At 44.2% G+C, this 57,671-nt stretch carries 42 protein-coding genes (2 of these 42 cut by a window edge); 26 read left to right on the top strand and 16 right to left on the bottom strand.

Going from position 1 to position 57,671, the window contains the following annotated elements:
* A protein-coding gene (locus BLS28_RS22125) for a DUF3050 domain-containing protein (RefSeq protein ID WP_091172478.1) crosses the window boundary here: on the top strand, positions 1-461 show its 3' portion. It extends 337 nt beyond the left edge of the window; the window shows 461 of its 798 coding nt (coding positions 338-798); its start codon lies beyond the left edge, outside the window; its stop codon occupies positions 459-461.
* A gap of 83 nt (positions 462-544) precedes the next feature.
* Here the strand turns inward: BLS28_RS22125 and BLS28_RS22120 are convergent, their stop codons facing one another.
* The 6 genes from BLS28_RS22120 to BLS28_RS22095 all read right to left on the bottom strand — a co-directional run bounded on the left by BLS28_RS22120 (position 545) and on the right by BLS28_RS22095 (position 11,926).
* Entirely contained in the window at positions 545-1,339 is a 795-nt protein-coding gene (locus tag BLS28_RS22120; RefSeq protein ID WP_091172475.1) for an FHA domain-containing protein, read from the bottom strand.
* 24 nt (positions 1,340-1,363) lie between these two features.
* On the bottom strand, positions 1,364-5,440 hold the full coding sequence (locus BLS28_RS22115) for an FtsW/RodA/SpoVE family cell cycle protein (RefSeq protein ID WP_091172471.1): 4,077 nt from the start codon (positions 5,438-5,440) through the stop codon (positions 1,364-1,366).
* Positions 5,441-5,443: 3 nt separating this feature from the next.
* Complete coding sequence (locus BLS28_RS22110) at positions 5,444-6,877, bottom strand: protein phosphatase 2C domain-containing protein (protein ID WP_091172468.1); 1,434 nt, start codon at positions 6,875-6,877, stop codon at positions 5,444-5,446.
* A 90-nt stretch (positions 6,878-6,967) separates the two neighbouring features.
* A complete protein-coding gene (locus tag BLS28_RS22105; RefSeq protein ID WP_091172464.1) occupies positions 6,968-7,933 on the bottom strand; it encodes a hypothetical protein in 966 nt (321 codons plus the stop codon).
* Positions 7,934-7,951: 18 nt separating this feature from the next.
* Complete coding sequence (locus BLS28_RS22100; protein ID WP_091172460.1) at positions 7,952-9,379, bottom strand: serine/threonine protein kinase; 1,428 nt, start codon at positions 9,377-9,379, stop codon at positions 7,952-7,954.
* 249 nt (positions 9,380-9,628) lie between these two features.
* Positions 9,629-11,926, bottom strand: a complete 2,298-nt coding sequence (locus BLS28_RS22095) for a glycoside hydrolase family 20 protein (RefSeq protein ID WP_091172456.1) — start codon at positions 11,924-11,926, stop codon at positions 9,629-9,631.
* Between the two features lie 181 nt (positions 11,927-12,107).
* Between BLS28_RS22095 and BLS28_RS22090 the strand changes: the two genes are divergently transcribed.
* The 11 genes from BLS28_RS22090 (at position 12,108) to BLS28_RS22040 (ending at position 32,639) form a co-directional block, all read left to right on the top strand.
* Entirely contained in the window at positions 12,108-13,043 is a 936-nt protein-coding gene (locus BLS28_RS22090) for a ring-cleaving dioxygenase (protein WP_091172453.1), read from the top strand.
* 8 nt (positions 13,044-13,051) lie between these two features.
* The gene (locus BLS28_RS22085) at positions 13,052-13,675 is read left to right on the top strand and encodes an alpha/beta hydrolase (RefSeq protein WP_091172449.1); all 624 of its coding nucleotides are present in this window, start codon (positions 13,052-13,054) and stop codon (positions 13,673-13,675) included.
* Positions 13,676-13,950: 275 nt separating this feature from the next.
* Entirely contained in the window at positions 13,951-14,535 is a 585-nt protein-coding gene (locus BLS28_RS22080) for an RNA polymerase sigma-70 factor (protein WP_090531831.1), read from the top strand.
* Positions 14,536-14,896: 361 nt separating this feature from the next.
* Positions 14,897-16,057, top strand: a complete 1,161-nt coding sequence (locus tag BLS28_RS22075) for a FecR family protein (RefSeq protein WP_091172444.1) — start codon at positions 14,897-14,899, stop codon at positions 16,055-16,057.
* A 268-nt stretch (positions 16,058-16,325) separates the two neighbouring features.
* A complete protein-coding gene (locus tag BLS28_RS22070) occupies positions 16,326-19,676 on the top strand; it encodes a TonB-dependent receptor (RefSeq protein ID WP_176844539.1) in 3,351 nt (1,116 codons plus the stop codon).
* A gap of 53 nt (positions 19,677-19,729) precedes the next feature.
* Positions 19,730-21,223: a RagB/SusD family nutrient uptake outer membrane protein gene (locus BLS28_RS22065; protein WP_091172437.1), complete on the top strand. Its 1,494-nt coding sequence runs from the start codon at positions 19,730-19,732 to the stop codon at positions 21,221-21,223.
* A gap of 176 nt (positions 21,224-21,399) precedes the next feature.
* Positions 21,400-24,171, top strand: a complete 2,772-nt coding sequence (locus BLS28_RS22060) for an alpha-L-rhamnosidase (protein WP_091172434.1) — start codon at positions 21,400-21,402, stop codon at positions 24,169-24,171.
* Between the two features lie 14 nt (positions 24,172-24,185).
* Positions 24,186-25,346 carry an acyltransferase family protein gene (locus tag BLS28_RS22055; protein ID WP_256337509.1) on the top strand — a complete coding sequence of 387 codons (1,161 nt, stop codon included), beginning with the start codon at positions 24,186-24,188 and terminating at the stop codon, positions 25,344-25,346.
* Positions 25,347-25,368: 22 nt separating this feature from the next.
* Positions 25,369-27,639 carry a beta-N-acetylhexosaminidase gene (locus BLS28_RS22050; RefSeq protein WP_091172431.1) on the top strand — a complete coding sequence of 757 codons (2,271 nt, stop codon included), beginning with the start codon at positions 25,369-25,371 and terminating at the stop codon, positions 27,637-27,639.
* A 509-nt stretch (positions 27,640-28,148) separates the two neighbouring features.
* Positions 28,149-30,452, top strand: a complete 2,304-nt coding sequence (locus BLS28_RS22045) for a glycoside hydrolase family 3 N-terminal domain-containing protein (RefSeq protein ID WP_176844538.1) — start codon at positions 28,149-28,151, stop codon at positions 30,450-30,452.
* Positions 30,453-30,461: 9 nt separating this feature from the next.
* Positions 30,462-32,639 (top strand): GH92 family glycosyl hydrolase, encoded by a 2,178-nt coding sequence (locus BLS28_RS22040; RefSeq protein ID WP_091172427.1) that lies wholly within the window; start codon positions 30,462-30,464, stop codon positions 32,637-32,639.
* 131 nt (positions 32,640-32,770) lie between these two features.
* On the opposite strand, the gene BLS28_RS22035 is transcribed toward BLS28_RS22040, so the two are convergent.
* Positions 32,771-33,571: an SDR family oxidoreductase gene (locus BLS28_RS22035; protein WP_091172425.1), complete on the bottom strand. Its 801-nt coding sequence runs from the start codon at positions 33,569-33,571 to the stop codon at positions 32,771-32,773.
* Positions 33,572-33,683: 112 nt separating this feature from the next.
* On the opposite strand from BLS28_RS22035, the gene BLS28_RS22030 reads away from it, so the two are divergent.
* Positions 33,684-34,202, top strand: coding sequence for a lipocalin family protein (locus BLS28_RS22030; RefSeq protein WP_091172422.1), 519 nt, complete (start codon positions 33,684-33,686; stop codon positions 34,200-34,202).
* A gap of 112 nt (positions 34,203-34,314) precedes the next feature.
* On the opposite strand, the gene BLS28_RS22025 is transcribed toward BLS28_RS22030, so the two are convergent.
* Complete coding sequence (locus BLS28_RS22025) at positions 34,315-34,929, bottom strand: NanQ anomerase/TabA/YiaL family protein (RefSeq protein ID WP_091172420.1); 615 nt, start codon at positions 34,927-34,929, stop codon at positions 34,315-34,317.
* A gap of 266 nt (positions 34,930-35,195) precedes the next feature.
* Between BLS28_RS22025 and kduI the strand changes: the two genes are divergently transcribed.
* From kduI to BLS28_RS22010, 3 genes are all read left to right on the top strand, one after another.
* The gene (gene kduI / locus BLS28_RS22020; protein WP_091172417.1) at positions 35,196-36,026 is read left to right on the top strand and encodes a 5-dehydro-4-deoxy-D-glucuronate isomerase; all 831 of its coding nucleotides are present in this window, start codon (positions 35,196-35,198) and stop codon (positions 36,024-36,026) included.
* Between the two features lie 30 nt (positions 36,027-36,056).
* Positions 36,057-36,872: an SDR family oxidoreductase gene (locus BLS28_RS22015; RefSeq protein ID WP_091172415.1), complete on the top strand. Its 816-nt coding sequence runs from the start codon at positions 36,057-36,059 to the stop codon at positions 36,870-36,872.
* A gap of 556 nt (positions 36,873-37,428) precedes the next feature.
* Complete coding sequence (locus tag BLS28_RS22010) at positions 37,429-38,208, top strand: DUF4350 domain-containing protein (protein ID WP_091172413.1); 780 nt, start codon at positions 37,429-37,431, stop codon at positions 38,206-38,208.
* 190 nt (positions 38,209-38,398) lie between these two features.
* Here BLS28_RS22010 and BLS28_RS22005 read toward each other — a convergent pair whose 3' ends face one another.
* Positions 38,399-39,334, bottom strand: a complete 936-nt coding sequence (locus BLS28_RS22005; protein ID WP_091172411.1) for a type VI secretion system baseplate subunit TssG — start codon at positions 39,332-39,334, stop codon at positions 38,399-38,401.
* 112 nt (positions 39,335-39,446) lie between these two features.
* Between BLS28_RS22005 and BLS28_RS22000 the strand changes: the two genes are divergently transcribed.
* Together BLS28_RS22000 and BLS28_RS21995 are read left to right on the top strand one after the other, a co-directional pair.
* Positions 39,447-40,340 carry a TssN family type VI secretion system protein gene (locus BLS28_RS22000; RefSeq protein WP_091172409.1) on the top strand — a complete coding sequence of 298 codons (894 nt, stop codon included), beginning with the start codon at positions 39,447-39,449 and terminating at the stop codon, positions 40,338-40,340.
* A gap of 19 nt (positions 40,341-40,359) precedes the next feature.
* Positions 40,360-41,499 (top strand): hypothetical protein, encoded by a 1,140-nt coding sequence (locus tag BLS28_RS21995; protein ID WP_091172408.1) that lies wholly within the window; start codon positions 40,360-40,362, stop codon positions 41,497-41,499.
* Positions 41,500-41,607: 108 nt separating this feature from the next.
* Here the strand turns inward: BLS28_RS21995 and BLS28_RS31410 are convergent, their stop codons facing one another.
* Together BLS28_RS31410 and mnmE are read right to left on the bottom strand one after the other, a co-directional pair.
* On the bottom strand, positions 41,608-41,865 hold the full coding sequence (locus tag BLS28_RS31410; RefSeq protein WP_256337514.1) for a hypothetical protein: 258 nt from the start codon (positions 41,863-41,865) through the stop codon (positions 41,608-41,610).
* Between the two features lie 173 nt (positions 41,866-42,038).
* Complete coding sequence (mnmE, locus tag BLS28_RS21990; protein ID WP_091172406.1) at positions 42,039-43,502, bottom strand: tRNA uridine-5-carboxymethylaminomethyl(34) synthesis GTPase MnmE; 1,464 nt, start codon at positions 43,500-43,502, stop codon at positions 42,039-42,041.
* Between the two features lie 203 nt (positions 43,503-43,705).
* Here mnmE and BLS28_RS21985 point away from each other — a divergent pair, with 203 nt between their 5' ends.
* Together BLS28_RS21985 and BLS28_RS21980 are read left to right on the top strand one after the other, a co-directional pair.
* On the top strand, positions 43,706-44,764 hold the full coding sequence (locus tag BLS28_RS21985; protein WP_091172404.1) for a nucleoid-associated protein: 1,059 nt from the start codon (positions 43,706-43,708) through the stop codon (positions 44,762-44,764).
* Positions 44,765-44,847: 83 nt separating this feature from the next.
* Complete coding sequence (locus tag BLS28_RS21980; RefSeq protein WP_143020844.1) at positions 44,848-45,141, top strand: hypothetical protein; 294 nt, start codon at positions 44,848-44,850, stop codon at positions 45,139-45,141.
* A gap of 12 nt (positions 45,142-45,153) precedes the next feature.
* Here BLS28_RS21980 and BLS28_RS21975 read toward each other — a convergent pair whose 3' ends face one another.
* From BLS28_RS21975 to proS, 3 genes are all read right to left on the bottom strand, one after another.
* Positions 45,154-45,948, bottom strand: a complete 795-nt coding sequence (locus BLS28_RS21975) for a TIGR02757 family protein (protein WP_176844537.1) — start codon at positions 45,946-45,948, stop codon at positions 45,154-45,156.
* A gap of 117 nt (positions 45,949-46,065) precedes the next feature.
* The gene (locus BLS28_RS21970) at positions 46,066-47,205 is read right to left on the bottom strand and encodes a cystathionine gamma-synthase (protein ID WP_091172667.1); all 1,140 of its coding nucleotides are present in this window, start codon (positions 47,203-47,205) and stop codon (positions 46,066-46,068) included.
* A 110-nt stretch (positions 47,206-47,315) separates the two neighbouring features.
* Positions 47,316-48,788 carry a proline--tRNA ligase gene (gene proS / locus BLS28_RS21965; RefSeq protein WP_091172399.1) on the bottom strand — a complete coding sequence of 491 codons (1,473 nt, stop codon included), beginning with the start codon at positions 48,786-48,788 and terminating at the stop codon, positions 47,316-47,318.
* A gap of 100 nt (positions 48,789-48,888) precedes the next feature.
* Between proS and BLS28_RS30990 the strand changes: the two genes are divergently transcribed.
* From BLS28_RS30990 to BLS28_RS21950, 3 genes are all read left to right on the top strand, one after another.
* Positions 48,889-49,824, top strand: a complete 936-nt coding sequence (locus tag BLS28_RS30990; protein WP_175490052.1) for a hypothetical protein — start codon at positions 48,889-48,891, stop codon at positions 49,822-49,824.
* Between the two features lie 33 nt (positions 49,825-49,857).
* On the top strand, positions 49,858-51,339 hold the full coding sequence (locus BLS28_RS21955; RefSeq protein ID WP_091172396.1) for an OmpP1/FadL family transporter: 1,482 nt from the start codon (positions 49,858-49,860) through the stop codon (positions 51,337-51,339).
* Between the two features lie 229 nt (positions 51,340-51,568).
* The gene (locus BLS28_RS21950) at positions 51,569-53,353 is read left to right on the top strand and encodes a DUF885 domain-containing protein (protein ID WP_091172394.1); all 1,785 of its coding nucleotides are present in this window, start codon (positions 51,569-51,571) and stop codon (positions 53,351-53,353) included.
* A 191-nt stretch (positions 53,354-53,544) separates the two neighbouring features.
* On the opposite strand, the gene BLS28_RS21945 is transcribed toward BLS28_RS21950, so the two are convergent.
* Positions 53,545-55,392 (bottom strand): type VI secretion system baseplate subunit TssF, encoded by a 1,848-nt coding sequence (locus tag BLS28_RS21945; protein ID WP_091172392.1) that lies wholly within the window; start codon positions 55,390-55,392, stop codon positions 53,545-53,547.
* A gap of 4 nt (positions 55,393-55,396) precedes the next feature.
* Positions 55,397-55,831, bottom strand: a complete 435-nt coding sequence (locus tag BLS28_RS21940; RefSeq protein ID WP_091172390.1) for a GPW/gp25 family protein — start codon at positions 55,829-55,831, stop codon at positions 55,397-55,399.
* 219 nt (positions 55,832-56,050) lie between these two features.
* Between BLS28_RS21940 and BLS28_RS21935 the strand changes: the two genes are divergently transcribed.
* The 3 genes in view from BLS28_RS21935 to BLS28_RS21925 are tightly spaced (at most 37 nt apart) and all read left to right on the top strand, a layout consistent with a single transcriptional unit that may run on beyond the window.
* Positions 56,051-56,569 carry a type VI secretion system TssO gene (locus tag BLS28_RS21935; RefSeq protein ID WP_091172388.1) on the top strand — a complete coding sequence of 173 codons (519 nt, stop codon included), beginning with the start codon at positions 56,051-56,053 and terminating at the stop codon, positions 56,567-56,569.
* 8 nt (positions 56,570-56,577) lie between these two features.
* The gene (locus BLS28_RS21930; RefSeq protein WP_143020843.1) at positions 56,578-57,066 is read left to right on the top strand and encodes a type VI secretion system transmembrane protein TssO; all 489 of its coding nucleotides are present in this window, start codon (positions 56,578-56,580) and stop codon (positions 57,064-57,066) included.
* A gap of 37 nt (positions 57,067-57,103) precedes the next feature.
* Positions 57,104-57,671, top strand: the 5' portion of a protein-coding gene (locus BLS28_RS21925) for a PKD domain-containing protein (RefSeq protein ID WP_091172384.1). 395 nt of this gene lie beyond the right edge of the window; the window shows 568 of its 963 coding nt (coding positions 1-568); it begins with the start codon at positions 57,104-57,106; the stop codon falls past the right edge of the window.

Genomic DNA, 57,671 nt, shown 5'->3' with positions numbered 1-57,671 from the left:
GCAGCCAAGCTGAAGGGATCAACAATCTGTTTAATGAATTAAACTTCGGTAAGCATATTGATGAAGCGCTGATCATTGCCAATATTCCTGTTGCCGCCCGCAATTTTGTGCAGCACACATTTGACGTTATCGATACCAATAAAGATCATCTGCAAGCTGCAGTATTCACTTTTGGCCGCGAAGATTTGATTCCGGATATGTTTGTAAGCATAGTAAAAGAGCTGAGCCAACAATTGCCGGGTAAGGTTGATATATTGTTATACTATCTTGAGCGCCATATAGAAGTTGACGGCGACCATCATTCCCAACTGGCCTATCAAATGACTGCCGAACTTTGCGGCGATGATGACAGCAAATGGGCCGACGCGACTGTTGCTGTTAAAGAAGCATTACAGGCGCGCATTGCACTTTGGGATGGGATTTTGGAAGCGATTAAAGTACAGGAAATAAGTTCCCTTTAACCATATGCCGGTAGGAAGGTCATTTTGACAGAGCATGGTTAGGGATTTTCTTTCGCTTCCTAACGCTCGTCCTTTTCTTAGCTCTATCGGTTTGCTATCGTAGTATATAAAAATACCGCCGATTCTCCCAATATTACCTGGTCGCCTTCACTTAGGGGATGGCCAATTTGAGTGGAATTGAGTTTGATCATCTTACCATCAGCCGCAATATGGATCTTGGTTTTATTGCGCGGAGGTACGCCGCCTTCATCAGCAAAGATCATGAAGCGCTCGCTTTCGCCGTCCCATTCAATATGGGCATGCTGCCTGCTGATGTATTTATTACTTTCGTCCCTGCTCTCTCCCGGAAAAACAAATTGATTTAGCCTGAACGATCCATTTTCGGTAACAGACTTTTTATCCCTCCCAATGTAAAGTTTGGGGTCTGTTGCTTTAATCAGGTATTCTTCTTTTTCGGCCTCACCACTCAGGATGCGTAAATAGGCTGTAAAGGAAGCTGCATTGTGTGCAACCTGCTTGCGGGTATTCATGATAAAGGCTGCATCCAGGTCGGGAATCCTTTTCGCTTCCGCCGGGAGCTCATCGGTGAACTCAACATCCAGCGTCCAGTCAGAAGGTAAATTGATGTCAAAATCGTCGGCTATTTTTTGAACCTCGTTTTTGAACAGCGCTTTATCATGTACATAAACCGCACCCTCATAAATAGGCTTGTCCTCAGCATCGGCAACTATAAAAAGCTTCAGCTCTTTAATATGGCCGCCTTCTCCACCTTCTATCTTTTGTAACGATTCTTTAATGAAACGTAATATAGCTTCACGTAAGCTTTTTACATCCCAGGGTTGTTTTTCGCCGCTTCTTTTAAATAAACTAAATGCCATTTGCTCTTCCTTTCTGCTTAAACACTATTCTTCGGTAGTGGTTTCCGTTTCCATGCTTTTTATATAACCTTTTTTCAGCAGGAAAGGGATCACATGATTGCCGGCCAGGTGTACCGCGTCTGATGATCCGCGGGTTGATTCTATCCGGATACAAACCACCATATAGCCACTGCCTTTTTCTTTTGGTGCAAAGAAAACATACCAGCCATCGTTAACGCTCTGGTTCCTTACAATACGTTCCGGCGTACCGGTTTTGCCCGCTACCTTGATGCCTAATATAGGCGTTTTAGGCGCACTTTGCTCAATCATATATTGTTTTAACAAAGCAGCATAACGCGGATCTTCGGCCAGCTTGATACCGCTTTTTACAGCCACTGTTGAATCGGCAATTTTTAGCGCGTACCTGTTGGGCAGTAACATACCGTCATTAGCCACACCTGATACCAGCCTCGCTACCGCCGCAGGGGTAGCAATCAGCTCGCCCTGCCCCCAGGCCATACCCGAAATACCTTTAGCCCTTGTTTTATGGATATTGTTAGGATCGTACCGTGGTTTGGTATTAAATTCGGTTTTACGCCATAAGGTGCGCCATTTATCTTCCTGGGTGGCATTCAATACCGGTTTATTATAATAGTAACCGCCTACGCCATGCAAAAACATCCCTGTTTTAAGGTAAAGCGTTGCCATGTACTCTTCCAGGTGTTCCTGGTTGGCCAGTTTAATAAAATATACGTTGTTTGATTTGGCAATGGCGCGCTCCATGGTGATCATCCCGGTTTCGTCGGGCTCGATGCCCTTGGTACGGATCCGCTCCTGGGTGCTTACATGATATTGTATTGCAGATGCAGCGATGCCTAATTTATTAAATGCTGACATCGCCGTTAAAACTTTAGCCGTTGAACCGGGCTGACTGGCATAGGTAAAACCCAGATCGGTAGTGGTTAACCAGGTAGCCAGTTTATTCTGATCGGCCAGTGGCATAGTCAGCTGGTCCCAGTTATGCACAGGAGGCAGCGGGTATTGTGCCGATGTAAGCACATCGCCGGTGTTGGATTCCATGATAACTACCGAAACCCTGTTATCATACAGTGAAGTATCGGAAGCGATAGATTGCTGAATACTGGTTTGCAGATCGGCATCCATCGTAAGCTTTACATCGCGGTTTTTGTTTTTGAAAGCTTCTACCTCCGGGCCGTTGATATCACTTACAAGGAGATTGGCTAAAGCGCTGTAGTCTTTTTTAGCTACGGTCATTTCTTTCATTCCGCGGGGCAGGAACCGGTCTTCCTGGTAACGTGATGCCTTCACATTATAATTGGTGATAGGCATATGAAACCCGCGAAGTTCGGCGGCATGCTCATACTCGGCAAAATAACCGTTGGTGCTGCCATTAAATACCCCGGTGTTTTGATCGCCCGTCCAAAAAAACGTTTGCTCTTCAAAAGGATAAAACCTATCCAGGCGCTTATGCATAGCCGAATCCAGGTCATAATGCAGCATGCCCGAAGCGCTTAATTTGTTCTTTTGTTTTTCGATAAGTTCGGGTTTGCTGGTAGCCAGGATAAGGCCGTTACGGTCATATATAGTACCGGCCTGCAACCTGTTCATCAATATAGCGATACGCGGGTTATAACTAAACATCCGCAGACCGCTTTTATCGGCAACCAAAGCAGGCTTTACAACCCATTGCTTATTATCTGTTGTATAGCGCGATACATTCACCACCAATAATACCACCCCGGCAAGCGCGGCTGCCAATGCAGGTACCAGGTTTTTATCCTGCTGTTTGGTGATATAGTCCATTTGCACTGCTGTGCCCCTTACTGATGAGACCGACAGCAGGAAGCCCGCAGCCAGCAGATTTATTACCAATGATGAGCCGCCATAACTTTCAAAAGGAAGGGAAACGCCGGATAATGGCAATGCCCCGATAGAGCCGCCCGCAATCAGCAAAAACTGCACAAAGGTACATACCCCGATACCTGCACTTAGGTAAAACAGCAGGGGCATCCCGGTTTGCCTGCCTATGATGATGGAGCGGTGCAGGTACAACAAAAACAAGATGAACACCGCGGCCATGCCGGCCCAGCCAAACTCTTCGCCGATTGATGGCAATATCATATCGGTATGTGCTTCGGGGATAGTTTTGGCAAAGCCCTGCCCAACACCTTGTCCGCTTACCCCTCCACTGGCCATGGCCCAAAGTCCGTTAGCTACCTGGTCGCCGCCGTAAACTTCATTATTCCAGGCGTCCTGCCAAATAGCCTTACGCTCAACCAGTCGTTCCACCGGACCGGGGATAATTTTATCGAGCCCCGGAATTTTATCGATGGTTAAAAAAGCAGTGATCACCACGAGCGCCATAATGGCCGATTCACTCAATCTCCTCCGCCTGAAAAATACTACGCTCCCAAGCGAAAAAAATGTGATGCCTGCGCTAAGCCATATATTATCAAAAAACCAGGTAGTGAGCACAAATAGCACCACAAAGCCCGCCATATACAGGAAATCGCCCCGTGAAAAAGAGAACAGGATAATGAATGTAAAACAGATCACCATGGCCGGGCCCAGATCGCCTAAAACCAAAAACAGCAGCAGGGTTATTATTGTGGCGATAAGTGCAAAAGAAAAGAACGACCAACGCTTGCTCCAGCTGGCGTATTGACTGATGAATTTTTCGTTGGTGGCAAAAAATCCGGCAAGAAAAATAACAATGAGGTATTTTACAATTTCGCTTGGCTGAAAACCCAGCAGGTTAACTTTTACACCGCTACCCTCGGGGCCGGTACCAAACAAGATGGTGGAAAACAGGATGCCCATGGCAACAATAGCCCAGGGCCAGCCGTTGGCAGCGCTCCTGCTCCATTTAAAAACAAGCAACCGGTAAAAGCCCGAGTCGGGGTTAAGACGGCGAAGGTTAAATAGCTGAATGATGCAGATCCCGGCCATGCCGATGCCCAAATAAACAAGCGTATCTTTAGCCAGGAACCTATCGCGCAGCGGGTCTTGCAGGCTTAAAAGCGTAAGGAACGAGATACCGGTAAGCATCATGATCAGGGGTAAAATGATCTGATCGGCATCGGGGTACCGGGCGCTTAGTAACAGGTGTACAATGATAAAACCGGCAAAAAAACTGCCAGCTATGATCCAGTACCACATATTAAACTCCTCCTGGTAGCGCACGATAAAGGCACCCTCTTTTTTCAGGATGTTAAAGTCGCGGGTAGAGAGCAGCTTGATGCTATGGGGTGCCTGGCTAAATTTAAAACTTACATCTTTGTCCAGCTCGTCAACGCCCTGCGAGCGGCCAAACTCAAAGCCGGGCTGCATGGGCAATACCGAAAATGCTTTACCGGTTGGCAATTTGGCAAATACAAAGCGCCCTTGCTCATCGGTACGGGCAAAAGCTGTTAGTGACTGCAGTACCTTCTTTTTCTGATCGTTAAGTACATACAGTTTTTTGTATGATGAGGCATTTTCTGAAAAAGATGTTTTTGCTCCCGTTTCTTCATCACTGAAGATACTGTCGCGGGGCAAAATCATGGTGAGCTTTACCAGTACACCGGGCACTGGTTCGCCTTTGTGAGCTATTATACCTTTAATGCTGTATTCGCCAAGGTTGAGATCGGTTTGAGCGCCCAAAGCAGGAGGATTTTTCAATTCCTGCTCAAAGCGGATGGAATCATCGCCGGTATAGCCTAAAAGTGTGCGGGAGGTAAGTACGCGTTTCTTGAAAGTTTCACCGCCCTTTTCAAAGGCCTCGTCGGCATTTACGTAGTATTTGCGTTTGTTAAGCTCGCCGGTATTATCTACCAGGTCGCCGGTTGTTTTACGCGATGCTATTACCGATTCAATGTAATCAACATCCCTGGGATCATCGAAATAATAACCCTTTTTAAGCAACGCCTTTACGTTTTGAGCGGTATTGGGCGAGTTAAGGTTTACGATGGTACCGTCCTTCAGGCGCTTATCAACATCAGTGAACTTAAGTTGCAATACGCCGAAAAGCTTCACAAATAAAACGGCCAGCAATATGCCTGTAAGCAACAGGAACAGCCGTTCCATTCTCCTGCCGGGTACCTTGGGATTTTCCTGGGCCATTTATTAGTGGGTAGCTTTAGTTGGAACAGAATCAGTTTTGAACATGCTGCCAAACAACCTGCCCGAGATGTATTTTTTATTAGGGAACATGTACAATGCCTGGACCGGCGTTAAGCAGTTATTAAACTGCACATTTTTTAGCACCAGGGCATCGTTGTGTGTAATAATGGCCGTGCGGAAGCCGTCAAAAGCAACGCTATCCAATACTACATATTTACAATTAGCAGCCAGCGCGATAGCCGGGCCCGAATAGGTAGAATCTTTTTTAAATACGACGGCACCCTTTGTTTTAATATACAGGCTATCCTTATTGATATGCAGCGTATCGCTCAGCACAATAGGCTGCTGAAAATCAGCTGCCGAAAGTAACAGCGTATGGCCTTTTAATTTGTTAATAGTATCCTGAAGCTTGAGCTCCACCGAATTTTTAATATGCTGGGCAACCAACGTATCTGTTTTTTTAGGAATAGCAGCCTGATCGGCATTCTTTTTAAACTGCCAGATAAACCCACCCAAAAAAATAAAGCAAAGCAGGGTAAGTACAGCCACTGTGCCGCCATTGCCTTTGGTTTTCACCACAGGATCAGGCTCTTCCGGCCTTTTTACCGGGGCGGGCGCAATTGCTTCCGGCTGTTCGGCAGCTTTTACAGCAGCCACCACCGGTTTCGTGGCGCTGTGTTGCTTGCGCTCCTTATCGTTATGTACCAGCACCACGGTGACATTATCTTTACCCCCACGGTTATTGGCTGCATCAATCAGTTTTTTACCTTTTTCGGGCAGGTTATCGCTGCTGGTAAGGATATTGGTGATCTTGCTTTTATCAACCAGGTCGGTTAAGCCGTCGCTGCAAATGAGCAGGATATCGCCCGGCAAAAAGGGCGAGTTACCAGTCTCTACAAAGTCGGGATCCTGGCCTATCTGCCCGGCAAAGCCAAGGGCTTTATTAATTTCATTGCGCTTGGGATGGTCCATGGCCGCTTCCTCGGTCAGCCGGCCCGAATCTTCCAGGAAGCCCACAAAAGAGTGATCTTTCGAGATCTTGATCAGCGAATAATCGCGCAGCAGGTACAGGCGGGTGTCCCCAACGTGGGCGTAATAAAATTTATTGTTGATCACATCAACCACGGCCAAGGTAAGCACACAGGCCATGTTTTCAAGATCTTTGTTCTGTACTTTTTCGTCGTAGATCCGCTGGTTGGCAATAGTAAACGTATTTACCAATAGCGGTACAATATCGCCGGCTATATATTGCAATTGCTCCAGGATGGTGGCGCGGGCAATTTCGGCAGCTATTTCGCCCCCGGCATAACCGCCAACCCCATCAACCACACAGGCAATGATAAAATTGCCATCACCAGATTTTTCGGCAATAAAAACGTCTTCGTTGTTTTGCCTTTGCCTACCGGTATCTGTTATCCCGAAAAAATTATTTGCCATGGTTTTAACTGGATTTTTTTATGTCGATAAAATGAGCTACCAATAACAGCACACATATTGCCAGCAGCCCTATTGATAATACCTGTGACATTATGGTTCGGGTTTGAATATGTTAATACCTACTATGCCATTGAGCAGGATCCTGGAGTTGAACGGCAGCTCAACCCATTGCGGCGAGTTCACGTCGCTCCCGGCCACTTCCAGCTCATTGATCAGGGTGCGCTCGCCAAAAGAAGCCATGTAAAACTTACCATCGGCTTTATTTAGCCTGATGCGCAGGTGCGGGGTGTTCACCCATTCAGACGGTACCTTAAACACGGCCTGCTCGTCCCTTTCCTCATCACTGCCCGATACAACAATATCATCATCCTTGATCAGGTACTCCACCTTGCGGCCAACAAACTGTTTATCTGGCATAATGGTTTCCAGCCGGGCCAGTACTTTTGTACCGGGTTTTGCTACGTCCTTTTCGTTATAATGCAGATCATTGGCATAAGGCAATTCATAATAACCTTCGCTGTAATAAGTAAAGCCCTTTAAAACCTCGTTGCTAATATCCAGCGTTTGGGCAACACCCGTTTGGCGTGGAATGAAGGTAACCCGCAGGTTCTCCTCTTTTTTAGCGCTTGTGCCGGGCAGCAGTTTACCTATAAAACCCTTATCGCCGCGTTTATAGTCCGGGTGCGATACCAGCCTGAATACCCATTTTGAGCTTGAAGGCTCCACCTTTTTGCCTACTTCCTGGTGTTCGCGCAGCAATTCATAAAACTTCTTTACCGATTCATTAACGATAATGCCGAACAAGCCAGAGCGGTTATTTACAAAATCCTGGTAATCTTCCTCGTTAAAGCTGATGATAAATTCATGGTAAAAAACTATCCTGTCGGCAAAAGAAAGCTGCTTGATCGATTCCTTGAATTTTTCGATGATGTATAAATACACGTCATCGGGCGTTAGCGCTTTTATTTTTACAGCCTCTTCGTTTACTGGTTTGCCGTTTGGTAAAAACCAGTCCTGAAGGCCTATCCGTTTCCAAAATGTTGATTTAGGTTCCATTCTGTATATGCTAAATCATTAAAAGTTTAAGTTAGAGGTATCCGCTTTTTTCACACTATCGCGATAAAACTGCGTATCTTCCTTTTGTTGTTTTGCCCGTTGTATGTTACGCAATATCGAATCGGCGGTTGAATCAACTTCAGGTGGAATATTGCTCTCATCTTTGTAATCACTGGTCTTAAGCTGCTGTACGGAGTCTTTTTTTTGGGGTAGGATAATTTTATTACTTGCGGCCGAGTCGGTTGCTTTTTTTGAAGGCTTAAACAGCCTGCTAACCACCCCATTATAAATACGCCCGCCAAACTTATCCATCACCACTGCCGAAAACACTGTGAAACCGCAAAGCAATATCATGAACAAAACAAAAATTGGCTTTGACATGCGTACGACTTTGTTATCAGCAGGTGCATCGCTGATTACCTGTGCCGGTTGCTTGTTCTCGTTTTCCTGGTAATATAAAACGAGGCCTTGCAGGCGTTCATTTTCCTTTAATAAAACTTCGGTGTTCCACGATTCATCAGGATTAGTTTTACTAATGGCTCCTATGCTACCCTGCATCAAAGCTTCCTGCAATTCAATGCCGTTGGCATACCGGTTATTGATGTCTTTTTGCAGGCATTTAGCCACAATCTGTAATAACCAGGCCGGAACCTGCATCTGCATTTCTTTTTTCTCGTCAGACCAGCTTTCGGGCAGGTTTTTGCGGCGCAGCTCCATTACATCAGGCATCTCCGACTCCATGTGGGCCAGCATCACGGCGTTGCGTGCTGTTTCGCCATTATCTTTTAGCGGGAAAGGCACCTGCCCGCCAATCAATTCATACAGGATGATGCCGTAGCTGTACACATCTGTTTGGAAATACATCAGGCCTTCATTTTGCTCGGGTGCCATAAATTCAATGGCGCCCGCATGACGGATACTGGTACGGCGCTGATCATCAGACATGGCCGAAAGACCAAAGTCAAGCAGCACGTAGTTTCCGGTATGTACGTTGAACTTTACATTATTGCTTTTGATGTCGCCGTGCTTTACCGAAACTTTGTGACAGTGCGATAACGCGTTTGCCAGCTGATCGGCCAGTTTGATGATCTCTTTAATGCTGAAGATAGCCTCATGGGGTGGTTTCAGCAGGTCCTCCAGATCGGGGCCATCAATATATTCCATTTCGATAAACGGGAACGAACCACTTTCGGTAATGCCCGAATTAAGGATCTTAACCACATTTGGGTTAGGCTCTTCGTTTACCTTTTTTAGTTTTTCGACCTCGTTTTGGAAATTGCGAAAATTTTTATCGTCGGTGCTTTCGGTGTGAATAGGAGTGGGCAGGAGCTTTACCGCTGTGATAATAGGCCCATAGCGGCGACCTTTATAAACAGAGCCCTGACCGCCCGTTCGTAAAGCCCCCATGTTTTCCAAACCTTCGGTAATAGTAAATACTTTGCTCATTGAGTTATACTTGGGGAATGAGTATTCGTGACAAATATTAAAAACTTTTTACTCAACATAACGCAGGCATTAGTGTTTGGTATAAAAATATAAAAAAATAACCGCTGATTTGGGTGATTTCGTTGATTGCGCTGATTAACAATTCTGTCTGAACCCGAATTTATTGAATTAAAAGAATGGACAGAATGCTCAGCAAATTCAATAAATTCCCTTAATTCAATAAATTCGAGTTCAGACGACCATAGTTCATTAATTCACAATTATCTCATCCACCATTAACCATGCCTTTGCCCCGGCAATATACTCACCCGGCGGAATCATCCCTTTGTTGGTTGCTTTTACCCTGATATATCTTGCCTGCTGTGTTTTGATGTTTGCCCTTACAGCGTTGATGCCGTTATCCGGGAAATCAGTCTGGCGGTAAACTTCGGTATAATTGCTTCCATCTGTTGATACCTCAAAGGTAAGCAGCGTTGGCTCCCACATTTTTTGCCAATGGTATTTTAATATGTTAATGCCAAGCTTTGATACGTTTTGCACGTTTCCAAGGTCAACTACTGCTTCAAGGTCATCTCCGCTAAAGCCATACCATTGCCCGTCATTATAAAGCTTGCTGCCGAAGATGCCGTTCACTAAACCAAAGGTATTGCCCGGATTAAACCCTCCCTGCGGCTGGTTTTTAAGCGTTACCGTTTTGCCAATGGCTTTATGAATGCTAAATGATTTTTCATAGGTTCGGCCCTGCTGCCTGCCATTATTAAAAACAGCTGCTTTAATAATGCTTGATGATGCTATTGTAATTGCACCTGTGTAACCTTGGCTGTTTAAGCCCGGCTCAGTACCATCTGTTGTATAAAATATTTTAGCGCCGGGTAAAGTTGTTTGGATATTTAACGCTACCTGATGATTAGCTGTTTCGATTACAGAATCGGTGATCTCATCAAATACATCAGCCGCGTTTATGTTTAGCTTTTTAAGTAAAGGCTGCTGGTACCTCAGTCGTTTCAAAAAGTCAGGATAGCTTTTATTTTTCTTCGAACTCCAGGCAACTTCGGCCAAAGCCAGCATTCGCGGGAACAATTGCCGCTCGGCCTGTGCGGGGCTGGCCATGTATTCGCTCCAAGCATTGGCTTGTACGCCTTTGATATATTTTGCTTCCTCGCCGCTTAATTCATTAGTTATTGGTTCGTAATTATAGACCTTGCTTAATGGCGTGTAACCGCCGCCGGCTAGTGGCTCGGCCGGGTAAAGGGACTGGTAGTAATCCAGGTATACATATTTTTCGGGCGTCATGATGGCATCGTGATGCTGTTTGGCAGCGGCTATGCCGCCCTCTTCGCCAGTCCAGCTCATTACGGTTGCACCAGGGGTAAGCCCACCTTCCAGGATCTCGTCCCAGCCTATGATCTGCCGGCCTTTACTGTTCAGGTATTTTTCCATGCGGCCGATGAAATAACTTTGCAGTTCCTTCTCATCTTTCAGGTGTTCGTCCTTAATGCGCTGCTGGCATTTGGGGCAGACCTTCCATTTGGTTTTAGGGCACTCATCACCGCCGATGTGAATATATTTTGAAGGGAACAACGGCAGTACCTCATCCATCACATTTTGTAAAAAGGTAAACGTTTCGTCATTGCCGGCGCAATACACATCATCAAAAATACCCCAATAGGTAGCGGTTTTATACGGGCCGCCGGTACAACCCAATTGCGGGTAAGCAGCCAGCGCCGCCATTGCATGGCCCGGCATTTCAATTTCCGGGATTACCGTGATATGCCTTTGAGTGGCATACTTTACAATTTCCTTAACCTCATCCTGGGTATAATAACCGCCATAGCGTTTACCATCAAACCTGTGCGGACTATCCTTTTTGTGGCCAATGATGGTTTCATCGCGGTAAGCCGAAATGCTTTGCAGTAAAGGATATTTTTTTATTTCGATGCGCCAGCCCTGGTCATCAGTTAAGTGCCAGTGGAAGGTGTTGATTTTGTATAATGCCAACAAGTCTATCCATTTTTTGATAGCTTCGGGCTTGAAAAAATGACGGCTTACGTCTAAATGCATCCCGCGGTATGCAAAACGGGGATAATCCATAATGACGCAGCTTCGCGCAGTTACTTTTCCATTGGATACTTTTAGTAACTGGATAAGTGATTGCAATCCATAAAACACACCTGCTTCATCATGACCGGTAATTTTTATACGTTTAGCTGTAACCGATAGCTTATATCCCTCTGGTTGGGTAACATATTTATCATCTATATTTAACTGAACAGGAGCATTCGACCTATGATTTGTTCGGAGGCCGAAACCTGAAACAGATTTAAAATAGGTATTGAAAAATGTAAGGTTATCCCGGCCGATGTTAGGTGTGGTACCTATTGCTGTTGATTGATTAAAAGTAAAAACCTGGTTTGCATTTGTCTTTACCATTATAACGGGCTTAGGGATTATGCCTTCTTCCTTTACCTGAGCGTTGGTTACCGCTGCAAAAAGCACGCATAACGGAATACAACTGAGAAATTTGCGGAATGTAAACAGGTTGATCATCAATGTAAATGTAAAACCGAATATACTTTTTTTGCCGAAAGGCGGATAATGAAATCGTTTAATAATAAAAAAACACTCCCCCGTTTTTCTTATCCTACATCAAGTGCCGCCGGTGATTTTGACCGTAATTTTGAGTCATAATAACACAGCAAATATTAAAATATTTAAAACAAGGAAAACAATGGAAAACACTATAAACGGCATTCATCACATCACTGCAATTGCAGGCAATGCCAAAAAAAACTATGATTTTTATACCCGTGTATTGGGCTTAAGGTTAGTTAAAAAAACTGTAAACTTTGATGATCCCGGTACCTATCACTTATATTATGGCGATGGCAATGGTACTCCCGGCTCCATCCTTACTTTCTTCCCATGGGAAGGTATCACAGCAGGTCGCCGGGGCGCAAGGCAGGTAACTGAAATTGGTTATTCGGTACCTGAAGGTAGTTTAGATTTCTGGTTGAAAAGGTTTGAAGACAACAATGTGATCTACAACAAACCGGCCGAAAAATTTGGTGAGCAGTATCTTACTTTCCTTGATCCTGATGGTTTGAAATTTGAGCTTATCGTTCCTAAAAAAGCCGATAACCGCACACCATGGGAAACTGCCGAAGTAACCGCTGCCAATGCAACCAAAGGTTTTCACAGCATTACCATTACATCAAATAAAATTGAGGCTACAGCCAAAATATTAACCGGTGTATTAGGCTATCGCTTACTGGAACAACATGTTAACCGCTACAGGTTTATTACCGATGCTGTCGACAATGCAGCTATAGTTGATTTGGTGGAAGTTCCGGGAGAAGTTGCCGGTCATGTAGCAGGTGGTTCTGTTCACCACGTAGCATTCCGTGTACCAAACGAAAAAGTATTGATGGAATACCGTGAAAAGATAGCCAACCTTGGCTTGCATATCACCGACAAAATAGACAGAAATTATTTCTACTCATTATACTTCCGCGAACCAGGTGGTGTTTTGTTTGAGATAGCAACCGACAACCCAGGCTTCGCGGTTGATGAACCAGCCGAATTATTGGGCACAGGTTTAAAATTACCTGCACAGTATGAAAACCTGCGCGGCGAGTTGGAAAAAACATTACCATCATTAGTTTAATCAAACAGATGTACAGGCACACAAAACAGGTTGTTTCGGCGGGAGTTCCCGCCGAACAGGCCAAAAAAGCCATCATTATGCTGCATGGCCGCGGCGCATCGGCAAGCAGCATTATCTCGCTTAAAGATCATCTCGAATTAGATGGTTACGCTATCTATGCGCCACAGGCCAATCAACATAGCTGGTATCCCTACAGTTTTATGGCCCCGGTGCAAAATAATCAACCGGCACTTGATTCGGCCCTTGAAGTGATTGACGAACTGGTTGAGGACCTCAGGCAAAAAGGAATAGCAAAGGAAAATATCTATTTCCTTGGTTTTTCGCAGGGCGCATGTTTAACGCTTGAATATACCGGCCGAAATGCCGGCAGGTACGGCGGGATTATCGCTTTCACCGGCGGATTGATAGGAGAGGAATTGGTTAAGGGAAACTATAAAGGCGATTTTAACAATACCCCGGTACTGGTCACCACTGGCGACCCCGACCCGCATGTACCGGTTAGCAGGGTTAATGACAGTGTTGAAATATTAAAAGAATTAAATGCAGATGTAACCCTCAAAATATATAAAGGCCGCCAGCATACTATTTCCCATGAAGAAATTGTGTTGGCAAACGAAATACTGAAGAATTGATTGTTTTCAAAGTTGAGTGTTTAAGAGTGGAGAGCTGCCCGGAGGGGCGGCTCTCTTTTTTTTGCCGGATAGCATTGACCAACCTGTATAATAAATAAGTTATGCCTATGCTTTTGATAACCTTTGGGTTATTTTATATTAATAACCGATAGTTTGAAATGATGGTTAAGTGATTCATAATTAGCGTATAAGCTTATTTTTACTTTTTAAATATATTAAATTAATATTTAAGTAATTTTAGCCTTTGTTTCCCGGACGAACTTAATTAGTAAACTATGCCCGACAAAATTGTGATGAGCGATATGCAGCTCATTAGCCGGTTAAAGGCTGATGATGAAGCGGCGCTTACCATGATTTACAGGAGATATTGGGCTTCACTTTTTAAAGCGGCTTATAATATCTTAAAAGACAGGCAGGCATGCGAGGATATTATCCAGGAACTGTTTATTAAGCTTTGGGATTGCCGGGCCGAAGTGGAGATCAATATATCGCTTAAAGCCTATCTGTATGCATCGGTACGTTACGGGGTTTACAGGCAAATCCGCACAGGTACGCCCGTAAGAAGCGAGATTTTTGACGATCTGATTGAGCGCCTGCACACCCCAGCTACCCACAACACCATTGAGCACAAAGAACTGCTACTGCAAATAAACCAGGTGATTGATACCCTGCCCGAAAAATGCCGGGAAGTTTACAAACTGAGCCGCGAAGAATGCCTTAGTCATAAGGAAATAGCCCTGCAGCTAAATATATCCACTAAAACCGTCGAAAATCATTTAACCAAAGCGCTTCGCCAGTTGCGCGGCTCGTTAGGCTCCGCTTTTATCCTGGAAGCGTTGATGTTTTTTTTAGATAAATAGCATCAAATGAAATCTTATCTATTTAAAAATGTAAGATATTTATTGCCGTTGGTTTTAACCAACGGTGAAATAATTCTAAAAGTCTGGCTTTAGCCCAATTATGCAGGTGGGTTTAGGCTAAAGCCCTCTTTATCGCTATTTAATATTCCGTTGGTTAAAACCAACGGCAATGAAAATTCTATTGAGTGATTAGATATTCTGATTGTTTTTAAACAGCTTTTTGCTGGATTTTTTTGGGGGAATAATTGATTTTTCGGCTAACATTCGTTTGTTAAAGCTTATTCATAAAATATTTTAATTTTTTTCATTTCGACGTAGGGGATACCCCCGTTTTTTTACTCTCCTTATCAAAACCACATTTGTGCAAAAGGAAGAATTTTTACAACTGATAGATAAATACCTGGCCGGGCAGGCAACTGCTGCGGACAAGGAACAGTTGTTGAATTTTTTTGAAAGCTTTCAGGGTGATACCGACGAATGGGACGAAATAGTGCTTGGTGTAAAGCAGGAACTGGAAGACCGCATGTTAACTAATATCAGGCAGGCGATAGCCGAGCCGGCATTTAACGCGCAGCCCCGGGTTATAAAGCTGCACTTTTTCAGAAATGTGGCCGCCGCAGCTATCATATTGCTGCTATCGGGTACTGCTGTTTATCATTGGTGTATTAAACATGAACAGCAAAAACTGGTGGCTCAAAGCAAAGCAATTGAAAAACATGACGTTGAGCCTGGCGATAACAGGGCTGTTTTAACCCTTGCCAACGGCTTCAAACTGATACTGGACTCGGCTAAGATCGGCTTGCTGAATCAATCGGGTAACATCAGCATTAATAAAACGCAGGATGGGCAGGTGGTTTACACCGCAGATAAGGACCAACAGCAAAATGGACCGGTTGCCTATAACATCATTAGCACCCCCAGGGGCGGTCAGTACCGGGTAGTGCTTCCTGATGGTTCAAAGGTTTGGCTTAATTCGGCCTCATCTTTAAAATTCCCTACGGCATTCACTGGCAATGAACGGGATGTTGAACTCACCGGTGAAGGATATTTTGAAGTGGCCAAAAATAAAGCGAAGCCTTTTAATGTAAGGGTTAAAGACATTAAAGTAGCCGTACTTGGTACGCATTTTAATATTATGGCCTATAATGATGAGGCCGCTGTTAAAACCACCCTTCTTGAAGGATCAGTGAAATTAACACAGGGTAATATAAGTAATTTACTAAAGCCCGGTCAGCAGGGCATTATAAATGATAAAAACATTAAAATTATTGATGTTGATACCGACGAGGCGGTGGCCTGGAAAAATGGCTTCTTTGACTTTGAGCGGGCAAACATACAAGATATTATGAAGCAGCTTTCGAGGTGGTATGGTACCGAAGTAATATACGAAGGTAAAATACCTGATGATGAGTTTGTAGGTAAGATCAGCAGGGATGTAAAACTATCGCAGGTATTGCACATCCTTGAATTAAGCCACGTGCGTTTTAGGATTGAGAACAAAAAAATAATTGTTACGCCTTAAATACCGGCAGCTGATTTTTAACTGCTAAACCCAAACTATGAAGAAACACTGACGATATAATCTCAAAATATTCCAACCTAAGCTCCCCTTATCTAAATCAAAGAAAAGCCGGAAGCGCTGCAACGCTTCCGGCATAATGAATTGGATCAAGCTTTCCTGAGTTTTCAATAACAGATTTTTTTAACCCAAACATCACGAAGTTATGCATTTAAACTTTACTGGTAAAGTATTTAGTGCCTTTGGTACACATTCAAAACTGTTTTTGACGATGAGATTAACCGTCTTATTACTAACTCTCGGCTGCCTCCAGCTAAGTGCTAAAAGTTTTTCACAATCCATAACCCTGAATGCGAGGGGGATAGCACTTGATAAAGCTTTTAAAGCAATTGAAAAACAAAGCGGCTATTATTTCTTTTACAGGTATAAAGATATTTCAAAAACCAAACCGGTTAATCTTTCACTAACTAATGCTTCATTACAGGAAGCGCTGCAGCAATGCTTTAAGGATGAGCCTTTAACGTATGTTATTGATGATAAAAATATTATTGTAAATAAAAAGAAAACGCCCGATGTAAGCACTGCCCAGGTACCCATAACCATAAGCGGTATTGTGGTAGATGATAAAAATCAGCCGTTACCGGGTGTTAATGTTAAAGTAAAAGGCACCAATGTTGGTGCTATAACCGGGGTGGACGGTAAGTATTCCCTAAATGCCGAAGATAATGCAGTTTTGGTATTTACATTTATCGGTTTTCAAACCAAAGAAGAACCGGTTAATAAAAGAACAACTATCAACGTTGTTTTAAGTGAAGATAACAAGGAATTAAAGGAGGTAGTTGTTGTAGGTTACGGCAACCAGGAGCGTAAGGATGTAACGGGTGCTGTTGGTTCGGTAAAAATGGGCAATATCAAAGAGATCAAAACAGCGAGTCTTGATTTGAAACTGGCCGGCCAGCTTGCGGGCGTAACCGTAAACCAGGTAACCGGTACTCCGGGTGGTGGTGTTTCTGTAAATATACGCGGCGCCGGTTCAGTAGGTGCCGGTGATGATCCTTTATATGTAATTGATGGATTCCCCATTTCTCCGGGGTTTGATCAATATCAAAATCCTTTAAGTACCATCAATCCCGACGATATAGAAAATATCAGTGTATTGAAAGACGCTGCTTCTACAGCTATTTACGGTTCGCGAGGGTCAAACGGTGTTATTTTGGTCACTACCAGGAGGGCGAAAAAAGGCGAGTCGTCAGTAACGGTAAATACTTCAACAGGTGTTCAAACCATATTGCCCAAAAGCAAATTAAAAATGATGACCGCCGAACAATACGCGCAGTGGCGTATTGAAGCTTTGCAGGATCTGGATAAAGTGAACGGAGTGCCATTCAGCATGAATCAGGTGCCTGAGGCGTTCAGGAATCCAAAAGCACTTGGCAAAGGTACTGATTGGTATGATGCAGTTACCCGTAATGCGCCTATGCAAAATTATGATGTTACTGTTTCAAATGGTACCGATAAAGTACGCTCTTTGTTTTCATTGGGATATTTTGATCAGCAAGGTACGGTGCTTAACACCGGATTCAGGAGATATTCGGTAAAAGTCAATATGGATGCCGATCTGTTTAAAAATGTTACGGCCGGTCTTAGCATCGCTCCAACTTACAGCCAGCGTAAATTACAACAAACAGACGGGCATTTTGACCAGGCTGTATTAAGCCAGGCCTATCTTGAAAGCCCGCTTACGCCGGTGAAACAGCCCGACGGTTCATATACCAATGTGGTAGGTTCGGAGGGAAACGGGAATATCGCAGGCACAGCACTTAACGCCAATCCGGTAAGTGAGCTGGTTAATACCACTAATAAGTATTCACAATTCCGTACGTTGGCTAATACATACGTTAACTGGGAAATAATTAAAGGCTTAGATGTAAAATCTACTTTTGGTATTGATTATCAGAATAGCAATGGCGATTACTTTCGCCCGTCGTTTTTAGGAAGCTTCCGCATTCCCAATAAGGACGGAAACCAGGTTAAAGCTATAGGATCATTTAATTCGTCTAATTCCTTCAACTGGCTTAGCGAAAACTCCGTAACCTACAAAAAAACGTGGGGCAGTCATACATTAACTGTTTTGGGCGACTATTCAATACAGCAGGAAACCAGCCACTATCGTTTAACCTATGGCACCGGTTTTCCCGACGATGTAGTCCGTTCGGTAAGGGCCGCTACCATTATCACAGCTAATGCCGGTGACGAGGAATGGAGGCTATTATCGCTGATTGGCAGGGTGAACTATGCATATAAGGATAAGTATTTATTAAGCGCCTCCATACGCCGCGACGGATCGTCAAGGTTTGCACCGGGGCACCGGTGGGGAACTTTCCCTTCAGTATCGGGCGGCTGGCGGATCTCTGACGAATCATTCTTCCCAAAAACAAATGTGATCGATCAGCTGAAATTCACAGCCAGCTACGGTCACGCGGGTAATAACAGCGTGGGTAACTACGACTATGTAGCCGCTGTAGACGAAACCAATTATACTTTTGGCGGAGCACTGGCTCCCGGAAAGTCAATTACGGATCTCGGTAATGCTGAAGTTGGCTGGGAAACAACCAAACAGTTTGATGTAGGCATGGACCTTTCGTTATTTAAAGGCCGGGTTTACTTAATTGCCGAGTATTATAACCGCTTTACCGAACGGTTACTGCAATATATACCCGTGCCGATAGCCTCGGGCTACGGATACGCGTTATCAAATGTTGGCAACGTGCGTAACCGCGGCTTTGAGTTTACGGTAACCACCAAAAACATAGTTAGCAAAGCTTTTAACTGGAGTACAGATTTTAATATATCGTTAAATCGTAATAAGGTTATAAGCCTTGGCCCTACACCTCAAATCTATGACGCGCCCCGGAATGACAACCCAACCAGTATTACACTGGTAGGGTTGCCGCTTGGGCAGTTTTACGGATATATTTTTGAAGGTATATTCCAAAGCCAGGCCGAACTTGACAAATACCCGCATTTTGAAGGTGAAAATGTTGGCAATATCAGGTATAAGGATGTTAATAATGACGGTGTTATTGATGGTAAAGACCAGGTACCTATTGGCAACCCCTGGCCTAAATTTACATTTGGTTTTAACAACCACTTCAGTTACAAACAATTTGACCTGAACATTATCTCGGCCGGCTCGGTAGGGGGGCATGTGTTTGATATGTACAAACAGTTTACAACCAATTTGGATGGTATTTTTAATGTTGAGCAAAGTGTTATAAACCGCTGGAGATCACCGGAGCAGCCGGGGGCCGGCATATTGCCTACTACTACTTCAAACACTGGCCTTGCCCGCGATTTTTATCCCTCATATTGGGTAGAGAGCAACTCGTATTTAATGGTGAAGAATATTGATCTCGGTTACAATTTCAAAACAAAATTCAGCAAAAACTTCAGGGTATACTTCAGCGCTCAAAATGCCATCCTGATTACAGGTTATAAAGGAGGCAGCCCCGAGGTCGGCATTGAGGGGCAACAGGGTAACCGTTCGTTATCACCCAATGTGAATTTTACAGGCTATCCTGTTTCGGCAATTTACACATTAGGTTGTAACGTGACATTTTAGTGGATACAGCGATTTTTGAAAACACAATTGAGCAACATTAAGAATCAGAAGACATGAAAAAAAACATATACCTTTTTCTTAGCCTCGCAGCTATTGGTTTTTACGGCTGTAAAAAGGATTATCTTAACCTGCAACCCACAGATACTCAAAACAGTGCCAACTTTTTTAAAACAAAGGCCCAGTTTGTTCAGGCTATTAATGGTGCCTATGCCCCTCTTCAGGGTTTATATAACGGGTCATTTTGGGCAATGGGCGAAATGCGGTCTGATAATACTTCATATGAATATGATCCTTACGATCGTTCAGGCAACAATAAGGAGGAGTTGGATGAGTTTCGCGAATTGAATAATAATGATATTGTGCAGGCGTACTTCAGCTCCTGTTTCACCGGTATCGGCCGCTGCAATGTTATCATCAATCGCTTGCCGGCTGCCAAGCTTGATGCCGCCACTACCGATACCATAGGAGGGCAAGCTTTATTTTTACGGGCGTTCAATTATTTTAACCTGGTACGTATGTTTGGTGATGTACCGCTGGTGCTTGTCGAGCCAAAATCGGTAGGTGATGCTTATGACCTGTCCACTAAGTCACCGGAAGCTGCTGTTTATACCCAGATCATCGCGGACGCCCAGGCCGCGATAGCTAAACTACCTGTAAAATACCAAACCACCGCTAATAAAGGCAGGGTAACCAAAGGTACTGTCGAAACCATGCTGGCCGAAGTTTATATGACCCAAAAGAAATTTGATTTAGCCATACCACTGTTACGCAGTGTTATATCGTCAGGGGCCTATAACCTTAACGCTAATTATGCGGATAATTTTGATATTGCTAAGGAAAACGGCCCCGAGTCAATTTTTCAAATTCAGTATATTGAAGGCCCTAACGGCCTGGGGGCTGATTTTATAGATACTTTCATCCCATGGGATTACTATGATAATGATGTTACCGGCTTTTACATCGGTAACAATGCTCAAAACGGCTGGAATATCCCTACTCAGGACCTTGTCAATGCCTATGAAGAAGGCGATAAAAGGAAAGATGCTTCACTGATAAACTTTACATCAGATGAGTACGGCATCGATCTGCCTTTCATAAAGAAGTATCAGAGCATCGGATCGGTACAAGGCATTACCGGCAACAACTTCCCGGTTTATCGTTATGCAGATGTTTACCTGATGCTTGCCGAGTGTTTAAACGAACAAGGCTTTGCAGCAGGTGGCGATGCTTTCAAATATCTGAACCTGGTTAGGCAGCGCGCGGGGCTTGAACCTAAATCAATGGGTAATGCCAATCCCGACTTGAACGTTACCAGCCAGGAGGAGTTCCGTGCTGCCATAGCACACGAGCGCCAGGTTGAGCTTGCGTTTGAAAACCACCGTTGGTTTGACCTTTTGCGCACCGGCAAGGCCGTTGAGGTAATGAAAGCACATGCTATCAGCGAACGGGCGTATAAAAATAGCTCATGGCAAATTAATTCTGCTGCCTATAGCAATATCCGCCTGCTGTTCCAGTATCCTTTAAATGAAGCAAACCTCGAACATTAATAATGTTACATGGCCAGGGTGAAACTTTTACCCGGCTATATTACGTTTATAGGTGTATATTGCGATGAACGCACATTTTGTGGGCAGGCTCGATGAAAAATTTCAGGTGCATATCAAAACAATATTGCTGTTAAAGTTTATTTAATAGCATGAACTATTAAAACCCCAAAAAAGGTATGTGTAAAAAGGTATGCACACGCGTTATTATATTGTTTTTTTCTTTTCTGCCAATAATTGTACAAGCACAAAAAGTGCCGCCTGTTCCTCCGCCGTTCCGGGTTGATAACCTGGTTTGTGAATACAAAATAAACCCCATCTCTGTCGACGATGCCGTTCCCCGTCTTGGTTGGAAACTAATAACCCGGGATCGCAACATTCAGCAAATTGCCTATGAAATAAGGGTAGGCAGTAATGCCGTATCCTTACTGAAAGGTAAAGACCTGCTCTGGACCTCGGGAAAAGTTAACTCCAATGAATCGCTGCATGTTTACTATGGCGGCCCTGCGCTCGCTTCACGTCAGAAAGTTTACTGGCAGGTACGCGTTTGGAATAACCGGCAGCAGGTTACCCCATGGAGCATGGTTAACTCATGGAAAATGGGCCTGCTTAAACCCGCCGACTGGAGCGCCAAATGGATAGAAAATAATTACCTGTCGGATACTACCGGTGGCCCATGCCCCATGTTCAGGAAAACATTTAAGCTTGATCATAAGGTACGTGCGGCGCATTTATACATTACTGCCCACGGTTTATATGAGGCGCAATTTAATGGTAAACGAATTAGCAGCGACTATTTTGCCCCCGGCTGGACGAGTTACAATAAACGCCTGCAATACCAGGTTTATGATGTAACTGCCGACCTGCTAAAAGGCGATAACGCTGTTGGCGTAACCCTTGGCGACGGCTGGTACCGTGGTTATACCTATAATCGAAAAAAGAATGTGTATGGCACCAAACTTGGTTTGCTTTTTCAGTTAGAGGTGGTGTACACTAACGGTAAACGGATACTCATTAATTCGGATAAAACCTGGAAGGTAGCTTATGGGCCGATCCGTTCATCATCATTTTTTGATGGCGAAGTTTATGATGCCCGCAAGGAGAAGAAAGGCTGGTCGACCATTGCTTACAAAGATTTAAACTGGGATTCGGTACGCACCGTTGATACCGTTAAAGAAAATTTAGTGGCCACATTTGGTCCGCCGGTGCGCAAGCACGAAATGTTTAAGCCGCTCAAAGTATTTACCACTCCTGCGGGCGAGCATGTGGTTGATTTTGGGCAAAACCTGGTTGGCTGGGTGCAGTTTAAATTAAAGGCAAAAGCAGGCGATACGGTAAAGCTGTTCCATGCCGAGGTTTTGGATCAGAAAGGGAACTTCTACACAAAAAACCTGCGTACAGCCAAACAGGAAAACGTTTATGTTTTTAAGGGCGATAGTATTGAAACATTCGAACCTCATTTTACCTTCCAGGGCTTCAGGTACCTGAAGGTTGAAGGATATGAAGGCCAGTTGGATTCGACCAATGTGGTTGCCTTTGCCTTGTACTCGGATATGGCGCAAACGGGTATGTTCTCTACCTCTAATCCACTCATTAACCAGTTGCAGCATAATATTCAATGGGGGCAAAAGGGCAATTTTATCGATGTACCTACCGACTGCCCCCAGCGCGATGAGCGTATGGGCTGGACGGGCGATGCTCAGGCTTTTTCCCGCACCGCTACCTTCAATATGGATGTGGCCGGATTTTTTACCAAATGGCTAAAAGATCTTTCGGCCGACCAGCATAAAAACGGCGCGGTACCTTATGTGATCCCTAACATGCTGGATAGCGCTTCGGCAGCAGCCTCAGGATGGAGCGATGTGGCAACCATTGTCCCCTGGAATATTTACCTGGCTTACGGCGACAAAAAGGTATTGGAAAACCAGTACCCAAGCATGACCGCCTGGGTGGGCTACATTACCCGGCATACCCGAAACGGCCTTTGGGACACCGGTAACCACTTTGGCGACTGGCTGTTTTACGCCGGCACCGACTACGAGGATGGCGCCGCCCTAACCGATAAAAACCTGATAGCGCAGGCTTTTTATGCTTATTCAACTCAGCTGGTTATTAATGCCGCTACTATATTGGGTAAGGAAGATGATGTTAAAAAATATACCGCGCTGTTAGCTGATATCAAAAAGGCTTTCCAGGCAGAATATGTTACACCTAACGGACGTATGATTTCGGGTACGCAAACATCATATGTACTTGCCCTGAACTTCGACCTGCTGCCCGAAAACCTGCGCGAATCTGCAGCAAAAAGGCTGGTAAACAATATTGAAGATTATGATGAACACATTACAACAGGCTTTTTAGGCACGCCGTATATCTGTCATGTGTTAAGTCGTTTCGGTCACACCGATATTGCCTATGACCTGTTGATGAAAGAATCATACCCTTCATGGCTTTATCCCGTAAAAAACGGGGCTACTACCATTTGGGAGCGCTGGGATGGCATAAAACCCAATGGTACTTTTGAAGACCCGGAGATGAACTCCTTTAACCACTATGCTTATGGCGCCATTGGCGATTGGATGTACCGGGTTATTGCAGGGATCAATACCGACGAGAGTAGCCCTGGCTTTCATAAAATAAATATCTTCCCGCATCCCGGCGGTAAATTGACCAATGCCAATGCCGAGCTGGAAACATTATACGGAAAGGTAAAATCGGCCTGGAGTATTGATAACGGCATTTTTACCCTTGATGTAATTGTGCCGCCAAATACTACTGCTACGGTCACTTTGCCGGCGGTTGATGGCCCGGTGACAGAAAGTAATATCGACATTAATACCAATAAAGATATCGCCAACATCAAACCGGCCGGCGGCGATATGCAGATGGATGTGGGCTCGGGTACTTACCAGTTCAAATACATTTTAAAAACCCATAAAAAAAATACCTAATGGTACTATAATACATGGCAACTATGGTAATCAATCAGCAGGAAGCGCTTAAAAACACAGGCACAACAAAGGCAAGCCGCCCAAGACTTTTGTCGCTTGATTTTTTCAGGGGATTTACCGTAGCTGCTATGATCCTGGTAAATGACCCCGGCGATTGGGGGCATATTTACTGGCCGCTTGAACACTCCAAATGGAACGGCTGTACCCCAACAGACCTGGTGTTTCCCTTCTTCCTGTTTATGGTAGGCGTATCTATCGTATATGCCATGGAAAGTAAAAAAGCGGATATAGCTAATCATAACAAATTGCTGTTATCCATCCTGCGCCGTACGCTGATTATCATAGCCCTTGGCGTTTGTTTACCACTGATCAACGATTTTCAATTCGCGCATCTGCGTTTTCCCGGTGTGTTGCAGCGCATCGGGCTTGTTTTTGGCATAACTGCCTTGCTGTACGTTAAAACCGGCATCCGTACACAGGTAATTATCGCTGTAAGCTGTTTAATAGGTTATTTTTTATTGATGACGCTGGTACCTGTACCGGGTTTTGGTACACCTAACCTTGAACCGGCAACCAATTTGGGCGCCTGGATTGACAGATCGGTATTTACCGAAAACCACCTCTGGAGCTCATCCAAAACCTGGGACCCGGAGGGTTTGCTTGGGACAATCCCATCTGTTGCTACCTGTTTGTTAGGTGTATTCACCGGTACCTGGCTCAAAATGGGCAAACTTAAAACCAGTGCTGATCTGCTTAAAATAATGGGAGCCGGCATCGTATTGATCATACTGGCTTTGATCTGGAATCCATTTTTTCCAGTTAACAAACAATTGTGGACAAGCTCATTCGTGTTGCTTACTGCCGGGCTGGCTATTAATATTCTTGCATTGTCATACTGGTTTATTGATATCAAAGGGAATAAAGCCCTGCTGCCGCCATTTTTAGCGTTCGGGCGTAATGCCATTGCTGCCTATGTTTTGGCCGATATTATCCCGGCTTTAATAGCTGCCATCCCGGTAGGTAAAACCAATTTATGGTCGTTCACTTATAATCAGTTATTTGTGCCATATCTCTCGCCCGAAAACGCTTCACTGGCCGGAGCTATCCTGACTGTGCTGATCATTTTTATCCCGGTTTGGATCCTCTACAAAAGGAATATTACCATTAAGGTATAATCTTTATTCATCATCTACCGAAATGAAGAAAACACCATTTTTTAAACATATTTTACTGTTCACCTCACTGCTTTTATTGGCAATAACGGTAAAAGCACAGTTTCATATCATCCCGCAGCCGTTAAGTTTAAAGGAAGGGAAGGGCAGCTTTATTTTAAGTAAGTCTGCCGTGATCGGGGTTAATAAAGAGACAGAACCAATAGGCAAATACCTGCAGGATTACCTTAATCAAAACTACGGCCTGCAAACAACGGTAAAAGTTTTTGAAAAGATCCCTGCCAAAACAGCCATCAGGTTAAACAATGTTTGGTCTAATGCTGAGAGTGCCTACACGATGAATGTAAACCCTGCATCGGTAAGTATCAGCGGCAGTGGGGCTGGTGTTTTTTACGGGGTACAATCACTAATTCAATTGTTGCCGACAGATAAAGCAGCACCCCTAAAAGTAACTACCTGTACCATAGCCGATCAGCCACGTTTTGGCTGGCGTGGCCTAAGCCTTGATGTAAGCCGCCATTTTTTTACGGTTGATGAAGTAAAAAAATACATCGACGTAATGGCACATTACAAACTGAATGTGTTTCATTGGCACTTAACCGACGATGAAGGCTGGCGCATCCAGATTGATAAATATCCGCGCCTTACCGAAGTTGGTGCCAGGATCAGCTACTATGCTAAACGGGGCGAATTCCGTAAGCTGGACAATCTGATAGATGACGGTCGCGACGGGTTTTATACCAAGGATGAAATTAGGGATGTGATTAAATATGCGCAGGACAGATTTGTGACGATCCTGCCCGAAATTGAAATGCCGGGCCATAGCGAGGCTGCTATTTTTGCTTACCCGCAACTGGGCTGCCAGGATTCGACAGGGGCTAAACACCGCGTGCGGATGCTTGACCCGAGTGAATATACTTTCAAATTTATGGAAGATGTGCTGACAGAAGTGATAGCACTGTTCCCGAACCAATACATTCATATCGGCGGTGATGAAGCTGAGATGGCCGATTGGCTCAAAAGCCCTACAGCAGTTGCACTCATGAAACGTGAGCACCTGAAAGACGAAAAAGAAGTACAGAGTTATTTTATTAAACGGATAGAAAGGTTCCTGCTGTCAAAAAATAAGAAGTTAGTTGGTTGGGACGAGATTTTGGAGGGTGGCCTTGCCGAGTCAGCGACAGTAATGAGCTGGCAGGGCGAAGCAGGAGGGATAGCTGCCGCCAGGATGCATCATCACGTAGTAATGACGCCGCTGCCATACATGTACTTTGATGCCCCGCAAGCCAATGAGGATCTGGAACCGATAGGCTGGAATCCGCCGGTTACCTGGCAAATGGTTTATAATTATGAGCCGCAGTCGAAAGAACTAACCAATGCAGAAGCGGAGTATATCTTAGGTGCCCAGGGCAATATCTGGAACGAAAAGGTGCCCAACGCGCAGCACCTGCAATACATGGTTTACCCCCGTGCCCTCGCCGTAGCCGAACTCACCTGGAGTCCGAAAAATGAAAAAGACCTGGAGCGCTTCGGCTGGAAAATGAAAAACCAGTACGGCCTGTTTAAGTTGTGGGATTTCAACGCCCGCCTGCCTGATATTGACGGCGTAGACAACGTAATTACCAATAAAAGCCGGTTTAAACTAACGCTGAGCTACCCGCTGAAAGGAGCTAAAGTACGTTATGCGTTAAACGGTAAAATGCCGGATGCCAATAGCGTGGCTGTACCTTTCCCGGTAAATATCAATGTACCCTTAAAAGACAGCATCGGTTTAAGAACCTTCACCACCTGGACATTGAATGATCAACACATTCGCCAAATGGCCAGCATCAGGCGGGTGAATATCAAGTCTGCACATGAAAAAGTTGCTAACCTCAAACCCGGAATGGCTTACGAGGTTTTTAAAACGAGGGAACGCGATATAGATAAGCTGGAAAATGAAAAGCCAACGGAAACCGGCGAAACAAGCCTGATTGTACCCGTTAAAATTGCAACCGAAGGTTTTATTAACTGGGTTAAAATTAAAGGTTTTATCAAAATAGACAAGGAAGCGGATTATGAATTAACTACCGGTTTTGAGGTTAGTCCTGCTTTGTTTTTGGATGAAGTACCGGTAATTAAACCCGGGCTGAACACTTATGTAGAACCGCAAAAAGCTCTATTACATTTGAAAAAAGGCATCTATGCTTTAAGCGGACATTACATGGCTGATAAAGCTAATGAGAATCAAACCCTGACAGAATTGAAGGTAGCCGGAGGGGAAAAGCTTTATTCTAAGTTTTATTTGATGCATTGAAGGGATAAAATCGGTTTCTATGCCGTTGTTGGTGACAACACCATAGGTGTACGGAAGATGCAGATCAGTTGAAATTATTGGTTTAAAAAACCATGTTATTGCGAGGAGGAACGACGAAGCAATCTCGTAGTTATACAGAGCGGACATGCATTGGCTACGAGATTGCCGCGCTACGCTCACGATGACACGCTCTTTAACGTCCTATCAGGGTCTCTCGCAGAGGACCCTGATGTCGACGCCACGCCGGTTCGCTGTTCTTTATCCTGGTAAATGTTTAGAACGCAAAGAACCTCAGGGTCCTCTGCGAGAGACCCTGAGGGAACATGATGAAAATATGCCGTTGTTGGTGTTGTCACCAACAACTCCTATGATTTTTATTTTCTGAAATGCCGCATGAAAAGTTGTTGGTGACAACACCAACAACGGCGAGGAGGACAAGCAACGATGCTTTGCATGTGGGAGACGCATGTGATGCGTCTCTACATTTGAAAATTAAATATCTGGATACTATGCAAAAGAAATTATGCCTGTTTACCGCGTTTGCTTTTGTAATTAACATCGGAGCCGCACAGGTTTATAAAGACCCCAAGGCACCTGTGCCTGTACGCGTGAAAGACCTGTTAAACCGTATGACGCTGGAAGAAAAGGTGGGCCAGATGAGCATGAACTCGTTAAAAGGCTCCATGCAAAACCCAATTGCTTATGGCGTTTGTGAAAGCCCTTTTACCAATATCAATGATATCGCCACGCTATCTGTAGCCGCAAAGAAATATGCTAAAGAAAAAACAAGACTTGGTATCCCGCCTATACAAATAGGCGAATGCCTGCATGGGCAACTGGCGGCAGGCGCTACCATCTTTCCACAGGCTATAGCGCAAGGCAGCACCTGGAACCCGGCGCTGATTGAAAAAATGGGTTCGATGATCGCTTATGAAGCGTCCTCGTCAGGAGTTGACCAGGCGCTTTCGCCTTTGTTCGATCTCATCCGCGACCCGCGTTATGGCCGTAATGAGGAATGTTATGCCGAAGATCCATATCTCGTGAGCAGGATGGGTACATCGTTTGTAATTGGGATGCAGGGTGATCCTTCACAAACAATAAACGGTATTGGTAAAGACAAAGTAATGTGCACGGCCAAGCATTTCGCGGCCTACAGCATCCCTGTGGCAGGTATCAATTTAGCCCCGGCATCAGTAGGGGAAAGGGAGCTACGGTCGATGTTTTTGCCGCCTTTTAAAGATGCCGTGCAAAAGGCAAATATTTACGCTGTAATGCCTGCTTACAACGAAATTGACGGCGTGCCTGCACATGCTAACCATTTCCTGCTGCAAACCATATTGCGGGAGGAGTGGGGTTTTAAAGGCTATGTTTTTTCGGACTATGAAGGTTTAAAGCATTTATACACTTTTCATCATATTGCTAAGGACGCCGAAGGCGCTGCTCCAATTGGCCTGAACGCCGGGGTTGACCTGGAAGCGCCTAGCCCCGATGTATATGATAAACTGATTGGCCTGGTGAAAAGCGGAAAAGTAAATGAAGCCCTGATTGATAGCGCCGTTGCCCGCATCCTTACTATAAAATTTAAAGCAGGTTTGTTTGAAAAGGCATTGCCCGATACATCAGCGCTAAAGAAACGGGTACACACCGCTGATCATATCGCCTTATCCCAACAGATAGCCGAGGAATCGATCATCCTGCTTAAAAACGATAAACAGCTTTTACCGCTCAATATGAACAGCCTGAAATCGCTGGCGGTTATCGGCCCCAATGCCAACGAGGTTCAGTATGGCGATTACAGTTCAACCCGCGACAGCCGCTCGGGCACAACAGTGCTTGATGGCATAAAACAGTTGGCCGGCAATAAAATAAAAATCAATTATGCTAAAGGCTGTGCCCTGTCGGGCCCGGACAAAAGCGGCTTTCCCGAAGCCGTCAAAGCAGCAAAAAACAGTGATGCCGTGATAGTGGTTTTGGGCACCACCAGCGTGGTATTCTCCGGCGTAGGCTGGGACGGGCATGCACCCGAAAGCGAGCCTAAAGACCCATTCACCTGCGGCGAAGGTTATGATGTAACCGACATTGATCCCGATGGGGTACAACGTGAACTGTTGCAGGCTGTTTATAAAACAGGTAAACCTGTAATTTTGGTACTGGTACACGGTCGGCCGCAAAGCATCAGCTGGGAAAAAGAGAATATCCCGGCTGTTGTGGAGGCCTGGTATCCCGGCGAAAGGGGAGGCAATGCCATTGCCAACATCCTGTTCGGCAAGGTAAACCCATCAGGCAGGCTTACGGTATCTATCCCGCAGTCAACCGGGCATATCCCGGTTTTTTATAATCATGTGGCATCCAACAAAGGTTTTTATCATAATCCGGGTTCAACCGAAAAACCGGGACAAGACTATGTTTTTTCATCGCCGGATGCGCTGTTCCCCTTTGGTTATGGATTGAGCTATACTTCATTTAAATACAGTAATCTGCAGGTATCGGCAGCGTCGTTCGGAAAAAATGAGACTATAACGGTTTCGGTAGATGTAACCAACAGCGGTGGCATGGCCGGTAAGGAAGTGGTACAAATGTACCTGGGCAATAAGGTAAATTCGGTAACTACGCCTGTAATGGCCCTCAAGGGTTTTGACAAGATCAACCTTAAACCCGGCGAAACCAAAACAGTTAAATTTACGGTAAAGCCCGAAGATATCGCTATCTGGAATAATCAAATGAAACAGGTAACCGAACCCGGTACATTTGATGTGATGATAGCACGCTCGGCCGAAGATGTTGTGTTAAAAAAGACAATTGAATATAAATAGTAAAAGGTCATGAAAAAGCTGATTGCCGTTTTATTAGTGTTGACTTTGGCTGTTGAGGTTAATGCGCAATCGTATAATAAATACGTAAACACCTTCATTGGCACTTCCGCAACCGGGCATACCTTTCCGGGCGCTACGGTGCCTTTTGGTATGGTTCAGCTTAGTCCTGAGACCGGGAATTTTGGTTGGGACTACTGCTCGGGATATCGTTATGAAGATAACGTGATCACCGGTTTCGCGCATACCCATTTAAGCGGTACAGGTGGTGTTGATTTAGGAGATGTGCTGTTTTTTCCCTTTCAGGGCGATCAACCTCAAAAGTTTCAAAGCAAATTTTCTCATCAGGAAGAAAAAGCATCGCCCGGTTATTATGAAGTGATTTTGGGCGATAACAATATTAAGGCTCAACTAACTGCTTCTGCCCATACTGGTTTGCACCGGTATACTTTTACAAAAGCCGGTAAAGCACATTTGCTTGTTGATATGCAAAGCGGACTGGTTGATAGCCCGGAGCAATTGGCTGAGCATGTTTCTGACGGGGAGATCACTATCGATAGCAAAATAACTATCAATGGTTATGCCTTCACCAGCCAATGGGTAGATAAAAAAGTATATTTCACGGCTGTTTTTAACCGCCCGTTTACCGGACAGCATTTTATTGATGGCGATAATAAACGCCGCTTAATATTGGATTTCGATCTGAAACCCGGTGAAACTATTGAAGCTAAAGTTGGGGTATCGGGCGTAAGTATTGCCGGTGCGCGTAAAAACCTGCTGGCCGAAACACAGCACAAAACATTTGAACAGGTAAAAACGGAAGCAGCCCGTACATGGGAAAATAATCTTGGTAAACTTAAAGCCGAAGGCAGCAAAAAAGAGAAAATAGCATTTTATACCAGCCTGTACCACGCCTTGATCCAGCCTAACAACATTGCGGATGTTGACGGTCAATATCGCGGAGCCGACAGCCTGGTGCACCGATCCGCTGATAAAGTTTTCTATTCTACGCTTTCATTATGGGATACTTACAGGGCCGCCCATCCACTGTATACTATTATTTGTCCTGAAAAAGACGGGCAAATGGTAGAGAGCATGTTACAACACAACGACGTGGCAGGTATGCTGCCAATCTGGACGCTGTGGGGTAAGGAAAGCTACGCCATGATCGGTAACCATGCCGTACCGGTAATTGTAGATGCCGCGCTGAAAGGGATTAAAGGTTTTGATCGGCAAAAGGCATTTGCTGCCATTAAGAACACGCTTACACATAATAAAAATCCAAAATACGATTGGAGCCTATATCTGCGTTATGGCTACCTGCCATCAGATACTGTAAAACGCGAAGCTGTTTCCCGTACACTGGAGGCCGCTTACGACGATTGGTGCGCCGCTCAATTAGCCAAGGCGCTGAACAAACAAAGTGACTACAATTATTTCATCAAACGATCTCTGTTTTATAATAGCCTGTTTGATAAAAGCACGCGCTTGATGCGTGGCCGAAAATCAAACGGCGAATGGGTACAGCCTTTTGCCAATTTAGATAGTGGCCAACTGGCTATTGGTGGTGACTATACCGAAGGCAATGCCTGGCAATATACCTGGCAGGTTCAGCATGATATTCCGGGTTTGATTAAACTCACGGGCGGCAAAAAAGCATTTTCGGGCAAGCTGGATTCATTGTTTACTATGGATTCAAAAGTGTTTGGAAAAGGCTCAACGCTTGATGTTACCGGGTTAATAGGCCAGTATGCACATGGCAACGAACCTAACCATCATGTGGCTTATTTGTACACGCTTGCCGGGAACCCTGCCAAAACACAGGAACTGGTAAGGCAAATTGCCGACCAGTTTTATATAAACAAACCCAATGGCCTCTCTGGCAATGATGACTGCGGACAAATGTCGGCCTGGTATATCTTTACTGCTATGGGTTTTTATCCCGTTAATCCGGCAGATGGCCGTTATGTTTTTGGTGCGCCGCTATTAGATAGGGTTAGCATTGCTTTACCTGGCGGCAAAAGTTTTGTGATAGAAGCAAAGGGGCTATCCGAAGAGAATAAATATGTGCAAAACATCAGCTTAAATGGTAAACCTTACCCCAAAGAATATATTACACATAAGGATATTATGAAAGGGGGGAAGCTGGTATTTGTGATGGGTGATAAGGCGAAAGCGCCGGTGTTTTAAGGCTTTTGAGTTCAAGCGTCCACGCTTACTATTTGTTAGATGTGAGCGTGGACGCTCACGCTTTAAGATGGTTCAAGCGTGGACGCTCACGCTTTAAGATGGTTCAAGCGTAGACGCTTAAACCTGCGTCATTAAATCAAGACCTGGTATTGATAAGCTAATACCGGTCCAACGTTTATACTCTCCACAACTTTCCATTCCTTCAACTCCCTTATAAACTCCGGCTTTTCAAAGCCCGAATCAAGAGCAGCCTGTGTATAAAAATCAGCCTTAGCAGGGTGAACCGGCGAGCATCCATTAAAAAGATAACCGAATGCCTCTTTAGCCAATATCGCTTTGCTAATGCCGATACAATCATCAAGATGGATGAGGTTTACTGGCGCGTCACCGTTAGGGATCTCCTTTTTACCGGCAAAAAACCTGCCGGGATTGCGTCCGGGTCCAATCAATCCTGCAAAACGGATAATGGTTGTTTTAAAGCCATCCTCGGCACGGAAAAGGTTCTCAGCTTCAAATAATATCCTGCCGGCTTCTGTATTGGGCTGTGGATCGGTTTCTTCATTCACGTGCCTGTTGTTATCGGCATAAACCCCTGTGGAGCTGACGAAAATCACTTGCTGTATAGCAAACCTTTTTATGGCATGGACAATGCCTTTAACCTTCTGTAAAAAAATATCACCCTCACCGCTGCGGCTTTTGGGCGGAATGGCTATCCACAAAACATCGCAATCAAAAAAATCGGCATCATATATTTCCTCGTCCGGCGAAAAGTTAACTACATAGGGCCGGATGCCCAAAGCAGCCAGGTTATCCATTTTTGCGGTAGAAGTGGTTGAGCCTTTTACCTGCATGCCATCGGCAATTAACGCTTTAGCCAATGCGCTGCCGTACCAGCCGCAGCCTAAAATACTGATCTTTGTTTTACCGGGCATGTTATAAAAATAATGCTTTGGCGCAAAGGTAATTAAATAATGATAAGGCGTTTGGCTGCCGTTAATATGCTTTTGTTTTAAACTTTTTGGGCATAACAGGCGTTATTGGTTTATGAAGAAAGAGATCATTGCAACCTCTGTAGCATTAGGTTTAACTGCTTTAGCCTTACAAGCAACCCGCTGCAAACCGCTTGAAACTGTTCCTTATGTGGATTTGAAAAAATATGTTGGTTCCTGGTTTGAAATTGCCGCTTTCCCGCAATGGTTTGAGTCGGATTGCACTTTTACTTCGGCAGCCTATGGTTTAGCAAAAGATGGTAGTATCATTGTTAAAAACCGTTGTATAAAAGATAATAAGATAAAAATTGCCGAGGGCAGTGCTGTTGTTGCTGATAAAACAAGTAACGCAAAGTTGGAAGTACAATTTCAGTGGCCATTTAAAGGTAAATACTGGATCATTGCTTTGGCTGATGATTACAGCTATGCCATGGTAGGGCATCCGAATAGAAATTACTTATGGATCCTGAGCCGCCGTTCAACACTTGATGAACAGATCTATAATCAGTTGGTGGTACAGGCTGCCAATCAGGGATTTGATGTGCGAAAGCTGGTGAAAACGGTGCAGGTGTAGGTAGGTGAAAAAATGTCATTGCGAGCGTAGCGCGGCAATCGCACGGAAGCAGGGCCGCTCTGTATAGCATGCGATTGCTTCGTCGTTCCTCCTCGCAATGACATGAAAAAATTTACTTCACCACTTTTATCTTAATAACCAATTTCTTCACCTTATCATAACCATCAACCTTGATATTAGGCCGGTGGCCATCACTGGGGAAAAACAGGAAAAATTCGTCGGGAGTGGCGGTGTAGCATTTACCCTCGCCGCTGTAGTTGGCACCGTCTTTAGCCGGGTCATAGGGTTTAGTAACAGTAAGGCTTTCAATAGGGGCGACACCGATCTTTTCCTTGCCTTTGATTACATATTGCAGGTCGATATAGTTTTGGTGCGATTCCCAGGCCGATTGTTCAAACTCTTTGGAAGGGCCTTCAGTAACGGATGCATAAACGTTATCGCCATCTATAGGATATTTACCGGGAGCTATCTGATCAAGATTGCGTTCGCGCAGAAATTCAAAAGCCTTATCCCATACCGCTTTATTGGCGGCATATTGTTTTGCAAATTCGAGGTTATTGGTTGAGGAGTTTAATTTAAGCTTTAACCCATTAGCCCAGATGCGGCTTTTTACCCATGTTTTTGCACTTTTAGTTGTAAGCTCCTGCTGCTGGGCATTAACAATGCCTGCAACAAGCAACAAGACGGTTAGTAGTGCGATGTTTTTATAGGCTGCTAATTGTTTCATAGTTTATTAGTTTACCGGTTATTGAATTGGCGTTGCCCTGGTTCGGCAGCTCATTAAGTACCAATAATACAAGCTTAATTAATTAAAATGATATATGATCTGTTAAATATTTACTTTAACGTTATAGTTTAGCTTTTAAATGGTTTAGTAATCGTGTTATCACTATAACGTTGGAGTGAAAATAAGGCTTAAATGGCTTTTGAAATCGTTTATAAGATTGTAGAATTGTATTTATTAACAAAAGATTTTCTAAAACAACATTTGCTTTGAAAACAATACACAGTGTCCACCCAACGGATTTTAAAAGCTACGATACCACTACCATACGCGAAAGATTTTTGATAGATAAACAGGTTCAGCCCGACCAGATCAATTGTACCTATACCCATTACGACAGGATGATTGTAGGTATGGCTAACCCGGTAGGTAAAACACTTGGGCTGCCAAATTATCCAAACCTGCGTGCCGAATATTTTTTAGAGCGACGCGAGATCGGCATTATTAATGTAGCCGGTGCCGGTGTAGTAAAAGCCGACGGAGAAGTCTTTGAAATGAATAAGCTTGATTGCCTGTACATTGGCAAAGGTACAAAAAGCGTAACCTTTGAAAGTGCCGATCCCTCAGTGCCGGCTGTATTTTACCTGCTGTCATCACCGGCACACGCGGTATACCCAACAACCCTGCTTACCCACGCCGATGCGATTAAGGTTGAGCTGGGTTCGGTAGCAACGGCAAATAAACGCACCATCAATAAATATATCCACCTGGAAGGTGTACGGAGCTGCCAGCTGGTAATGGGGCTTACCATATTACATGAAGGCAGTGTTTGGAACACCATGCCGGCCCACGTGCACGACAGGCGTATGGAGGCATATTTTTATTTCGACGTACCTGCCGGCCAAAAGATCTTCCATTACATGGGCGAAGGACAGGAAACAAGGCACATCACCATGGATAATTACGATGCCGTAGTATCGCCGCCATGGAGCATCCACTCGGGCAGTGGTACGTCAAACTATAGCTTTATTTGGGGTATGGCAGGCGAAAACCTCGATTACACCGATATGGACGCCATTGCTATAACAGATCTGAAATAATTATACATCAACCTTAAAAATATAGTTTAAGTGGAGAATCAATTTTCATTAGCCGGTAAAGTAATTGTAGTAACCGGCGGAACAGGCATATTAGGCAAAGCATTTATAGATGGTATTGTTGAGGCGGGGGGCGCGGTAGGCATTCTTGGTCGTAATGCCCAGGTAGCAGAAGAACGTGCCAACGCCATAAATGCAGCCGGGGGCAAAGCCATAGCACTGGTAGCCGATGTAATGAACGAGGCTGAACTGGTAGCCGCCAAAGATAAATTGCTGGCAGCTTTTGGCAGGATAGATGGCCTGGTGAACGGTGCGGGCGGTAACATGCCCGAGGGGGTTTTACAGCCCGATGAGGATATTTTTAAAATGAACATCGATGGCATGAAAAAAGTAATGGAGCTGAACCTTTGGGGTACACTGATCCCTACACAGGTTTTCGGCGAAGCCATTGCCAAAACGGGTAAAGGCAGCATTGTTAATATATCGTCAATGAACTCAAAACGCGCCATAACCAAGGTATTAGGCTATAATATAGGCAAGGCCGCTGTTGATTGCTATAACCAATGGTTTGCGGTTGAGCTGGCTAACCGTTATGGTGATGCAATAAGGATGAACGCGTTGGCACCGGGTTTTTTCCTTACCGAACAAAACCGTTACCTGCTCACCAAACCCGAAGGCGGTTATACCCAAAGGGGCGAACTGGTGATCAAACAAACGCCGTTTAAACGCTTTGGCCATGCCGATGAACTTAAAGGAGCACTGGTATGGTTACTGAGCGATGCCTCGGTATTTGTAACCGGTTCGATGATCTGCGTTGACGGCGGGTTCTCGATTTTTGGTGGAGTTTAGGGGAATAAGATAACTAAGGTCATCCCGTATTTATTTCGGGATCGCATTGTTAAGGTCAGCTTCATACATGACAGTTACTTGGCGAGTGGGGTGCTGAAACAAGTTACCCATGACAACTTAAAAAAAGGAGTGTCATACTGAGCCTGTCGAAGTATGGCGGGCAGGGTCTCTGCGCACGAGTCTTCGACAGGCTCAGACTGACAGGCCCTCTTTGTCATCTAACCTTTAGAGGCCCCGGATTTAAACACTCAGCATGACCGCTGAGATATATGGCCGTAAAGCTGGGCACAAACACAAGTGTTCAATTTTTTAAAAACAAGGTGTTCAATTTTTGATCTTGTAAAATATTAACTTGTTGATTATCAATGGACATGTGTTCATTTTTGCTAAAAAGGTGCTTTTTGCTAAAGTTAACATGTTGATTATCAGTATTGTTTTTTTTGAAAACAAGTGAAAGTGTTTACACCTAAAAAAATTGAACACCTGGAAAATAGATAAAAAAGTTAAATGTATGGTGATAACACCTACCGCAGGCTAACCAAATAATAAACCTACTATGAAACTAAAATTATCCCTTATAACCCTGTTCTCCCTTGTCGGCTTTGCCGCAAGCGGTCAAACTGTAACGCTCGATTATTATTTTAACCATGAGGTACATAAAGGAGCCAACGGGCAGTCGGAGCGCTTTCATTATCTGTGGGATGAAGCGGATAATAACGGTTTCAAGATCTTTGGCGAGGCTTTTACAAGCCGCGGCGCTAAGCTGGATACGCTTGGTATGGCACCGACTTTGGAAAACCTGAAAGGTTCATCTGTTTATATAATTGTTGACCCTGATACTAAAAAGGAGAGCCCGAACCCAAACTATATCCAGGAAGATGATATTGAGCAAATTGCTGCCTGGGTAAAAAAAGGTGGTGTGCTGCTGCTGATGGCTAACGACAGCGTTAATGTGGAGCTGCCTCATTTCAATAACCTTGCTGCAAAATTCGGGATGCATTTCAATAACGATCTGCAAAACCATGTAATTGATGATGCTCATTTTGAGGATGGTGCTGTCTACGTAAAAAACAATCCGGTATTGAAAACAGCTACTAAGGTTTTTATGAAAGATGCCTGTTCAATAGGTTCAACGGGGACTGCCGTATCTGTGCTTAAAAACAAAGATGGTGCTACGATTATAGCATCTGCCAAATATGGTAAGGGCACGGTAATAGCTGTTGGCGATCCATGGCTTTACAATGAATATGTGAACGGCAGGCTACCTGCCGGGTATCAGAATGACAAGGCAGTGAATGATGTTGCTCACTGGCTGTTGAAGCAAGCGAAGAAGTAACTATATATTAAAGTCATTTCAAAACGAAGAACGAGTGAGAAATGTGTTGTGCGTCTGCATTGTGGGGTGTAGAAGATTTCTCTTTCACCTTATGCTTGTTCCTTCGCTGCTATATCTAAATGACGATTTTTATTTTGTGAAAAAGACGCGTACATACTCTGGGGTGTAAAATTGGAGATTGGTATCATCATCACCCCAAATAAGTAGTATAACCAAGGGTAGCATTGGCCCCTGCTCCGCCGATAACCAATTTTTGCGAGGCAGGATCGGCAAGGAGGTTAAATTGTATGCCGGTGCCTAACGGTATAAAGTAGGATAACAATACGTCAATAGCTTTTGCAGCAGATGTGCCGGGTAAAAACTCCAGCATCCTGGTGGCGCTCACGGGGCCTATGTTCATGATTAATTTTCGCTCGGCCTCAATAACCTGCCCGGCAATAAAGTTTACGCCTAAAGTACCGGCGCCAAGGGCTGTTCCGCCTTTTATAATGGTATTGTTTTTTTGCTTCGGGTATACCGTTTTGTAATGCAATGATAAGGGTACATTGAACATCATATTAATAATACTGCTCACAAAATTTATATTATTGCGCTGCTCATGTATTACAGGTAAAACATGTATCAAAATAAGCATCTGCTTTTTTGTAAAACACTCAAACTCCTGCCATTCCTTTAAAAATATATTGATCAGCTCATCGTATTCATTTTTTTTGTCGAGCCGGTTTTCATAAAGCTCGACCAGTGTTCTGAAATAGTTAAGCTCGGCCTCAAATGGGGCAAAAAAGCGACGGGTTTGTTTTTCTTCTTCGCGGCGGGCTTTAATATCTTTGATCATATCCTCCTCGGTGATCATCACACTCGAAGCCGGCGGCCGGTGAAACAATCCCTCGGGCAGCATATCATAAAACCCATCGCGGTTAACCCAAATGGTGGTTACCGGTTTTTTACTTTCAGTTTTTTTATCAGCCGTTATGCCTGCTATCTCCTTATCATAGGCACGCTTTTTAGGGCCTTTGGGCAGTATTATTACATCACCGGCACTAACCATTTCATTTTCAATAATTTCTGCCGCTATAGCTGCCGCTTTAAAGTCGGTATCAATTTGATTAGGCTTTTTTATTCTCATTGTGATTTAAATAATTGATGCTATCCAAAACAATAACCAATATTATCGGTAATTGATTATACTAAATTGAAATTAATATAAGATAGCTGCCCGGCCTACATATTTAATACTCATGAACCTTAAATCGTTTTTTATAAGTTATCTGATAGCTCCTGTCCTGTTCTTCATTGCCGCGCTGATCATGTCGGTGGTGAACAAGAAAAACAAATATCTAAGTAACAGGCGCCTTATCATCACTTTACTTTTAACGGCTGTTATATTGGGAGTTCCGGGTTTTTTGGGCTTTTTAGGTATGCAGTTTATGCCGTGGGGGTACTTATTTTGCCAACTGATATATTTAGGTATGGGTGTATTTTACACCTGGCTTGCAGGCAAATACCATGAAGATCAGTTTCTCGATAAAAAATGGTTTTTCCTCGTGGCTTCTTTAATATCATGCTTGCTGGGGATGTTTCTTTTCAAGTTGGCATTTAACTGGCTTAATGATATGCAATATGGCCTGTGGGCCTCAACCAGTATCCTGATATTTTTATTACCGCCGGTTTTTTGGTGGGGGTACATCGCCTTTTTAAGCATCCCGCTCGAAATTTACAAGGTTTGGCAATATCCCCGTACGCCTGAAGAGATCAGTATGGAACACCTGGATTTTGACAGGCTGATGGTGCTCGAACTTGATCTGTATAAAAACACCGACGATCCTGAACCGCTTAAAGTAAAGGCCAAAGCACCGCCAAATATGAACTTTGGCCAGTGGTTTCAAAAGTTTATTGATGATTATAATCTTAAATTTCCAAAATCAACGGTGCAGTATAAGCTTAATAATAATGAAAGCTATAAGTGGATCTTTTATATTAAGCCGTCGTTTTTTAAGCAACGCCACTTTATCGACCCGGACCTTAATATTACAGAAAATCGGATAACCGAATCGGTAACCATATTTGCCAAACGTGTATCGGAAGTGGTAAGTGAACCCGCCCGCACCGGCGACCAGGCCATTTACCTGTAAACTATATTAAAACAAAAACATGATCAGCCCATTAAAACATAAACCTGTGAACTGGATAGATGGAATGAAAATTTCCAGCGCACATCTTGTTAATACTGATAATTTTATTCATGATATAGTACGCGATGCCAATTCGCTGCCGCTCAACAATAATAATTTCGGGCTGCTTCCACCCGCACAAGGGCAAAGCTCATCGCTGGATATCCAGATCACCGAACGGGCATCAGGCCAGGTGCAGGTAACTTTAAACCAGTGTAACGCCATCACCGCCGAAGGTTTCAGGATTGATATTACCCGTGCCGAACAACCGCTAACATTTAGTCATTACTTTGGCCAGGAAACTATCAATGAAGCATCAGAAACCTATTATGTGCTGCTTACCGTAAACCCCTTTGAACGTGTACCCTCAGGCACACCCGACCCGCAAGAACAGCCTATCCGCTATCCTGATATCAGCAAACATTACAGTATCACTGTTTTGCCGGCGTCACAACTCAACAGCATCGGGGCGCATTTTATGGAGGTTGGTAAATTTGTACGAAGCGGAAGCTCCTTTCAGGCCAATGTAAGCTATATCCCGCCATGTACTGCGCTGATAAGCCATGCCGGCCTGATGACCTATTATGAAAACTTTGGGGCACAGATCAACAACCTTCAGCTGCTTTCGTTCCGTATTATTGACAAGATCACCTCAAAAGATTCGGTATCTACTATTGGTAAAAATGTAAAGATGCTGTGCGATAAAATGCTTGATTATATCGCGAGGATTTATTTTTCATACCGAAACCTGATCTATCTTCAGCCGCCTATCCAACTGGTTTCCTGCTTTTCAGAAATGGCACACCTGTTTTTCAGTACCGTTAAAAGCATGCCGGGAGCAGAACGGGAAGAATTGCTTAAATATTTCTATGAATGGAAGGATGTAACACCCGGTAACTTTGAAGAGCTTTTAGCCCGTTTAATCGAAATAGTTTATAATCATCATGAGATAAACTCGTCAATGACAGCGATTGATGAATTTATGCGGGTAATTGTTGCCCTGTGGAATAAGCTTAGTACATTAGAATACATAGGGCAGCGTAAAGAGAACATTGTAGTTGCCGAGCAGCAAGCCATACAAACCATACAAACTAAACGTACCTGGACATTGCTTGATTAAGTACGGTTAAAAGGTTCCAATAAAACAAATGCCTGCCGTTTCCATATATTGCGGCAGGCACTCATCATAAACCAGTATTGTTTTATTACCCGCTTTCGGCACCCGCCATTAACAGTTGTTCCAATATTTCGGTATAACCGCGCTCACTGGGTAGGCCGCATCATTAACCAAAACCTGCGGATGGATAAAAGTATTGATGAGCAGCAGATCATAAGCCAAAGTCGTCCCGGTTTTTTCAATACCCTGCAGCAACAGGCCGAAAACAGCCTTGCCCGCCCCATTAAAATATTGCTCATATATTTTAATGGGGCTTGATACCAGGGAAATAGCTAACCGCCTTGGCGTTGAGCCAAAAAGTATCCGCATGGCCAGGTACAGGCTTAAACAAAAACTTAAATTAGGATCTTGACCAATTTATTGGCAGGGCTGGTTAACGTAAGGTACAAGAGCAGGTGAACGCCATGAATATTAGCAAAAAGGAATAATACCTTATTTATGAATTAAATGTTTAATTAGTAAGCGTTTGTTAACTTGTGTAATTACTTTCCGATACAAAACTTACTAAAAATATTCTCCAGCAAATCATCCGTAGTAACAACACCAGTGATCTCACCGAGGTAGTGAAGCGCCTGTTTAATATCCATCGACAAAAAATCGGAAGTTATGCTGCCATCAATACCGCCCAATACCCTTACAAGCGCCTCTTCAGTTTTTTGTAAGGCTTCGAGGTGGCGGATATTGGTTACCAGCGTTTCATCGCCACTGAGCTGGTCTTTTACGGCAGACGAGTAGATCTTGTGTTTCAATTCGTCAATATGATGTTTTTCTTTGGCGGAGATAAAAATAATGTCCGGAAATCCGAAAGTCCGAAAGTCAGTGGATGGAGAAGTGAATAAACCTCGTTCCCCGAAACTGTAAGCATTAGCGAATAAATCAGCGAAGCTTCTTTCGGACATCCCGGCTTCCTGACTGTCGGACTTATTCAGCAGATCTGCTTTATTGGCTACCACTAACATGGTAACCCCGGGTTTTTGCAGGCTGGCAATATCATTGTTCAGTTCTTCAATAGTAATCTCCGCAGCATCAAAAACATAAACCAACAGGGCCGACTGGCTGATCTTTTCCATGGTGCGCTGTACGCCTATCTGTTCAATGGCGTCGGTAGCTTCCCGGATCCCGGCGGTATCAATCAGCCTGAAATTAATGCCCTGGATATTCAGCACCTCCTCAATCGTATCTCTTGTAGTACCGGGGATATGGCTCACTATGGCACGCTCTTCATTAAGCAGGGCGTTCAGCAGGGTTGATTTGCCCGCATTTGGCCTGCCTGCTATTACCGTGTTTACACCATTTTTAATGGCATTACCCAACTCAAATGAATTAATTAGCCGGCCAACAATTTTGGTAATCTCGTGGATCAACTGTTTCAGTTGGTCTCGGTTGGCAAACTCTACATCTTCCTCAGCAAAATCGAGTTCCAATTCAATGAGCGAAGCAAAGTTTACCAGTTGCTCGCGTAGGGCCTGTAACTGAGTGCTGAAGCCTCCGCGAAGTTGTTGCAAGGCCACCTGCTGCGATGCTTTAGAGTTGGAGGCGATCAGGTCGGCCACAGCTTCGGCCTGGCTCAGGTCGAGCTGACCATTGAGGAATGCCCTTAGGGTAAATTCGCCGGGTTTGGCCGACCGTGCACCTTTTTTGATGAACAGCTTAATGATACTTTCAATAATATAACCCGAAGCATGACATGAAATCTCAACAACATTTTCGCGGGTGTATGACCGCGGACCAACAAACAACGATACCAGCACCTCGTCCAAAATCAAATCACCATCGGCAATACTGCCGAAATGAATAGTATGCGATGCCTGTTTGCTCAGGTCTTTGCCTTTAAAAACACTGTTGGCTATGTTTATGGCATCAGGGCCCGAAAGGCGAATCACAGCAATGGCGCCCACACCGTTTGGTGTGGCAAGGGCAACTATGGTATCGGTATTATCTGTCATTTTTTAGTTGATAGTTAATGGTTCATAGATCATAGCCTAAGCCCGCCTAATTTACCAAAGTGCAAAGGTCGTTATTTCGTGGTGATTTTTCTCACCTGCTCCTTCTAATCCATCTCCATATGACTTGAACATGAAAAACGCGGGCACACCATGAACTATGATCCATGAACCATTAACTAAAATCTTTACCTTCGCAGGCAATTATGGTAACTTTTTTTGAAGCTTCGCTCGATACTATTTCGGTACATCATGTTGGTAATCAGTCGCAGGAAGAGATGTATGCCCTTTCCGAACAGCCGTTAGAATTGAAGGATGAGATTATTCCCAACCTGCTTATGCAGTATTTTCTGAAACCTTTTGAAAAGGCTAACGAGGTTTATCACCTGATGCACAGCAGTGGCGACCTGGAACTAAACGAGCTGCACCACTTTGCCACACAGGTATTTGATGACAACACTAAGTTTCATGAGGCATCTGAGAAAATAGCGAAGCATTTGTACAAGGTTACCAATCACCCTAACATTAAAGGCGGCGAGCTTTATGTGGTTTACTTTAATAAAGTGCAAATTGAAGGCAACCCACTGGATGCCATCGGTATCTTCAAGTCGGAAAACAAGGAAACTTACCTTAAAGTTTACCCGGACAAAGGCGGTTTCCAGGTTGATTATGAGCAGGATGCCATCAATATTAATAAACTGGATAAAGGTGTACTAATCTTCAATATCGAAAAAGAGAACGGCTACAAGGTTGTTGTGGTTGATAAAACCAACGGCGGACAGGAAGCGGCGCGATTTTGGAAGGATGATTTCCTGCAATTAAAGATCCGCAACGACAGCTTCAATCAAACCAACAATACCCTGGGCATTTACAAAAACTTCATCACCGAAAAAATCGATGAAGAATTTGAGATGAGCAAGGCCGACAAGATCGACCTGCTAAACCGCTCCATGAAGTATTTTAAAGAAAAGGAAACCTTTGATATGGAGGAGTTTTCGAACGAAGTGATCGGTAATGAACAGGCCATCGAATCATTCAAAAACTTCAAAAACCAGTACGAGCAGGAGTTTGACAGCCCAATTGCCGATAATTTTGTAATATCAGAAAATGCCGTAAAGAAGCAGGCACGTGTTTATAAAAGCGTGTTAAAACTTGATAAAAACTTCCATATTTATATTCATGGCGATAAAGAACTGATTGAAAAAGGTTTTGACGACGGCCGGGCGATGAACTATTATAAGGTTTATTTTAAAGAAGAGGCTTAATGGCAAAAAACAACAGATAGTGAATAAACCTTTGTTTCTCGTGTGAGTCATACCTGTAACACAAGAAAAATAAACTAAGTCACATGTCTGCTCTAAAAAACACGCTCATTATTCTGTCAATTCTACTGGTATTCTCCAGTTGTAGTGTAAAACACTATACCATAGGGATGAGTGAAAGCGAATTTAAAAATTCAGAAAAGTATAACCTGGAGTTAGTTGAAGAAACCTCACAGCATGCAGTTTACAGGCGAATAGCTTCTGCAGATGCACAATCAAAACCACTATCATATCATTATTATTATTTCAATAACGGTACATTGGTGCGCACAGAACTTGTTGATGCCCCTAAACCAGGTATTGTAGTTTTGGGTAAGTAGAATGCTAATATTTTAAAACTGTACGCCCCAGCGTTCTTCTATCCCCAAACCAAACAAGGCAAAATCATATTTAACCGGATCGTTAGGATCGAACCCGCGGAGTCTTTCGGTCAGTTCAACGGCCGTTTGCCAATCGGTTTGTTTTCGGGTGATAAGATTGAGTTTGCGCGATACCCTGTCAACATGCAAATCAAGCGGGCAGATCAGATCGGTCGGTTTGATGCGGTTCCAGATGCCAAAATCAACGCCGTTATCGTCCTTCCGCACCATCCAGCGTAAAAACATATTCAGCCGTTTGCAGGTTGATTTTTGCGATGGTGATGATACATGTTTTTTAGTACGATGTGGAAAATCGGGCAAAGAAAAAAAGTATGAGCGAAAATGATTTAAAGCACCCTCAATCGCTTGAACCTTTCCCTCCCCCTTCAGGGGGGTGGGGGGTATAAACGCATCCTCCAACGATTCAAACCGTTCATAATGCTGCCGAAAAAAAGCGATGAAATATAAAGTATCCACATCATTAAAAGTGCGGTGCTTGAACTTTAACAGCTTTTTCAGATCAGGCTCTTCATGATTGATGATGAAATCGTAAGGCGCGCCATCCATCAACGTAATAAGTTCTTTGCATTTTTTGATAATGGTAACCCGCTGTCCCCAGGCCAGTGTGGCAGCCCAGAAACCCATGATCTCGATATCCTGCTTTTGGCTAAACATGTGCGGGATGGTTACCGGATCATTCTCAATAAATTCGGGGCGGTTGTATTGGGCAACTTTCGCGTCGAGGAACGCTTTGAGATTTTCTGTCATGAGTATTTACAAAAACGCCATTGCGAGGTACGAAGCAATCCCAAACTATACAGAGCGGCTCTGCCTGTCGGGGATTGCTTCGTACCTCGCAATGACGCGTATTTTTTAATATAAAGCTTAACTTAAAGCTTGCTTAATATCCTCCAGCAAATCTTCGATATCTTCTACACCTACGCTCAGGCGCAGCAGGTTATCAACTACGCCTGCTTTTTCACGTTCGGCTTTAGGAATTGAGCCGTGGGTCATGCTTACCGGGTGATTGATCAATGATTCAACTCCTCCTAATGACTCGGCCAATGAAAATACTTTAAATGACGATGCAATGCGGAAAGTCTCCTGCAAATCGGCGTCTTTCAATACAATGCTGATCATGCCACCAAAATCGCGCATTTGTTTTTTAGCGATATCATGGTTAGGATGATCGGTAAAGCCCGGCCAGTAGATCTTTTCAACTTTAGGATGATCTTTCAAAAATTCGGCTATCTGCCTTCCATTTTCGCAATGGGCTTTCATGCGCAGGTGCAGGGTTTTGATACCACGCAAAACTAAAAAGCTATCCATAGGTCCTGGTGTAGCACCGCAGGCATTGTAGATGAACCATAGCTTTTTATAAAGTTCTTCATCGTTCAGCATCAGTGCACCCATCACCACATCGCTGTGGCCACCTATGTATTTGGTTACCGAATGCATTACAATATCAGCACACAAATCAATTGGGTTTTGCAGGTATGGTGATGCAAATGTGTTATCTACCACAAAAAGTAAATTCTTCTCTTTAGTGATCTTGCCAATTGCTTCCACATCTACAATCCGCATAGTAGGATTGGTAGGCGTTTCAATCCAAACTAATTTGGTTTTATCATTTACATGGGTACGTACAAGCTCCGGATCAGACAGATCCAAAAAATGGAACTTGATACCGTAATTGGCAAAGATCTTAGTGAATATCCGGTACGAACCTCCGTAAAGGTCATTACCGGTAATAACCTCATCGCCGAGCGCAAGCAGTTTCATCACCGCATCAGTAGCGCCCATACCGCTCGAAAACGCCAGGCCAAACTTTGCGTTTTCCAAAGCAGCCAAACAATCTTCCAGCGCTTTACGGGTAGGGTTGGTACCACGCGAGTACTCATAACCCTTATTATCTCCCGGCGATTTTTGCCAGTAGGTTGATGTTTGATATATCGGCGTCATGATAGCGCCGGTAGTTGGATCGGGCTCCTGCCCTGCGTGTATTGCTTTAGTTGCGAATTTCATGAGTGGTGCTGTAAGCACGGTCCATAGCCGATAGTTCATGGACCATAGTAGTAAAAAAACAATTATTCATAGCTATGGACTATCGACCACGAACTATGGACTTTACAAAATTAATACGCCCTCGCAAATAACACCCGCTGCGTCGATGGCTTACCTGTCAAAATACATTTACCTTCTTCCTGTTTATTATCCAAAGGTATGCAACGGATTGTCGCCTTAGTTTCCTCTTTTATTTTTTGTTCGGTTTCGGATGTGCCGTCCCAGTGTGCACTGATAAAGCCGGGTTGTTCATCGAGCATACGTTTAAATTCATCCCAGGTATCAACTTCGGTGGTATTTTCAGCCCGGAAATCGAACGCTTTTTTGTAGATGTTATTTTGGATCTCCTCGAGCAGGCTTTCTATTTTACCGGAAAGGCCTTCCTGTGTGGTTGTTTCTTTTGTTTTGGTATCACGGCGGGCCAGTTCAACTGTTCCGTTCTGCATATCACGGCTGCCTATGGCTACGCGTAATGGAACACCTTTCAGTTCGTATTCAGCAAATTTAGCTCCCGGGCGATGAGTATCGCGGTTATCAAACTTAACCGAAATACCTTTAGCCTTAAGTTCCTTTTTTAACGAGTTAACATAGGCGCTGATATTATCCAGCTCTTCCTGGTGTTTATAGATAGGCACAACTACAACCTGAATTGGTGCAAGTTTCGGAGGCAATACAAGGCCTGCGTCATCGCTGTGAGCCATGATCAATGCCCCAATTAAACGGGTTGAAACGCCCCATGAAGTGGCCCAAACGTGTTCAATTTTATTCTCTTTGTTGGTGAACTTTACATCAAAAGCTTTGGCAAAGTTCTGCCCTAAAAAGTGCGATGTACCGGCTTGTAAAGCTTTACCATCTTGCATCAGCGCCTCAATGCAATAAGTATCCAAAGCACCGGCAAAACGCTCATTAGCGGTTTTACGGCCTTTTACTACCGGCAAAGCCATCCAGTTTTCGGCAAAATCGGCGTATACATTAAGCATTTGCTCTGTTTCAGCCACCGCTTCTTCCGCTGTTGCATGCGCGGTGTGGCCTTCCTGCCATAAAAATTCGCTGGTGCGTAAAAACAAACGGGTACGCATTTCCCAGCGCATTACGTTGGCCCACTGGTTAACCAGGATAGGCAGGTCGCGGTATGATTGGATCCAACCCTTGTAAGTGTTCCAGATAATAGTCTCTGATGTCGGACGGATGATGAGCTCCTCTTCAAGCTTGGCTTCCTCGTCAACAATAATATTTCCTTCGCCATCATTTTTGAGGCGGTAATGGGTTACAACAGCACATTCTTTGGCAAAACCGTCAACATGGCTGGCTTCTTTACTAAAGAATGACTTAGGTATTAAAAGCGGGAAATAAGCATTACTGTGGCCGGTGTCTTTAAACATCTCGTCAAGCACTGCCTGGATCTTTTCCCATATCGAATAACCGTACGGTTTAATGATCATACAGCCTCTAACCGGCGAATACTCGGCCATGTCAGATTTAATTACTAAGTCGTTAAACCATTGCGAATAATCTTCGTCTTTACTAATAACACCTTTGCTCATATTGATTGGATAGAATTTGGACTTGTGTAATTGTTGTATATTGCTGCCAAATTTATAAATTTAAAACTTATTTGACCTTGCACTTTTTACTTACCTGTATATGAAACGGAACATCGCGATAGGAATGTTTATTATCGGTGCCATGGCATTGAGTTCCTGCTCTACAACCAAGCTTGCATCAAACCAAAGTAATGACAACGTTTATTTTTCTGATGCACGAGCGGGCGATGAACCTGTTTATGCACAACAGCCGGCTTACAACCAAACCCCGGTTGCAGAGGATGGATATAGCGATGACGACGATGATTACTTTTACTACGATGATTATTCGGCACGTATAAACCGTTTCAGTTACTTTTCTCCTTTCGGCTATTATGACGACTTTTATTCGGCGTACAATAACTATCCTTACTACAACTATGGATTGAGCTATGGTGGTTTAGGATATTATGGCGGTGCTGGTTATTACAACGGCTGGGGATTGGGTTATGGAGGCTACTACGGCGGCCTTGGCTTAGGATTAGGTTATGGATACGGCGGTTATTATGGTGGCTGGGGCTTAGGCTACGGATATGGTGGATACGGCGGTTATTACGGCGGCGGTTACGGATACGGCGGATATGGCGGTTACTATGGTGGAGGCTATGCCTCGTCAGGTACAGCGCGTCCTTATCGTGGTAATGGCAATCCTTTTGCAGGCAGCGGGCGTCGCCCTGTCAGCAGTGCCACTTCCGGTATAGGCTACATTCCCGGAGGTCGTAACAGACCATTGGGCAGCAGAACGAACACTTACAGTAACGGCAGCAGCAATAGCGGAAATAACAGTTATAATAATAACAATGGCACCCGCTATGCACGCCCGGCCCGTACGGACGCGGCGCCTACCCGTGATGCACAGCCGGTTTACAGACAGCCACAGGTTGAACGTACATCGCAGCAACCATCCTATACGCCATCACCAAGCTCAAGCGGCGGCAGTTCACGCAGCACAGGCAGCAGCAGTGGCGGCGGTGGCGGCAGACCATCAAGACCATAAACCTAAATCTTATATTTTATTTACCTGAATTTTATGAAAATCAAGTATTTACTAAGCATAATTGCTATAGTAGCAATTACTAAAGATAGTTTTGCACAATACTCACAGGATGCCATCAGGTTTTCAACCTTTCAAACCGGGTCAACCTCACGTATCAAAGCTATTGGCAACGCCGGCACAGCCGTAGGCGGCGATTTAAGCTCCGTTAGCGGCAATCCTGCCGGCTTAGGCTTTTTTACACACTCGGAGGTTAGTATTACCCCTGAGTATGATAACTCCAAAATAAGCTCCAGCTTTTTTGGGCAGGCAGGAAGCGCCAACCGTAATGATGTGAATATGAGCAACGCTGCCATCGTATTTTATCAGCAGCTAACTACCCGTGGGCGCGACAAAAGCAAAGGCTGGCTAAGTATCAATTATGGCGCGGGCTACAGCCGTACCAATAACTTTTATGAAAACGTTGCTTACGGCGGTACAAACCAAACCAGTTCTATTTCTGATTACTATGCCGGTATCGCCAAGCGCGAAGTGTCTCAATATGGCAGTGTTAACCCTAGTGGGCTCGATGGCTGGGCATATGATCATGTCCTGATCGATAATTTTGGCCCTGCAACTGACCCAAATTCGTATGCAAGCACAGTGAATGTTCCGGTAAGGCAATTGGCGGGGATTACCCGTACCGGCGGCCAGTCGGAGTTTAACCTTTCGTTTGGCGCCAATTACAGCAATAAGCTTTATATAGGTTTGGGATTGGCTATTACTGATATCAGGTATAATTCGCATGCCAGGTTTACCGAAAATGGCAACGCCATTATAACCAATGGCGGCAACCCTACCGACTTTTCATCCACTTTCGCGCAAGACCAAAGCACCAAAGGCTCGGGCTTTAACGCCAAATTAGGTATTATTTATAAACCTATACAAGCTTTACGCCTGGGCTTTGTATTTACCTCACCAACGTTTTATAATATTGATGATTCATATTCCGAAGGGGTTGCCACGCAATACACAGGTGGCAAGAGTCATCAAAACGAATCCGAACCATATCAGCTAAGCTACAATCTGCGTACGCCGTTAAAATTAGCAGGTGGCGCGTCTGTTTTCATAGGCAAATATGGTTTCATAAGCGGCGATGTTGAATATATCGATTATACCACTACCCATTTAAGCAGTAACGACAGTTATACTGCCGATGGTGACAACAGTGATATCAAATCACTTTACCGCTCAACAGTGAACCTTCATGTGGGCGCCGAAGTAAACGTGAACAGCCTCGTTTATCTGCGCGGCGGTTACAGCCAGCAGGGTAACCCGATGAAAGACCTTGGCAGTGATATTAAAACAGTTAGCGGCGGTATAGGCTTTCATTTTGGTGCTTATTTTGTTGACGCTACTTACGCCAGGGTAACCGGCAAACAAACCATTTTCCCTTATGAAGTAGGTACAACCAGTCCTTTCGCCGATTTGAAAAAAACTAACAACAATGCATTCCTTACTTTAGGGTACCGCTTTTAACCGTTGATTTTTTTGATTGATTACGCTTATTGCGTTGATCTGTTGTACAGCCTGTCTTTTCGCTACGAAAAGACAGGCTGTTTCATTTAACGTATATCGTTGTGCCGTTGTTGATGTCGTCGCCAACAATGCCGAAAAAGTCAAAATGTGCTATTATCAGCGAAATCAACGTAATCAAAAATATCAACGGTCAAATTAAGTAACTTGCCATTCATAATTTAAATTGACCATGAACAAAAATCTACTTAAAAGCACCGGTTTGTTAGTGCTATTGACTGGTATCGGCATTAATGCCCGGGCGCAGCAATCGGCCGAAACAAAAGCCTGGGTGACCAAGTCAAATGAGTATACCAAAACCATCATCGATCTGGATAAAAAATACTCGCCCGAATACGGATCATCACAAGGCCTGGCCGAGTATGACAGCGACATCGCTGTACCAACCCTCCAAAACATCATGGCCGAACGCAAGGATGAAGAGGCCGTTGTCGCTAAACTTACCGAAGCCCTTAAGACTGAAAAAAATACTTTTATTCAACAGGATATCAATATCATTATAACCCACCTCAAACTGGGTTTTCGCCAGCAGGACTTTGAGTTGAGCCGCCAGGTCCCTTTTTTAAATGCGTCCTCAACCATTTATAGCGGACTGGAAACACTGCTTGACGATCAAACCCCCGAAGCCCGTCGCCAGGCAGCGGTAATGCGTATCCGTAAATATGCAGGACTGGAAAAAGGTTATAAACCATTGACAACCATTTACAGGGAACGTCTGCAGCACCAGATGGACGGCAAAAACATGATCTATCCGTCAAAGCAACGCATGGAAACCGATCTATCGCGCAATGCGAGTATCGTAAGCGGCATCGCCGAGCTTTGTACCAAATACAAGGTGACCGGATGGGAACAACCCTATGCAACCCTGAAAAAACAACTGGAAGATTATGACAAATGGGTAAAAGCAAATGTACTGGTAAAAGCCCGTACAGACTTCAGGCTCCCACCCGAAGAGTATGCTATGAACCTCGAAGCTTATGGTATAGATATTCCCCCTGCGAAAGTAGCTGAAATGGCACATGCCCTGTTCAACCAGATCCAGGACGAGATGAAGCCTATTGCCGGGCAGATAGCCAAAAAACGTGGCCTGCCATCAGATGACTATCGGGCTGTAATTCGTGAACTTAAAAAAGAGCAAATCCACGGAGATTCTATTATTCCGCTGTACGAGCAGCATTTAAAAGATATTGAAGGCATCATTCGCGATCATCAACTGGTAACGCTGCCAAACCGCCCGGCTATTATCCGTTTAGCTACAGCCGCCGAAACCGCGCAGAGCCCCGCCCCGCATATGGTGCCACCGCCGTTCCTGAACAATACTGGCCAGCGAGGTGTTTTTGTGCTGCCATTAAACATGCCCGCATCACCCGGCGAAAAAGCTACAGACAAGTACGATGACTTTACTTTTGATGCCGCCTCGTGGACCATCATAGCCCACGAAGCAAGACCCGGCCACGAATTACAGTTTGATAAAATGGTAGAAGAAGGGGTATCACAGGCACGCGCCCTGTACGCATTTAACTCAACTAATGTGGAAGGCTGGGGCTTATATTCCGAATATATTACCCGCCCTTACATGCCTTTAGAAGGACAGTTGGTATCGTTAGATTATCGCTTGCTCAGGGCCGCGCGCGCCTTCCTTGATCCTGAATTGCAGGCTGGTAAGATAACCCAGCAACAGGCGCTTGATGTATTGATGAACGATGTAGTACAATCGCGTGCCTTTGCCCGCCAGGAAGTTGAGCGTTATACCATTAACGCTCCCGGCCAGGCCAATAGCTATTTTTATGGTTTTACCAAAATGATTGCCCTGCGCAAAGATACCGAGGCTGCGTTAGGCAACAAATTCAACGCTTTGCATTTCCATGATTTCATCCTGTCGCAAGGGATCCTGCCGCCGGCATTAATCCGCGAGGCGGTGATGAATGATTTTGTGCCGAAAGAGAAGGCGTTGTAAGATTTTCTATAAAACGCAAAAAGCGGGTTATTTAAAAATCATCCCGCTTTATTGGTTATTTACGATGTCGCGATAGAGCAGGGTGGGCAAGCGGGACAAAATAATGCAGCCCGTGATTCTGCCCTATTTGCAGGGCCCGTCGCTTAATAACAAAAGAACACAAGGGCGATGACGGTAACAATATGTATATCTTACTCCGCAAACACCCTATAATTAACATCCATTACGCTCCGGCTTTGCAGCTTTGATTTTAGCAGCTCAAGCAGCGTGGCCCATTCCGGTGCCGAAAGTTCATGATCGGCCGGGGTTATATAAATATCGGTTGTTTTAATAAAACCTTCTTTGGGATTGGCTGAGATACTTACCCCTTTGCTTACGCGGATGTTTTTTATTTTTGCTCCAAGCTCATATCTGCAGAAACTTGTTAGATCGGCAAGGGTAACTATGCGGTCTTTAGTGGTGAGGCCGTATTTATAGGCCTGGATCCGCTCGGAAGCTCCAAGGCTGTTTCGGCCGCCAGTGGTCGTGGTAAGGAGCCTTAAACTATCCGGCTTAAGTTTAATGGTTTCCGCCTGTTGCAGCTTTGACCCTTTGCGGATATTGTTGGCATTATCGGCGAGGGTTGTCCAAAAACTGAGGTATAACATGGCTGCTTTGTTTGCCGGTTTTAGTACCAGGTAATTTACCAGTTCATGATGATCTTTTGAACTTTTGGACTTTTTTTCGATAATGGAGATATTTTGCTCCAGTGTTTTTAAGGCCGTTGTTAAAAAGTCGCTTCCGTATGCAGCAAAGGCCGCTTTTTCGTCGCGAAGCAACTCAAACAAATATTCGATAGTTTGCCTGGCGTTACGTGCATCAAAACGCTCGGCGCCGCCATTCCTGATGGAGTAACTGCCCTCATAATTAATACCGGCCTGGCTATACGGGATCTCGTTATACCGAACGTTATTGTCGTCATGCAGCTCATGGATCGATAAAAAATGATCATAAGCGCCTGGTTTTATAGGGATGATATCGCTGATCTCCTTGATCCTGAATTTTTGTTGGTGAAGCCGCCTGCTCATTACCGGGAAACAGTTTAAATGTAACTGTAGTTCATCAATGGCATTTGCCGGGATTGCCGCTGGGAATACGATCTTGAACCACAGGCAGGGCTTAAGTGATTTCAAATCCTGCTCGTTAAAAAACGACAGCAACTCAACCGGATAATTTGCTTTGAAGGCGGTAATATTGCTTAGCCGCTCATCGGTAAGCGAAATAAAATGATTGTTGTAATAGGTCCTGACGTCGCGGGTTATAAGGTTAATGATATGCTGATCATAAAAAACAGGTTTCTGATCGTCGGCTTGTTCATCAGCGTAAATGAGGCCAGGTTCAGTATCAAGCTGTGAACCATCCAGATAAAATTTAGTTACCTGCAGCAGGCTGTAAAAATCGGTATTGCTGATGTAAACAGGCCAGTCGAAATAGATTCCTGCATTTTTAAAAGTATTCAATGCTACTGCTGTTTCAATGCCTATCCAAAGGGTGTTAGGTTCGCCAAAAGCACCAGTGCGGACGCTTAGCAACGTATTCTTCTGCCCATTTTCAATATGTTCCTGCAGCCTGCCCCCGTTGAAGCTGTATTTTATTTCTGCATTAAATACAGAGTTAGAGCCTGCCGGTGTAAAGTAAATGTCCAGTTGTTCCGGGCTGGTTTTGCCAACCTCTGCTGCCAATTGTTTTCGGAAATAAAAATGATTGCCGATGTTCAATATTTCTGAAGCCTCGATGGGTTTACCTTTTAATATGGCATAGGCGGGCAGGGGAGCCGTTAAATAGTCGGAAGCCAGGATCCTGGATATTTTGTTCAGGATGCGATGCTCCAGGTTTTTAACATCGTTGTTTAAGTTGAACAACTCGGTGCTCAGGGCTTCAATCAAAAGCTTTACCAGCGGATCAACATCATTTACGTTTTGAACGCCCCAAAACTCGGTAGCGTTCTTCAGCATGCGGTTCCTGATCTCTTCTTTTGAATTATAAAATATAGCGCTCATAGGTTTATGCTGATAGCGGGCTTAGGAATAAAGCAGTTTTGAACAAATATGTTTCGCCGGTTTTGTTCAGTTTGCCTTTAATGGTTATATCTACTTTCTTTTTTATCTCGCTCACGTTGCGCAAGGGGTAAAATTTGTTGATCTCGGTAATGTTCACGCTGATATCAATATCATAGATCCTGTTTTCAAATTTGCTGATAGAACGCAACAACGATTGCCTCAGCTTTTCTTCCCAAATAGTCTCACTCATAATGAGTTCAAAATCCATATCCCAGATCTCGCAGCCAAATTCGGGGTTGTAACGGTGCTCGCCAAAACGGGTAAAAATAATGAGTTCGATGTATTGCGATATAGACGCGCCAAGGTCTTGTTTATCAAGGTCCTGGCCATTATTGATATGGCTAAAGCGGAGCGGTTTTGAATAAAGCGGGTTTAGCATAAATGATATTATTGGATTGCGTCTGTGTTAAATTTTAACTTTTTATAAACATTTATTTTCAAAAATAGTTGTAGATATGTTTTATTGGTTACAAATAGTTGATAAAGTATTGATTTTTTGATAATTATTACACTATTGGTTAATTAATAAATATGAGCTAAATATTATAAATGCAGCTTTTTTAGCTGTAAATAAACCGAACCGATACTATAATATTAGATGAAACCTGTAAACAATAGCGACCTAAACCGGGCTTATCGCAAATTCATGATGTACCTTATTACATTACTGGGTTTTGCCATCATTATCGTTTACTTCTTTTTTGCAACCTCGGGCCGTGAGCTTGAATTATTAAATGCCCGCGTTAAAAAAACAGATCAGCTGATAGCGCTCCGTACCGATATCAATAACAGCTTTGAATTGATCCTGCTGCGCATGCAGCAACTCTCGCAGTATGCAAAAATGAACTCGCAGGAGCTTAATAACCAAACGGTACTGCTTAATGATATCCAGGAGAGTAATCAGCATATCCGGGAGCGGCTGCAAAGTAACCCTTACCCGCTTAAAAGTTTTGAGTTGTATAAAAAGCTTAGCAACGATATTGAAACCATTGCCAGCATCAAAGATTCGCTTTTTACCACTCGTTTCCAGATTGAAAGCCTTCGCTCACAGTTAGAGTCGTGTAGCCGGGTAAATAAATCGGCAATTAACCAGTTAAACCATCACTATCCGCATTAATAAGCCATATGTTAAAATTTAGTTTAAAAGAACGGAGAGAAAAATTCTTGTTTTTCATGGGGATGTTTTTAGTGACGTCGGTGATATTGTGCGTGGCTATATTTTATAATTATGGCAACGAAGGGTTAGTATCAAAAAGCGAGTTTGCTAAAAAGGTAAACGAAGAAGAGCAGTTTGAAAGCCTTGTTACCGAAGCGTTACCAACCGTTGATACAACGTATCATAAAATAGTAAAGTTTAACCCCAACGTGCAGGCCGTTTTTTTGGAGAATGATATCAGCGGTTCAATAGGTGCCATAAAGTCATATTACAACCGCCGCCCATATGATGCGCGGTATAAATGCTTTATCCACGCTTCAAAACTGTTGCAGGCACTTTTTTATGATAAGCGCGAACTAACGGGCAATTATAACGATATCAGGAACATAAAAGGATCGGTTGATGACTGCCACATTGCGCAGCGGCAATTGCAGCAAAACATGAGCATGGCCCGGTAAGCATCATCATACATCTACAATATATAACCTAAGCAAAATGAAAAACGATTACAACGACGGGAGGCCCGTCGATACTAACCGGAACACCTACACCTTTTTATACATTTTTACAGGCGTAGTTGTTATTGCTGGTATCATTTTCCTGCTGCGTAGTTCATTGTTTGAAAAGAGAGTGATCAACGCCCGTATCCTGAAGGATGAGATAGCCCTGAACGAGCACCTGGTTTACTCGGATAATACGGCTAATGCAAAAAGCTGGCTTTGGGAGTTTGGCAATGGCGATAAATCAACTCAACAAAACGGGAGCTACCACTTTAAAAAAACAGGCGACTATATCATACGGCTTACCGTTGACGGCAATTTAACGCAGCAATTCCCGGTTAGCGTAAAAGATAGTACCCCAACCATAGCTGCCGATACCCTGATTACAATTAACGGCCCCACACAGGGGATTGTAAATGAACAGGTAAGGCTTGAGGCGCAGGGTAATGCCCGGATTTTTGAATGGTCGTTTGGGGAAACCGGCCGGGTGGATGTTAAAGGACCAACTGCACTCTACACCTTTCACAATCCCGGTACCTATTTTATCAAACTTAGCACGGATA

Origin of the sequence: Mucilaginibacter gossypii, assembly GCF_900100945.1 — a bacterium.
In the GTDB taxonomy this organism is placed as follows: Bacteria; Bacteroidota; Bacteroidia; order Sphingobacteriales; family Sphingobacteriaceae; genus Mucilaginibacter; species Mucilaginibacter gossypii.
This window is presented reverse-complemented; position numbering and strand designations above follow the sequence as displayed.

Coding starts and splice junctions, on each gene's coding strand:
- BLS28_RS22045 (WP_176844538.1), top strand. CDS start 28,149: ATGCAAAAGAAATTATGCCTGTTTACCGCGTTTGCTTTTGTAATTAAC.
- BLS28_RS21945 (WP_091172392.1), bottom strand. CDS start 55,392: ATGAGCGCTATATTTTATAATTCAAAAGAAGAGATCAGGAACCGCATG.
- BLS28_RS21980 (WP_143020844.1), top strand. CDS start 44,848: ATGTCTGCTCTAAAAAACACGCTCATTATTCTGTCAATTCTACTGGTA.
- BLS28_RS22070 (WP_176844539.1), top strand. CDS start 16,326: ATGAGATTAACCGTCTTATTACTAACTCTCGGCTGCCTCCAGCTAAGT.
- BLS28_RS21940 (WP_091172390.1), bottom strand. CDS start 55,831: ATGCTAAACCCGCTTTATTCAAAACCGCTCCGCTTTAGCCATATCAAT.
- BLS28_RS22115 (WP_091172471.1), bottom strand. CDS start 5,440: ATGGCCCAGGAAAATCCCAAGGTACCCGGCAGGAGAATGGAACGGCTG.
- BLS28_RS22065 (WP_091172437.1), top strand. CDS start 19,730: ATGAAAAAAAACATATACCTTTTTCTTAGCCTCGCAGCTATTGGTTTT.
- BLS28_RS22105 (WP_091172464.1), bottom strand. CDS start 7,933: ATGGAACCTAAATCAACATTTTGGAAACGGATAGGCCTTCAGGACTGG.
- BLS28_RS21930 (WP_143020843.1), top strand. CDS start 56,578: ATGTTAAAATTTAGTTTAAAAGAACGGAGAGAAAAATTCTTGTTTTTC.
- BLS28_RS21955 (WP_091172396.1), top strand. CDS start 49,858: ATGAAAATCAAGTATTTACTAAGCATAATTGCTATAGTAGCAATTACT.
- BLS28_RS22120 (WP_091172475.1), bottom strand. CDS start 1,339: ATGGCATTTAGTTTATTTAAAAGAAGCGGCGAAAAACAACCCTGGGAT.
- BLS28_RS22035 (WP_091172425.1), bottom strand. CDS start 33,571: ATGCCCGGTAAAACAAAGATCAGTATTTTAGGCTGCGGCTGGTACGGC.
- BLS28_RS22040 (WP_091172427.1), top strand. CDS start 30,462: ATGAAAAAGCTGATTGCCGTTTTATTAGTGTTGACTTTGGCTGTTGAG.
- BLS28_RS21950 (WP_091172394.1), top strand. CDS start 51,569: ATGAACAAAAATCTACTTAAAAGCACCGGTTTGTTAGTGCTATTGACT.
- BLS28_RS22080 (WP_090531831.1), top strand. CDS start 13,951: ATGCCCGACAAAATTGTGATGAGCGATATGCAGCTCATTAGCCGGTTA.
- BLS28_RS31410 (WP_256337514.1), bottom strand. CDS start 41,865: ATGCGGATACTTTTTGGCTCAACGCCAAGGCGGTTAGCTATTTCCCTG.
- BLS28_RS22100 (WP_091172460.1), bottom strand. CDS start 9,379: ATGAGCAAAGTATTTACTATTACCGAAGGTTTGGAAAACATGGGGGCT.
- BLS28_RS22005 (WP_091172411.1), bottom strand. CDS start 39,334: ATGAGAATAAAAAAGCCTAATCAAATTGATACCGACTTTAAAGCGGCA.
- BLS28_RS22010 (WP_091172413.1), top strand. CDS start 37,429: ATGAAACTAAAATTATCCCTTATAACCCTGTTCTCCCTTGTCGGCTTT.
- BLS28_RS22060 (WP_091172434.1), top strand. CDS start 21,400: ATGTGTAAAAAGGTATGCACACGCGTTATTATATTGTTTTTTTCTTTT.
- BLS28_RS22030 (WP_091172422.1), top strand. CDS start 33,684: ATGAAGAAAGAGATCATTGCAACCTCTGTAGCATTAGGTTTAACTGCT.
- BLS28_RS22090 (WP_091172453.1), top strand. CDS start 12,108: ATGGAAAACACTATAAACGGCATTCATCACATCACTGCAATTGCAGGC.
- BLS28_RS21975 (WP_176844537.1), bottom strand. CDS start 45,948: ATGACAGAAAATCTCAAAGCGTTCCTCGACGCGAAAGTTGCCCAATAC.
- BLS28_RS22025 (WP_091172420.1), bottom strand. CDS start 34,929: ATGAAACAATTAGCAGCCTATAAAAACATCGCACTACTAACCGTCTTG.
- BLS28_RS22095 (WP_091172456.1), bottom strand. CDS start 11,926: ATGATCAACCTGTTTACATTCCGCAAATTTCTCAGTTGTATTCCGTTA.
- BLS28_RS22085 (WP_091172449.1), top strand. CDS start 13,052: ATGTACAGGCACACAAAACAGGTTGTTTCGGCGGGAGTTCCCGCCGAA.
- BLS28_RS22055 (WP_256337509.1), top strand. CDS start 24,186: ATGGCAACTATGGTAATCAATCAGCAGGAAGCGCTTAAAAACACAGGC.
- mnmE (WP_091172406.1), bottom strand. CDS start 43,502: ATGACAGATAATACCGATACCATAGTTGCCCTTGCCACACCAAACGGT.
- BLS28_RS22000 (WP_091172409.1), top strand. CDS start 39,447: ATGAACCTTAAATCGTTTTTTATAAGTTATCTGATAGCTCCTGTCCTG.
- BLS28_RS22050 (WP_091172431.1), top strand. CDS start 25,369: ATGAAGAAAACACCATTTTTTAAACATATTTTACTGTTCACCTCACTG.
- BLS28_RS22110 (WP_091172468.1), bottom strand. CDS start 6,877: ATGGCAAATAATTTTTTCGGGATAACAGATACCGGTAGGCAAAGGCAA.
- BLS28_RS21935 (WP_091172388.1), top strand. CDS start 56,051: ATGAAACCTGTAAACAATAGCGACCTAAACCGGGCTTATCGCAAATTC.
- BLS28_RS21995 (WP_091172408.1), top strand. CDS start 40,360: ATGATCAGCCCATTAAAACATAAACCTGTGAACTGGATAGATGGAATG.
- BLS28_RS21970 (WP_091172667.1), bottom strand. CDS start 47,205: ATGAAATTCGCAACTAAAGCAATACACGCAGGGCAGGAGCCCGATCCA.
- proS (WP_091172399.1), bottom strand. CDS start 48,788: ATGAGCAAAGGTGTTATTAGTAAAGACGAAGATTATTCGCAATGGTTT.
- BLS28_RS30990 (WP_175490052.1), top strand. CDS start 48,889: ATGAAACGGAACATCGCGATAGGAATGTTTATTATCGGTGCCATGGCA.
- BLS28_RS21985 (WP_091172404.1), top strand. CDS start 43,706: ATGGTAACTTTTTTTGAAGCTTCGCTCGATACTATTTCGGTACATCAT.